Source organism: Streptosporangium sp. NPDC049376 (assembly GCF_044466505.1).
In the GTDB taxonomy this organism is placed as follows: domain Bacteria; phylum Actinomycetota; class Actinomycetes; order Streptosporangiales; family Streptosporangiaceae; genus Streptosporangium.
Genome location: NZ_JBITMT010000018.1, coordinates 1 through 57,126, shown reverse-complemented (window position 1 = coordinate 57,126; position 57,126 = coordinate 1). Strand labels below are relative to the sequence as shown.

49 protein-coding genes are annotated in these 57,126 nt (G+C 70.7%); 19 read left to right on the top strand and 30 right to left on the bottom strand.

Translation table 11 applies throughout. The features are described from left to right. The first annotated feature begins 789 nt into the window (after nucleotides 1-789). Together ACIBVQ_RS32290 and ACIBVQ_RS32285 are read left to right on the top strand one after the other, a co-directional pair. A complete protein-coding gene (locus ACIBVQ_RS32290; RefSeq protein WP_352015893.1) occupies nucleotides 790-1,254 on the top strand; it encodes a hypothetical protein in 465 nt (154 codons plus the stop codon). Continuing rightward, complete coding sequence (locus ACIBVQ_RS32285) at nucleotides 1,182-1,805, top strand: VanZ family protein (RefSeq protein ID WP_352015894.1); 624 nt, start codon at nucleotides 1,182-1,184, stop codon at nucleotides 1,803-1,805. The genes ACIBVQ_RS32290 and ACIBVQ_RS32285 overlap by 73 nt, the downstream gene beginning before the upstream one ends. Nucleotides 1,806-1,814: 9 nt before the next feature. Here the strand turns inward: ACIBVQ_RS32285 and ACIBVQ_RS32280 are convergent, their stop codons facing one another. The 4 genes from ACIBVQ_RS32280 to ACIBVQ_RS32265 form a co-directional block, all read right to left on the bottom strand. Beyond that, on the bottom strand, nucleotides 1,815-2,405 hold the full coding sequence (locus tag ACIBVQ_RS32280) for a phosphoribosylanthranilate isomerase (RefSeq protein WP_399182125.1): 591 nt from the start codon (nucleotides 2,403-2,405) through the stop codon (nucleotides 1,815-1,817). A gap of 28 nt (nucleotides 2,406-2,433) precedes the next feature. Next, the gene (locus tag ACIBVQ_RS32275) at nucleotides 2,434-2,691 is read right to left on the bottom strand and encodes a hypothetical protein (RefSeq protein ID WP_362781762.1); all 258 of its coding nucleotides are present in this window, start codon (nucleotides 2,689-2,691) and stop codon (nucleotides 2,434-2,436) included. 69 nt (nucleotides 2,692-2,760) lie between these two features. Beyond that, nucleotides 2,761-4,194, bottom strand: a complete 1,434-nt coding sequence (locus ACIBVQ_RS32270; RefSeq protein WP_362917768.1) for a serine/threonine-protein kinase — start codon at nucleotides 4,192-4,194, stop codon at nucleotides 2,761-2,763. 38 nt (nucleotides 4,195-4,232) lie between these two features. Beyond that, nucleotides 4,233-7,796 (bottom strand): WD40 repeat domain-containing serine/threonine protein kinase, encoded by a 3,564-nt coding sequence (locus ACIBVQ_RS32265; protein ID WP_399182123.1) that lies wholly within the window; start codon nucleotides 7,794-7,796, stop codon nucleotides 4,233-4,235. 389 nt (nucleotides 7,797-8,185) lie between these two features. On the opposite strand from ACIBVQ_RS32265, the gene ACIBVQ_RS32260 reads away from it, so the two are divergent. Both ACIBVQ_RS32260 and ACIBVQ_RS32255 read left to right on the top strand, forming a co-directional pair. Beyond that, entirely contained in the window at nucleotides 8,186-8,359 is a 174-nt protein-coding gene (locus ACIBVQ_RS32260; protein WP_399182121.1) for a hypothetical protein, read from the top strand. 86 nt (nucleotides 8,360-8,445) lie between these two features. After that, nucleotides 8,446-9,024: a helix-turn-helix domain-containing protein gene (locus ACIBVQ_RS32255; RefSeq protein WP_352015900.1), complete on the top strand. Its 579-nt coding sequence runs from the start codon at nucleotides 8,446-8,448 to the stop codon at nucleotides 9,022-9,024. On the opposite strand, the gene ACIBVQ_RS32250 is transcribed toward ACIBVQ_RS32255, so the two are convergent. The 4 genes from ACIBVQ_RS32250 to ACIBVQ_RS32235 form a co-directional block, all read right to left on the bottom strand. Then, nucleotides 8,954-10,654 carry an alpha/beta fold hydrolase gene (locus ACIBVQ_RS32250; protein WP_399182119.1) on the bottom strand — a complete coding sequence of 567 codons (1,701 nt, stop codon included), beginning with the start codon at nucleotides 10,652-10,654 and terminating at the stop codon, nucleotides 8,954-8,956. The genes ACIBVQ_RS32255 and ACIBVQ_RS32250 overlap by 71 nt on opposite strands. 72 nt (nucleotides 10,655-10,726) lie before the next feature. Then, nucleotides 10,727-11,293: a TetR/AcrR family transcriptional regulator gene (locus ACIBVQ_RS32245; RefSeq protein WP_399182117.1), complete on the bottom strand. Its 567-nt coding sequence runs from the start codon at nucleotides 11,291-11,293 to the stop codon at nucleotides 10,727-10,729. 24 nt (nucleotides 11,294-11,317) lie between these two features. Continuing rightward, on the bottom strand, nucleotides 11,318-12,184 hold the full coding sequence (locus ACIBVQ_RS32240) for an RNA polymerase sigma-70 factor (RefSeq protein WP_386190293.1): 867 nt from the start codon (nucleotides 12,182-12,184) through the stop codon (nucleotides 11,318-11,320). Nucleotides 12,185-12,219: 35 nt separating this feature from the next. Further along, entirely contained in the window at nucleotides 12,220-13,200 is a 981-nt protein-coding gene (locus ACIBVQ_RS32235; RefSeq protein ID WP_386190292.1) for a helix-turn-helix domain-containing protein, read from the bottom strand. Between the two features lie 103 nt (nucleotides 13,201-13,303). Here ACIBVQ_RS32235 and ACIBVQ_RS32230 point away from each other — a divergent pair, with 103 nt between their 5' ends. Next, nucleotides 13,304-13,774, top strand: coding sequence for a rhodanese-like domain-containing protein (locus tag ACIBVQ_RS32230; RefSeq protein WP_362781746.1), 471 nt, complete (start codon nucleotides 13,304-13,306; stop codon nucleotides 13,772-13,774). Between the two features lie 5 nt (nucleotides 13,775-13,779). Here the strand turns inward: ACIBVQ_RS32230 and ACIBVQ_RS32225 are convergent, their stop codons facing one another. The 5 genes from ACIBVQ_RS32225 to ACIBVQ_RS32205 all read right to left on the bottom strand — a co-directional run bounded on the left by ACIBVQ_RS32225 (nucleotide 13,780) and on the right by ACIBVQ_RS32205 (nucleotide 19,553). Next, complete coding sequence (locus ACIBVQ_RS32225) at nucleotides 13,780-14,172, bottom strand: VOC family protein (protein WP_362781744.1); 393 nt, start codon at nucleotides 14,170-14,172, stop codon at nucleotides 13,780-13,782. A gap of 109 nt (nucleotides 14,173-14,281) precedes the next feature. After that, nucleotides 14,282-15,199 carry a MerR family transcriptional regulator gene (locus tag ACIBVQ_RS32220; RefSeq protein WP_362917753.1) on the bottom strand — a complete coding sequence of 306 codons (918 nt, stop codon included), beginning with the start codon at nucleotides 15,197-15,199 and terminating at the stop codon, nucleotides 14,282-14,284. Between the two features lie 134 nt (nucleotides 15,200-15,333). Then, complete coding sequence (locus tag ACIBVQ_RS32215) at nucleotides 15,334-18,174, bottom strand: vitamin B12-dependent ribonucleotide reductase (RefSeq protein ID WP_352015908.1); 2,841 nt, start codon at nucleotides 18,172-18,174, stop codon at nucleotides 15,334-15,336. Nucleotides 18,175-18,258: 84 nt separating this feature from the next. Beyond that, on the bottom strand, nucleotides 18,259-18,720 hold the full coding sequence (nrdR, locus tag ACIBVQ_RS32210) for a transcriptional regulator NrdR (protein ID WP_184715543.1): 462 nt from the start codon (nucleotides 18,718-18,720) through the stop codon (nucleotides 18,259-18,261). Between the two features lie 482 nt (nucleotides 18,721-19,202). Further along, nucleotides 19,203-19,553, bottom strand: coding sequence for a hypothetical protein (locus ACIBVQ_RS32205; protein WP_399182113.1), 351 nt, complete (start codon nucleotides 19,551-19,553; stop codon nucleotides 19,203-19,205). 199 nt (nucleotides 19,554-19,752) lie between these two features. Here ACIBVQ_RS32205 and lexA point away from each other — a divergent pair, with 199 nt between their 5' ends. Beyond that, a complete protein-coding gene (lexA, locus tag ACIBVQ_RS32200) occupies nucleotides 19,753-20,463 on the top strand; it encodes a transcriptional repressor LexA (RefSeq protein ID WP_399182111.1) in 711 nt (236 codons plus the stop codon). Between the two features lie 76 nt (nucleotides 20,464-20,539). On the opposite strand, the gene leuS is transcribed toward lexA, so the two are convergent. Further along, the gene (gene leuS / locus ACIBVQ_RS32195) at nucleotides 20,540-23,026 is read right to left on the bottom strand and encodes a leucine--tRNA ligase (protein WP_399182109.1); all 2,487 of its coding nucleotides are present in this window, start codon (nucleotides 23,024-23,026) and stop codon (nucleotides 20,540-20,542) included. A gap of 539 nt (nucleotides 23,027-23,565) precedes the next feature. Between leuS and ACIBVQ_RS32190 the strand changes: the two genes are divergently transcribed. After that, entirely contained in the window at nucleotides 23,566-25,866 is a 2,301-nt protein-coding gene (locus ACIBVQ_RS32190) for a hypothetical protein (RefSeq protein WP_399182107.1), read from the top strand. Nucleotides 25,867-25,881: 15 nt separating this feature from the next. On the opposite strand, the gene ACIBVQ_RS32185 is transcribed toward ACIBVQ_RS32190, so the two are convergent. Then, nucleotides 25,882-27,114, bottom strand: a complete 1,233-nt coding sequence (locus ACIBVQ_RS32185; RefSeq protein WP_399182105.1) for a cytochrome P450 — start codon at nucleotides 27,112-27,114, stop codon at nucleotides 25,882-25,884. Nucleotides 27,115-27,335: 221 nt separating this feature from the next. Beyond that, nucleotides 27,336-28,907 (bottom strand): GMC family oxidoreductase, encoded by a 1,572-nt coding sequence (locus ACIBVQ_RS32180; protein ID WP_399182103.1) that lies wholly within the window; start codon nucleotides 28,905-28,907, stop codon nucleotides 27,336-27,338. 177 nt (nucleotides 28,908-29,084) lie between these two features. Between ACIBVQ_RS32180 and ACIBVQ_RS32175 the strand changes: the two genes are divergently transcribed. Further along, nucleotides 29,085-30,617 (top strand): long-chain fatty acid--CoA ligase, encoded by a 1,533-nt coding sequence (locus ACIBVQ_RS32175; RefSeq protein ID WP_399182101.1) that lies wholly within the window; start codon nucleotides 29,085-29,087, stop codon nucleotides 30,615-30,617. A 131-nt stretch (nucleotides 30,618-30,748) separates the two neighbouring features. Here ACIBVQ_RS32175 and ACIBVQ_RS32170 read toward each other — a convergent pair whose 3' ends face one another. The 3 genes from ACIBVQ_RS32170 to ACIBVQ_RS32160 all read right to left on the bottom strand — a co-directional run bounded on the left by ACIBVQ_RS32170 (nucleotide 30,749) and on the right by ACIBVQ_RS32160 (nucleotide 35,181). Further along, nucleotides 30,749-32,008: a class I SAM-dependent methyltransferase gene (locus ACIBVQ_RS32170; protein ID WP_399182099.1), complete on the bottom strand. Its 1,260-nt coding sequence runs from the start codon at nucleotides 32,006-32,008 to the stop codon at nucleotides 30,749-30,751. Between the two features lie 12 nt (nucleotides 32,009-32,020). Further along, nucleotides 32,021-33,379: an FAD-binding oxidoreductase gene (locus ACIBVQ_RS32165; protein ID WP_352015943.1), complete on the bottom strand. Its 1,359-nt coding sequence runs from the start codon at nucleotides 33,377-33,379 to the stop codon at nucleotides 32,021-32,023. 161 nt (nucleotides 33,380-33,540) lie between these two features. Then, the gene (locus ACIBVQ_RS32160; protein WP_352015917.1) at nucleotides 33,541-35,181 is read right to left on the bottom strand and encodes a protein kinase; all 1,641 of its coding nucleotides are present in this window, start codon (nucleotides 35,179-35,181) and stop codon (nucleotides 33,541-33,543) included. Nucleotides 35,182-35,331: 150 nt separating this feature from the next. Between ACIBVQ_RS32160 and ACIBVQ_RS32155 the strand changes: the two genes are divergently transcribed. Further along, nucleotides 35,332-36,498 carry a CaiB/BaiF CoA transferase family protein gene (locus tag ACIBVQ_RS32155; protein WP_399182096.1) on the top strand — a complete coding sequence of 389 codons (1,167 nt, stop codon included), beginning with the start codon at nucleotides 35,332-35,334 and terminating at the stop codon, nucleotides 36,496-36,498. Here the strand turns inward: ACIBVQ_RS32155 and ACIBVQ_RS32150 are convergent. Next, the gene (locus tag ACIBVQ_RS32150; protein WP_399182095.1) at nucleotides 36,495-36,971 is read right to left on the bottom strand and encodes a GyrI-like domain-containing protein; all 477 of its coding nucleotides are present in this window, start codon (nucleotides 36,969-36,971) and stop codon (nucleotides 36,495-36,497) included. The genes ACIBVQ_RS32155 and ACIBVQ_RS32150 overlap by 4 nt on opposite strands. A gap of 161 nt (nucleotides 36,972-37,132) precedes the next feature. Between ACIBVQ_RS32150 and ACIBVQ_RS32145 the strand changes: the two genes are divergently transcribed. Continuing rightward, entirely contained in the window at nucleotides 37,133-38,572 is a 1,440-nt protein-coding gene (locus ACIBVQ_RS32145) for a GuaB1 family IMP dehydrogenase-related protein (protein WP_352015920.1), read from the top strand. A 58-nt stretch (nucleotides 38,573-38,630) separates the two neighbouring features. On the opposite strand, the gene ACIBVQ_RS32140 is transcribed toward ACIBVQ_RS32145, so the two are convergent. After that, on the bottom strand, nucleotides 38,631-38,774 hold the full coding sequence (locus ACIBVQ_RS32140) for a hypothetical protein (RefSeq protein ID WP_352015921.1): 144 nt from the start codon (nucleotides 38,772-38,774) through the stop codon (nucleotides 38,631-38,633). Between the two features lie 252 nt (nucleotides 38,775-39,026). Here ACIBVQ_RS32140 and ACIBVQ_RS32135 point away from each other — a divergent pair, with 252 nt between their 5' ends. After that, entirely contained in the window at nucleotides 39,027-39,605 is a 579-nt protein-coding gene (locus tag ACIBVQ_RS32135; protein ID WP_352015922.1) for a general stress protein, read from the top strand. Nucleotides 39,606-39,610: 5 nt separating this feature from the next. Here ACIBVQ_RS32135 and ACIBVQ_RS32130 read toward each other — a convergent pair whose 3' ends face one another. Next, nucleotides 39,611-40,606, bottom strand: a complete 996-nt coding sequence (locus tag ACIBVQ_RS32130; RefSeq protein WP_352015923.1) for a LacI family DNA-binding transcriptional regulator — start codon at nucleotides 40,604-40,606, stop codon at nucleotides 39,611-39,613. Nucleotides 40,607-40,951: 345 nt separating this feature from the next. Between ACIBVQ_RS32130 and ACIBVQ_RS32125 the strand changes: the two genes are divergently transcribed. From ACIBVQ_RS32125 to ACIBVQ_RS32115, 3 genes are all read left to right on the top strand, one after another. Next, nucleotides 40,952-41,326, top strand: a complete 375-nt coding sequence (locus ACIBVQ_RS32125) for an FKBP-type peptidyl-prolyl cis-trans isomerase (protein WP_352015924.1) — start codon at nucleotides 40,952-40,954, stop codon at nucleotides 41,324-41,326. Between the two features lie 152 nt (nucleotides 41,327-41,478). Then, entirely contained in the window at nucleotides 41,479-43,005 is a 1,527-nt protein-coding gene (locus ACIBVQ_RS32120; RefSeq protein ID WP_399182091.1) for an ATP-dependent DNA ligase, read from the top strand. Between the two features lie 620 nt (nucleotides 43,006-43,625). After that, nucleotides 43,626-44,384 carry a septal ring lytic transglycosylase RlpA family protein gene (locus ACIBVQ_RS32115; RefSeq protein WP_399182089.1) on the top strand — a complete coding sequence of 253 codons (759 nt, stop codon included), beginning with the start codon at nucleotides 43,626-43,628 and terminating at the stop codon, nucleotides 44,382-44,384. A gap of 10 nt (nucleotides 44,385-44,394) precedes the next feature. On the opposite strand, the gene ACIBVQ_RS32110 is transcribed toward ACIBVQ_RS32115, so the two are convergent. Continuing rightward, a complete protein-coding gene (locus tag ACIBVQ_RS32110) occupies nucleotides 44,395-45,021 on the bottom strand; it encodes a DUF1707 and DUF4870 domain-containing protein (protein WP_399182087.1) in 627 nt (208 codons plus the stop codon). 146 nt (nucleotides 45,022-45,167) lie between these two features. Here ACIBVQ_RS32110 and ACIBVQ_RS32105 point away from each other — a divergent pair, with 146 nt between their 5' ends. Next, nucleotides 45,168-45,506, top strand: a complete 339-nt coding sequence (locus ACIBVQ_RS32105) for a hypothetical protein (RefSeq protein ID WP_352015928.1) — start codon at nucleotides 45,168-45,170, stop codon at nucleotides 45,504-45,506. A 5-nt stretch (nucleotides 45,507-45,511) separates the two neighbouring features. Here ACIBVQ_RS32105 and ACIBVQ_RS32100 read toward each other — a convergent pair whose 3' ends face one another. The 4 genes from ACIBVQ_RS32100 to ACIBVQ_RS32085 form a co-directional block, all read right to left on the bottom strand. Then, nucleotides 45,512-46,663, bottom strand: coding sequence for a DUF4192 domain-containing protein (locus tag ACIBVQ_RS32100; RefSeq protein WP_399182085.1), 1,152 nt, complete (start codon nucleotides 46,661-46,663; stop codon nucleotides 45,512-45,514). A gap of 165 nt (nucleotides 46,664-46,828) precedes the next feature. After that, on the bottom strand, nucleotides 46,829-47,617 hold the full coding sequence (locus ACIBVQ_RS32095; protein ID WP_399182083.1) for an EI24 domain-containing protein: 789 nt from the start codon (nucleotides 47,615-47,617) through the stop codon (nucleotides 46,829-46,831). 58 nt (nucleotides 47,618-47,675) lie between these two features. Continuing rightward, entirely contained in the window at nucleotides 47,676-48,266 is a 591-nt protein-coding gene (locus ACIBVQ_RS32090; RefSeq protein ID WP_362917726.1) for a nucleoside triphosphate pyrophosphatase, read from the bottom strand. 33 nt (nucleotides 48,267-48,299) lie between these two features. Further along, nucleotides 48,300-49,328 carry a hypothetical protein gene (locus ACIBVQ_RS32085; protein ID WP_399182081.1) on the bottom strand — a complete coding sequence of 343 codons (1,029 nt, stop codon included), beginning with the start codon at nucleotides 49,326-49,328 and terminating at the stop codon, nucleotides 48,300-48,302. Between the two features lie 151 nt (nucleotides 49,329-49,479). Between ACIBVQ_RS32085 and ACIBVQ_RS32080 the strand changes: the two genes are divergently transcribed. Beyond that, nucleotides 49,480-50,487 carry a DUF3616 domain-containing protein gene (locus ACIBVQ_RS32080; protein ID WP_362781716.1) on the top strand — a complete coding sequence of 336 codons (1,008 nt, stop codon included), beginning with the start codon at nucleotides 49,480-49,482 and terminating at the stop codon, nucleotides 50,485-50,487. Here the strand turns inward: ACIBVQ_RS32080 and ACIBVQ_RS32075 are convergent. Then, a complete protein-coding gene (locus ACIBVQ_RS32075) occupies nucleotides 50,474-51,187 on the bottom strand; it encodes an aminoacyl-tRNA hydrolase (protein WP_399182079.1) in 714 nt (237 codons plus the stop codon). The genes ACIBVQ_RS32080 and ACIBVQ_RS32075 overlap by 14 nt on opposite strands. A 25-nt stretch (nucleotides 51,188-51,212) precedes the next feature. Continuing rightward, nucleotides 51,213-52,508 carry an MFS transporter gene (locus ACIBVQ_RS32070; protein ID WP_352015935.1) on the bottom strand — a complete coding sequence of 432 codons (1,296 nt, stop codon included), beginning with the start codon at nucleotides 52,506-52,508 and terminating at the stop codon, nucleotides 51,213-51,215. A 202-nt stretch (nucleotides 52,509-52,710) separates the two neighbouring features. Here ACIBVQ_RS32070 and ACIBVQ_RS32065 point away from each other — a divergent pair, with 202 nt between their 5' ends. The 3 genes from ACIBVQ_RS32065 to ACIBVQ_RS32055 all read left to right on the top strand — a co-directional run bounded on the left by ACIBVQ_RS32065 (nucleotide 52,711) and on the right by ACIBVQ_RS32055 (nucleotide 55,824). Further along, entirely contained in the window at nucleotides 52,711-54,438 is a 1,728-nt protein-coding gene (locus ACIBVQ_RS32065; RefSeq protein WP_399182076.1) for an ABC transporter family substrate-binding protein, read from the top strand. Between the two features lie 82 nt (nucleotides 54,439-54,520). Continuing rightward, nucleotides 54,521-54,913 carry a DUF3224 domain-containing protein gene (locus tag ACIBVQ_RS32060; protein ID WP_352015937.1) on the top strand — a complete coding sequence of 131 codons (393 nt, stop codon included), beginning with the start codon at nucleotides 54,521-54,523 and terminating at the stop codon, nucleotides 54,911-54,913. Between the two features lie 80 nt (nucleotides 54,914-54,993). Then, entirely contained in the window at nucleotides 54,994-55,824 is an 831-nt protein-coding gene (locus tag ACIBVQ_RS32055) for an NAD(P)H-binding protein (RefSeq protein ID WP_399182074.1), read from the top strand. A gap of 6 nt (nucleotides 55,825-55,830) precedes the next feature. On the opposite strand, the gene ACIBVQ_RS32050 is transcribed toward ACIBVQ_RS32055, so the two are convergent. Further along, a complete protein-coding gene (locus tag ACIBVQ_RS32050) occupies nucleotides 55,831-56,778 on the bottom strand; it encodes an AraC family transcriptional regulator (protein WP_362917717.1) in 948 nt (315 codons plus the stop codon). Between the last annotated feature and the right edge of the window lie 348 nt (nucleotides 56,779-57,126).

The window sequence follows — 57,126 nt, the reverse complement described above, 5'->3', positions numbered from 1 at the left end:
GAACAGTCCGGCCTGACGGCCCGCGGTCTCGGCCGTCACCCGCGGCAGCGCGGCCCGGGGCCGGCTACGGCGTCCGGCTACGACATCCGGTCCGAGGTGTGGCGGCGCTCACCCTCCAGATCGCACCGCCACACCCGGCATACGGGGTGTCGTGTGACGGCCTGACCGTCCAGATCACCCCTGCTCTGTCGGCGGGATCCGCCGGTTTCCGTCCGCCGCGGCGCCGTACGGGCGTCTCGTGGCGCGGGCCGCCCCCACCCCCGGGGCGGCCATGTGACCATGTGACGGCGCTCCCGAGCCGTCCAGCGATGTGTATGGCAGACGGTCGGGTGGTCGGATTGGAAGCATTCATTGCTGTTTTCTCCTTTCGGCGCGGGAGGGGTGCGCGGTCGTTTCTCCTCAAGGGTGCCTGAGAAGGACTCTTTCGGCAGCCACATGATTGCGACGATCTGTTCGCACATTGAGTTTCGGTTTCTGTAGGACGCACACAGGTTTATGTAGGACCGTGAAGGATTCCTCGCCGACGGCGCGAATATATTTCACAAATCCCACATAACAGGCAGCCCACACAAGCCCTGACCTGCACGGGACCCGATACCACGGCGCGACCCCGGTCGAGCTTCGTTGATCACGTGCCGGTTTGCGGATAGGTTCCCCCTGACCGCGAAGCGCGAGAGAAAAACAAAGATATCCGACAATTAGAACATTGCCCACAAATCATAATTTGTCATTTATGCCCTTTTTCTTGCGCCGTCTGCCGCCGCGAACCCACCAGCGGAAGGACTCGCCTTGCTGGATCGCCTCCTGCCCTCCCTCGTCACGCCGGCCGCATTTCTCACCGTCTCGGCGATCGCCTGCGCGGCCGTCTGGGCGGGGAGCGCCGCGGCCGGGGACACGGGTTCCGTCGGCGACTGCGGTCCCTCCCTGACCTTCTCCGGCTCCGCGTTCGGCTACCTCGACAACGGCACGCTCAGCGCCGGGTTCTGCGTCAAGGGGAGGTCCCTGCGCCGGATCAACGTCGCCTACGACAAGGCGCGGGGAGGGGCGACGAACGTCCGGCTCGGCTACCAGCAGACGAACAGCTCGGGCGTCGGGATCAAGAGGCCCGTCTACGGCCCGGCCGTGACGGCGCGGGCGGGCGGCACCACCTTCAGGAGCTTCTCCCTCTCCCTTCCCTCCGGGTGTTACCACGGGATCATGCTGAACACCGCGACCCGTTTCCAGTACGTCACGAAGGTCTGGGGCGACTGCTGATCCCCCTGCCCGTCGAGGTCTTCCTCGCCAACCGTGACCTCTGGCTGCCGGTCGTCTGCCTGCTGACGGTCCTCACCGGACTGTGCGTCCCGCTGAGCCGAAGAGCCTCGGCGGTGTTCCGCGTGCGGCGGCCGACGGCGTTCCTCTGGCTGTTCTCCCTGGCCGTGATCCCGGCCCTCACGATGCCGACGCGTCTGACCACGCACGGCCTGGCCTTCTGCGCGACCGGCGGCCCGGCCTCCCTCACGGAGGCCCAGAACCTCCTCAACCTCCTGCTCTACGCCGCGCCCGCCCTGCTGGGGGTCCTCGTGACCCGCCGCCCGCTGGCGGTCGTGACGGGGCTGGCGGCGGCCTCCCTCGCCCTGGAGATCGCCCAGGCGTTCTCGGAGGGGCGTAGCTGCGACGCGGCGGACGTGCTCTTCAACGTCCTGGGCGCCCTCGCGGGAGCCGGGACGGCGCTGCCCGTCCTGCGAACGGCTCCCCGCTCCCCACGCGGAACGCCCGCGATCCCGGCCGAACGGCCGTCCCGGACGCCCGGGGGCACCGGGTAGCCGGGGACTTCAGCCGCGCGCGGCGGCCACGAACTCCCTGATGAGCCCGGCGTCCTTCACCCCGGGAGCGGTCTCGACACCGCTTGAGACGTCGACCCCCCACGGCTGGGCGGCGGCCACGGCCTCGGCGACGTTCGCCGGGCCGAGTCCTCCGGCCAGCATCCAGCGGCCCTGCGGGAGGCCGCGCACCGCCGCCCAGTCCCACGGCTCCCCCGAGCCCGGGCGGGGGGCGTCGACGATGAGCATGTCCTCGTCGAGGGCTCCGCAGCGCAGGTCGGCGCCCGCCGCCGCCCCGGCACGGACCAGTGTCAGGCCGAGGTCCTTGAGCGCGGTGAAGTCCTCGTGCGGATGGGCGCCGTGCAGCTGCACGGCCCGCACCCCCGACTCGGTCGCGGCCCGCCGTACCTCCTGCGGGGTCTCACCGGCGAAGACCGCGACGGTCAGCACATGGGCGGGCACCTCGGCGGCCAGCTCACGGGCGAGCTCCTGGGTGATCCGCCGGGGGCTACGGGTCAGGACGAAGCCGATCGCGTCGGCTCCCGCCTCGACGGCGGCCGTGACGTGGCCGGGCTCTCGCAGCCCGCAGATCTTCACATACACCCCTGCACCCTAGCGGTGCCCGAACGGTTCAGGCTCCCTGCTGCATCGGGATGCCGACCCGGTCGACGATCGCATCCTCCCCCTCCTGACGGGCGCAGTGCGCGCAGCAGAACCAGCTCCTGCCCACCTGGACCCCGTGGCCGACGACCTTCACCCCGCAGTGCTCGCACACCGGGGCCATCCGGTGGACTGCGCACTCGAAGCTGTCGAAGACGTGCACGGCCCCCTGCGCGTGCACCTCGAAGCTCATGTCGTAGTCGTTGCCGCAGACCTCACATCGCGCCATGTCTTCCCCCCGAAAAACTCACGGCGTACTCCCGGCTATGCCTACCCGCCGGTGGAGGGCTCAGACAGGTCAGCCGCCGGTTCCGAGGGCGGCCACCAGGGCCGCGACCAGGGCGAGGGTCAGCAGTACCGTCAGCCCCAGCCAGTACAGGCGGTCACGGGCCGTGCGGGCCCGCGCGTCACGGTCCGCCTCGATCCACCCGGCCAGCCTCGGCCAGGCGTACGGCAGCGCCGGATCGGCCAGGCGGGCCAGGTCCCCCGCACGGACGACCAGCGGCCCGAACGCCTCGGCGATCCGTTCCTCGGCCTCCCCCGCACCACGCGGCCCGCCGCGCCCGTCCGCCAGCCTGAGGAACATCGCCGAGGCGAACGGCCGGTCGGCCGGGTCGAGCGTGACGTAGGCGTCCTCCGCGACCGCGCCCAGTCCCGGGTCGTCGTACGGGGTCCGCAGCCTGGCCGCCATGGCGTCGCCCGCCGCCAGCAGGAAGTCCAGGGTGAGCGGCACGCGGGCGGCCAGCAGGGCGTCGGCGAGACAGACCCTCCCTCCGAGGACCGTCTCCGTGGTGAGCGGTGCCTCCGCGGTGAACGTCTCCGCCGCCCATCCGGGGATGTCGCCGCCCGAAGGCACGAGACAGGCCGCCGGCAGGCAGGCCGCGGTGGGGGAGGCGTGTGTGAGGCAGTCGGGGGCGAGGCAGGGGGCCTTGAGCCGGACGGTCGCGTCCGCGGAGACCAGGGCCCGCAGCAGGTCCCGGGCCCCGGGCCTGCGCTCGGGGTCCTTGGCCAGGGAGTCGGCGACCAGGGCGCGCAACGGCTGCGGGATCGGGTCCAGGTCGGGATCGACCGACAGCACACGGTGCATGACCGTCCCCAGACTGGTGCCCTCGAACGCGTCCCTCCCCGTCGCGGCGTAGAACACGACCGCACCCCAGGCGAACACGTCCGCGGCGGCGCCGGGCTCCCGTCCGGTGAACGCCTCCGGCGCGGTGTAGGCCGGGGCGTTCATGGCCAGCCTGGGCCAGGTCAGCGTCGTCTCCGTCGGGGAGAGCGGCCCGAACCCGACGACCCTGGGACCGTCGGGGCCCAGCAGCACGTTGTCCGGGGTGAGGTCACGGTGGACGACCCCGGCCTCGTGGAGGGCGGTCAGCGCGGTGGCCAGGGCCGCGGCCAGGTGGAGCAGGTCGGGCCCGGCCAGGATCCGCCCCGCCCCACGCAGGCTCGGCCCGGCCACGTACTCACTGACGACGTACGGCCGCGCCCCCACGCAGTCGGCGTCGATCACCTTGGCCGTGCAGGACGGCGCGGCGGCGCGGACCGCGGCCACCTCCCCGGCCAGTGGCCGCCACAGTTCGGGGTCTCCGTGCGGCACCTTCACCGCCACCCGCCGCCCTCCGGAGTCGTAGGCCTCGTAGACCACGCCCCGGCGGCCCGCCCCAAGACGGCCCGCCAGCCGGTAGTCCCCCAGACGGTGCGGGTCCCCCTCGATCAGCCTCGCCGCGACTCTCATACGGTGTTGGATGCGATCTCAGACCGGAAAGTTCTGGGTCATCGGGGGCATACATCACGGTACGGCGTCTCCCCCAGGTAGGTCCGCCACTCCTGCGCCGAGAGCGTACGGCCCGCCCTCGCGCAGACCGCGTTCGCCACGGCCTCCGGCTCCACCGGGTGCTCGGCCAGGACTCCCGAGGAGTCGGCGACGACCAGGCGCGTCCCGTCTCCGGTGAAGGCCAGCGCCTTCGGCTCTCCTGGCCCCGTCGCGATCGGCGCGCCGAGGCGGCGCCCGGTCTCGACGTCCCACAGCGCCACGGAGCCGCCGTCCACCCGGCCCGCGATCACGTCGCCGCGCGGCGAGTAGGTCAGCAGGGGGGTCTCGCCCGCCCCCGTCCTGACCGTCTCACCGACCTGCTTCCTCGACGAGGTCTCCCAGACCGACAGCCGTCCCGCCTGGTCGGCGATGGCGAAGCGGGAGCCGTCCCCGCCGAAGGCGAGCGAGAGGACGGGGACGCCGACGGTCGGCGAGCCGTACGAGGGGCCGAAGGGTTTGCCCGTGCGGGTGTCGAGCAGGCGCTGTTCACCGCCCGCGACCGCCAGGGCCCTGCCGTCCGGGGCGAAGCGGAGGCCGTCGGGGTAGCCCTGCTTCCTCGCCCAGCGGTGCCGGCCGCCCGGCACGTCCCACAGGTGGATCTCCCCGCCGTCCCCGGTCGGGGAGTCGGGGTAGGCGACGTATCCGGCGAAGGCGGTGCCGTCGGCGTTCACCGCGATGGCGGTCACGTTGCCCTGTTTCGGGGCGGTGACGGTCATGACCTTCTCGAACGTCCTGGTGTCCCAGATCTGCACCTCGCCCGCCATGTCGCCCGTGACGACCGCCAGCCGTCTCCCGTCGCCGCTGAAGGCCATCTCGAAGTAGCCACCGGGGTCCTGTGAGCCGACGTCCAGGGCCGCCGGGGACCTGCGGCCCTGGACGTCCCACAGGATGACCTTCCCCGACCCCTCCCCCTTCGAGGCGAGCAGGCGGCCGTCGGGGCTGAGCGCCGCCCTGGCGAAGCCCGCCTTCCCCAGTGGCGCCGGGGTGGTCGCGAAGGCGATGTCGAGGCTGGTCACCGAGTCCTCCGACAGGTAGCGCAGGGTGCGCCCGTCGGGGTCGAAGGCGGCGACCGGCCTGAACGCGGCGACGGCGTGGGTGAACAACAGGGCACCGTCCGCGACGCGCCAGAGCCTGATGTTGCGCTCGCTCACCGACGCCAGGAACCGCCCGTCGGGGCTGAAGACCAGCGTGTCCGCGTCGCCCTCGTCGAACGAACGCTGCACGTCGGCGTCGGTGAAGGAACGTTGCAGATCGGCGCCGGTCGAGGCGTCGTGGAGCCGGATGAGCGCTCCGGTGCGGACCGCGACGACCTTGCCGTCCGGGCTGTAGGCGACGCGCCGCACGCAGGTGCACCGCTGTCCGAGCGACACCTTGCGGCCGTCCGCGAGGGTCGTGACCGTCGCGTTCCCTCCGAGGTCGGCGACGGCGAGCCCGGTGCCGTCCGGCGAGGTGTCGAAGCCCATGCCCGCGGTGAACGGGGCCGCCTCACCGCCCGTCCGCCGGTTCCAGACCATCAGCCCCTCGCCCCTGCTGACCAGGACCAGGTCCTCCGAGCGGCCGAAGGTCACCTGGGATATGCCGTCGACGCCCCGGCCCCGGACGGTGAGGGTCGCACCGGTCGGCTTGCCGGTCGTCATGTCCCAGATCGTGAGTTTCGTCCCGCTGACCACGGCGAGCAGCCTGCCGCTCGGGCTCAGCGCGATCCCGGTCAGCTCGTCGCCTATCCCGTCGAACCCGCCGGCGCGTCCGCCGGTCCGCACGTCCCAGACGCGCGCCTGTCCGTCGCCGGCGCTGACGAGGACGCGCCCGTCACGGCTCAGCGCCCGCAGCGTGTGCACCCCGGCCGCCGGGTCGTGGAAGGCGGCCGTCTCACGCTGGGCCAGCGAGCCGGTCAGGGCGGCTCTCGCCTCGACCACCGGGTTCAGCCGCCAGGCGGCCACGCTGAGCAGCATGGCCCTGACCGGCTCGGAGACGCGCAGCGATTCGGCGGTCGCGGCGAGCTGGCGGGCCTGCGCCTGGTCGCGCTGGTGCGCGATGGTGACGCTGCGCGCCTCGGCGACCCTGCCCTGCTGTACGGCCAGCACCCCGGCGGCCAGCGCGACCGCCAGCAGCCCGGCCAGCGTCACGGACAGCAGCCTGCCCCTGCGTGCGCGGCGCCTGGCCAGGGCGGCTCCCGCTTCCAGGAAGTCGCGTTCGACCGGGCTCAGTGTGATGTTGCGCCGTCCCGTCGCCGCCCAGTTCATGGCGTTCTCCAGGTTGCTGCCCTGGAACAGGTCGCCGTCCCTGCGGCCCTGGCTCTGCCAGCGCCAGGCCGCGGTGAGGATGTGCCGGTGCACGACCAGGCCGTCGCGGTTGGCCCCGACCCACTGACGCAGCCGGGGCCAGGCCTGGGTCAGGGCGGGCCGCGAGAGCCACAGCGCCTGCTCGTCGCGGCCGACCAGATAGGTGAAGGCCGCGAGCACCCGGTGGACGGCGGCGATCTCCTCCTCGCCCCTTCCCTGGAGGAGTTCGGCCAGCTGGGCGCGCCGTACGGTGAGCTCTCCGTCGTCGGTCACGGTGACGAGCCGGAGGAACACCTCGGGGGCGATTTCCCGTTCGGCCTGCCCGAGCGCGCCGAAGGCCTCCTCGGCGAGGTCGCCGAGCGCGGGGTCGTTCGAGCCGGTGTGCATCCGGCCGCCCGTCTCGCTGCCCGCCGCGAGCAGCCGCCGGGTGTCGAGCGAGCCGCCCCCGCTGATCAGGGCGAGCAGCAGTTCCCTGGCGGCGGGCCTGGCCGTGGGGTCCTTGGCCAGGGAGGCGGCCACCAGCGGACGGAGCTGCTCGGGCAGTACATCCAGCTGCGGCTGCACGGAGAGCACCCGGTGCATGACACCGCCCAGGCTCTCCGCCCTGAACGGGTCGAGTCCTGTGGCGGCGAAGACCATGACCCCGCCCCAGGCGAAGACGTCGACGGCCTCGGTCGCGCGCTCCCCCATGAAGATCTCGGGGGCCATGTAGGTGGGGGTCCCCGCGACCATCCCGGTCGCGGTCAGCGACATGTCGGCCATCCGGGCGACACCGAAGTCGATCACCCGGGGGCCGTCGGGGCCGAGCAGCACGTTGTCGGGCTTGAGGTCTCGGTGGATGACCCCGGCCTCGTGGATCGCGGTCAGCGCGGTGGCGACGGCGGTGGCCAGTCGGTGCAGGTCACCGCCGGTGAAGCGGCGCCCGTCGACGACGGCCCTGCGCAGGCTCGGTCCCTCGACGTACTCGGAGACGATGTACGGCCTGGGCCCTTCGAGGTCGGCGTCCACCACGGCGGCCGTGCAGAAGGAGGCGATCCGCCTGGCGGAGGCCGCCTCGCGGCCGAACCGCTCGCGCAACTCGGGGTCGGCCGCCGCGTCGCCGTGCAACACCTTGACCGCGACCCGTTCGCCCCGTGCGTCGTAGGCCTCGTAGACCACTCCCTGTCCGCCCGCGCCCAACCGGCCCGCCAGCCAGTAGCCGCCGAGCCGTTGCGGATCTCCGTCGACCAGTCCGGTGCTCATTCCCGCCTCCGTTCACCGGCTTGTTGGACGCGCCGCTGGACACCATAGTTCGGCCGATGTCACACACTCAGGCGTTCCCCAGGTCAGCGGCGTCGTCCGGCCGCGATCAAACCGGTTGATAGGGCTCACCGGGGAGAACTAGGTTGGCAAGCGTGGGCGGGCTCCCGCCGACCCCCGGCCGGCGAGCCCGAGCAAGAGGAGGGACGAGCCATGCGTCACGCGAAAGTCGCCCGTTCGCAGCACCGGCGTCGCCGTACCCGCGCCTTCGACCTGGACCTTCGCACCCCGTCAGGCCGCAGGCTTCCCTACTGACGATCAGTTCTTTACGACGGTTTTACGGGACGATCTGTAGACATTTCGTGTAACGAAAGCGTCACGCGGGGGGCTCAATGAAGAGACTTGTGCTTGTGCCGCCGTCCGTCGCGCGGCTCAAGATCAGAGACATCCGGTCGGTACGGCGCCGCGGCGGCGCGTCCGACACCAAGGTCGTCGATCTGCGCGCCTACACAGGACGCAACATCCTGCGGTTTCCGGCCACGAGCGGCCCCACTCCCGCGGCCTGACCGCCCGCCCGGCCGGCCGGGAGGACCCGCGACCCGCGGGTCCTCCCGTATTATCCGGACACAGCGTCCACCTATACCCTGAGGGCATGGAGAGAGCAGACGCCGCGCGCAACCGGGCGCGCATCCTGGAGGCCGCGGAGCGGCTGTTCGCCGCCAAGGGGGCGCCCAACGTCACCATGGAGGACATCGCCAGGGCGGCGGGAGTCGGCCGGGGCACCCTGTACCGCCGCTATCCCGACCGGGCCGCGATCGCGACCGCGATGCTCGACGAGCACGAGAAGGCCCTGCAGCGCGAACTGATCGGAGGCCGGCCGCCCCTCGGCCCCGGTGCCACGCCCGCGCGGCGGCTGGCCGCCTTCTACGCCGCGATGGTCGGCCTGCTCGAATCCCACTCCCACCTGGTGCTCGGCGCGGAGACGGGCCGCTCGCGCTTCGCCACCGGCGCCTACGGTTTCTGGCGGGCGCACGTGCGCTCGCTGCTGGTCGCCGCCGACGTGCCCGACCCGGACGCGCTCGTCGAGATCGCGCTCGCCCCGCTCGCCCCCGAGGTCTACACCTTCCAGCGTGAGGGTCGCGGGCTCGGACCCGAGCGGATCACAGCCGCGCTGGAAGAACTCGCCCTGCGGCTTCTCGCAGGACACGCGCCACCCGCCGGGGATGGGTGAGCTGGGGGTAGTGCCCCGCTCCCTCGATCACGACGTCGGCCTCGCCCACCACGAGCGGGTCGGCCGCCCCCGTGACGATCGTCACCGGGACCTCGACCCGGCCGAGCGCCCGCCGCAGTTCCTCCCTGGCCGCGTAGCCCGCGCGCATCGCCCCGATCACCCGCCGGGCGGCACCGGGGCGACGCAGGTCGGCGAGCGCGCCCTCGGGCACGCCGAGTCTGCCCGCCAGCCGCGCCGGGGACGTCCCGCGCAGTACGGCGGCGCCGAAGGCCGAACGGGCCGGCCACCCCGCCGGAGCCTGCAGGAAGGCCGGGGCCAGGAGCACGACCGCGGAGATCCGCTCAGGACGTGCGAGCGCGTAGCGCAGGACGGGCCCGCAGGCGAAGGAGTGCCCGACCAGCACCGGGCGCGTCCCCGCCGGTTCGAGCAACGCCTCGGTCCACTCCCCCAGTGAGCGGGCGGGCGAGGAGCGGCCGAGTCCCGGCAGGTCGGCGGCCAGGACGGGACCGTCGAGCGACTCGCTCACCTCCGCCCAGGAGCGGGCGTCGAGCGGCAGCCCGTGCAGCAGCACGTACCGGGGACTCTCCCGCTCCCCCGCCACCCAGGTACGGCTGCCCGCCACGTCCCGGAACCCGTACGGCCCGCGTGGCGCCTCCCCCTCCCCGAACCCGGCCCCGACCAGCCCGTCCGCCCAGGTCCTGAGCATCTCCTCCACCGGGGGCATGCGCAGGCCGGCCCGCTCGGCGAAGGCCAGGGCGGGGGCCGTGTCGTAGCGGTCGCCGGACATGAACGACAGCGTCTCCGGGTCGGCGCCGGTCAGGGCGCGGGGCAGCCGCCGTACGAGAGGGACCGGGATCGTCGCGCGCGGAGGGCGGACTCCCAGGTGGGCGGCCAGGAGCCCGGCCAGTTCCGGCAGGTTCGGCGTTCGGTCGTCGAGCACCCAGTAGGCCTCGCCCGCCGTCTCCTCGTGGCCGGGCACCTCCGCCATGAAGCGGGCCAGGTAGCCGATGTCCACGGCCGGCAGGAAGGTCCTGCCGTCCCCGGGCAGCAGGGGCAGCCGGCCACGCCACAGGTCGCGCACCACCGAGGCGAGGCCGATGAACTGCCCCTCACCGGTGACCGAACTGGGGTTGACGACGGTCAGCGGGACGCCGAGTTCCGCGGCGCGGGCGCGCACCGCCGCGTCGCCCTCCCGTTTCGAGGCCTCGTAGGCCCCGTCACGGCGGTAGTCGGGAGGACCGCCGCTGACACGGTAGCCGCTGACGTGCACCAGGCGCCGCAGCCCCTGGCGGGTGGCCGCCCAGTCGGCCACGTTGACCGCCCCGGTCACGTTGGCCGCCCTCGCCTCGGCGATGCCCAGTCCGAAGGCGAAGCGTGCCGCGGTGTTGTAGACGTCGCGCACCCGCCCGAGGTCCGGCGCGGCGCCGAGCCCGAGCCCGGGGACGGCGATGTCGGCGGTCACGACGGTCAGCCGCGCGGTGTCCACGCCCTGCCCGGCGAGCCAGGAGGTCAGCCGGTCCGCCGGTCCGCGCAGGGCGGCGGCCACCACGCGCTCCCTGCGCAGGAGTTCGGCGACCAGGGAGCGGCCGATGAATCCCGCCGCGCCGAAGACGATGGAGTCGGGGGTCACGCGATCACCTCATAATAGATCGGTCTACATATTTCATGGACATACGAAGGGAGCCGGGGAGAGGTCCTGGCGTTACGGCCTCAGCAGCGTGGCGATCCCGCGCGCCACCCGGTCGAGCGGCTCCCGGCTGCGATGCGCCCTGGCCAGCAGCAGCGCGCCCTCGATCAGGGCCAGGACCGTGGCGGCCGTGTCGGCGGGCTCCGGGTGCCCGTCCACGGCCAGCCGGTGACGCAGCGCCTCCTCCCACGAGCCGTAGACCTCGGCGCAGATCTCCTGGAGGGGGTCGCTGACGGCCGCCATCTCCAGCGCCACCGTGGCCACCGGGCAGCCCTTGCGCCACCCGGAGGCCTCAAGCCGGTCGCCCAGCAGTGCGAGCACCCCGGTGACCAGGCTCACGGCGTCGGGCGCGGACTCGGCAAGCTCCCGCACCATCCGGCCGACCTCGTGACCCGCCCGCCGTACGGACTCACCGACGAGCTGGTCCTTGCCGCCGGGGAAGTGGAAGTAGAGCGAGCCGCGCGGCGCTCCGCTGGCCGCGACCACCTGGTTCAGCCCGGCCCCGAAGTAGCCGCCGCCCTCGATCAGCTCCCGCGTCGCGTCGAGCAGCCGCGTCCTGGTCTCCTCACCCTTGCGTCCCATGGCCCAAAAAATAGACCGGTCTGCTTATTCTTGGCAACCCGGGGCGGTGAAGCGCGAGAGCTTGTCCGGATTCAGCACGGCCCGCACCGCCGTGATCCGCCCCTCCGTCACCTCGATCGCGAAGACCGCGACGACCACGTCCCCGGCCCACACCACGATCCCCTCCTCGCCGTTGACCTCGGTGTGGGCGAACCCGCCCCCGGGGCCGAACTTGGCGGCGATCCCGGCCAGGAAGCGGACGACCTTGTCCCGGCCCTCCACGGGGCGCAGCGCGGCGCCGACCCGGCCACCGCCGTCGGACCAGACGACCACGTCGACGGCGAGCAGCCGCTCAAGCTCGGCGAGGTCGCCGCCCCGCGCGGCGTCGAGGAACCGCTCGACGATCCTGCGCCGCTGCTCCCCGGGCACGTCGAACCTCCGGGGCTCGCCCATCCGCTTCCTCGCCCTGATCAGGAGCTGGCGGCAGTGGGTCTCCGAGAGGTCGAGCACCTCGGCGATCTCGCGGTAGCCGTACGAGAAGGCCTCGCGGAGCACGAAGACGGCGCGCTCCGGAGGGGTGAGGCGCTCAAGCAGCGTCAGGAACGCCATGGAGACCGCGTCACGTCGCTCGGCGGTCTCCAACGGGCCGAGTGCCGCCGACTCGACGGGCTCGGGAAGCCAGGGGCCGACGTAGCTCTCACGGGTGGCACGGGCGGCGGTCAGCCGGTTGAGACAGAGGTTGGTGACCACCTTGGCCAGCCACGCCCCCGGCGTCTCCACGTTCCGCCTGTCGGCGGTGTGCCAGCGCAGGTAGGCGTCCTGGACGACGTCCTCCGCCTCCGCGGCCGAACCGAGCATCCGGTAGGCCAGGCCGAACATCCGCCGCCGCAGTTCCTCGAACTCATCGACCATCCGTCCAGGGTCCCAGAGCTCAGCGGGCGCCCGGCTCACGGGGACTCCCTGAAGGCCCTGCGGTAGGCCGAGGGCGAGGTGCGCATCGTCCTGGCGAAGTGGTGCCTGAAGGTCACGGCGCTGTCGAAGCCCACCGCCGCCGCGACCTCCTCGATCGAGGCGGAGCCCGACTCCAGCGGCTCCAGGCTGGCCGCGATCCGCTGGGAGATCACCCAGCGCAGCGGGCTCGTCCCGGTCTGGCGGGCGAAGTGCCGCAGAAAGGTGCGTTGCGACATGCGGGCGGCCCCGGCCATCCCGGCGACCGTGATCGGCTCGGCCAGGTGCCCGAGCGCCCAGGCCATCGCGACGGCCACCGCGTCGTCCCCCTCCGCGGGCGCCACCGGGGCCTGGACAAACTGGGCCTGCCCGCCCTCCCGGTGCGGCGGGACGACCAGCCTGCGCGCGACCGAGTTGGCCACGCCGGGGCCGTGGTCGGTGCGGACCAGGTGCAGCAGCAGGTCGAGGCCCGCGGCGCTGCCCGCGCTGGTCAGCACGTCCCCGCCGTCCACGTACAGGACGTCGGGGTTGACCCTGACCAGCGGGAACCTCTCCCTCAGCAGGTCGGCGTACCTCCAGTGGGTGGTCGCCTCACGCCCGTCGAGCAGCCCCGCGGCGGCCAGCGCGAAGGCCCCCGAACAGATCGACACGATCCTGGCCCCACGCCCGTGCGCCGTCCGCAGCGCCCTGACCAGCTCCGCGGAGACCTCCCCCCGCACGTCCGCGACCGCGGGCACGATCACCGTGTCCGCCGCCGCGGCCACGTCGAGCCCGTGCCCGGCCCGCATGGTGAACCCTCCGACGACCCGCAGGTCGGCCGGGGTCTCGGCGCAGACCGTCAGCTCGTACCAGGGGACGTCGAGTTCGGGCCTGGGAATGCCGAAGATCTCCACCACGCAGCCGAGTTCGAAGGGGGCCATGCCGTCGAAGGCGACGGCGGACACGGTGTGCGCCCGCCGCGCCGGGAAGAGAAGCGACATGGCGGGATATTAGCGATAAGCGGCGTTCACGCCACTGGCCGGAGGGGCGCCGTGCGCGAAACCATGTCTCACGCACGGCACCGTTCTCCGAGAAAGGCATGTGATGTCCGCCCCCTCATCCGCCGTCACCGCGGTCCCCGCCGCCGAGAGCACCACGGCGATCGCCCACTTCGCCGCCCGGCTCGCCTTCGAGACCGACGTCTCCGACGTGGCCGCCGACCTGGCGGCCGGAGTCCCGGACGTCGTCGTGGTCGACACACGTGGCGTCCAGGCCTGGCTTCAGGGCCACGTCGCGGGAGCCGTACACCTGCCGACCGGCGAGATCGCCGCCCGCGCGGCCGAGGTGGTCCCCACGGGGGCGACCGTGGTGACCTACTGCTGGGGACCGGGCTGCAACGGCGCCACCAGGGCGGCCCTGGAGTTCGCCAGGCTCGGTCACCCCGTCAAGGAGATGATCGGCGGCTTCGAGTACTGGGCCCGGGAGGGCCTGCCCGTCGAGACCTCGGAGGGGGTCTCCCGGCGTGCGCCCGACCCGCTGACTGCCCCTGTCCTCGGCGTCTCCTGCGCCTGCTGACGCCCTCAGCCGTTCGCGGCGAGCAGGTCGACGCCGTTGCCGTCGGGGTCGTGGACGATGGCGTACCGCTGCCCCCAGAACGCGTCCCAGGGCTCCTTGTGGCCCTCGTAGCCCAGGGAGACGAGTTCGTCGTAGGCGGCGTCCACCTCGGCGGGGGTGTCGAACTCGAAGGCGAACGCCGTCCGGGAGCCTCCGGTGGGCGGCCGCCAGCCCGGGTCGAAACTGTGGAGCGTCTCGACCGTGTCCCAGACGAGCTTCAGCCCCCCGGGCAGTTCCGCCTCGACGTGCGGCTCCCCGTCCGCCTCCGGCGGCAGGTCCAGGCCCAGCCGGCGGTAGAACGCCAGCGACCTGGCCATGTCCTTGACGACGATTCCCACGAAACTCAGACGTGCCCGCATATCAGTGTCTTTCCGGTTGGGGTGCCGTGCTCGGTGCGCGCGTCCCGGGGCCGCGCACGGCCCAACCTAACCGGAGGTCACATCCACGGTCTTGCAGGAATCAGACGACTCACGCCTCGGCGGACGCCCTGAGCGCGGCGGCCAGCCAGAGGAAGGCCGCCACGGCCGGAGGGAACGGCGGGCGCCCGTTGATGGCCCCCACCAGCTGCCAGTACCGCTCGACCCGCAGGTCGCTGAACAGCTCCACCTGCTCGGCCAGCCGTACCCGCTCCTGTGCCCGGGTCTCCGGCGCGACGATCAGGTCGAGTACGGCCCGCCCCTCGGCCGAGTCCGGCGCGACCCCCGCCGCCTGGGCCGGGACGGCGTGCTCCATGACGGCCTGGTGGTCCAGCGGGTCTGCGGGGCTGTCCGCGTTCTGGCCCGCCACCACCATCTCCCTGACCCGGCGCTGGAAGTCCTCGTCCTCGACGAGTTCCGCCAGCTCCATCCAGGCGTCCACCTGCTCCGGGCTCGGCTCGTCCGGCAGTTCGGTGTTCACCTGCCGCATGCCGTTCGCGATGCCCAGCGCCGGGCCCTCGCCGGGGTCGACCCCGGCGAGGACGCGGTCCACGAAGTCATCGATGATCTGCTGCCGCTCCCGCGCGGACAGCCTGGCCAGTCTGTGCATCAGTGACACCTCCTCGATCGTGCTGCCGCGCTTGGCGACCGTGCTCAGCACGGCGCGGCGCAGCCGCAGGGTACGGATCTCCGCCTCAAGCGCCGCGACATGCGTCTCGGCGACCTGGGCGACTGTCGTGGCCCGGCACAGGACCTCCTCGACCGCCTCAAGACCGAACCCGAGTTCGCGCAGGGTCCTGACGAGGTCGAGCCGGGCGACCGCCCGCGCGTCGTAGAGACGGTAGCCGCCCGCGGACCGCCCGGTCGGCGGCACCAGACCGCTGTCCGACCAGAAACGGATCGTCCGCACCGGCAGTCCCGTACGGCGGGCGAGCTGCCCGATCGTGAAAAGCTCCGTGCCTTCGCTCACGGCACCACTGTGCCGTCTCCACTCACTGGAGACTCAACTCCCTTTTCCCGCGATGCTCCCTTTCCCCGCGATCGGGAGAGACGACGGGGAGCCGGTGAGCCATGTGGCTCACCGGCTCCCCGGTTCAGGCCGTGTCAGCTGCAGCCGCTGGTCGAGCCGCAGCCCTCGCAGACGTAGCAGCTGCCCGCGGGACGCATCTTGGTGCCGCAGGTCATGCACAACGGCGCGTCGGCGGTGCGGCCCTGGTGCGACTCCAGGGAGCCCGCGGCGCGCTCGGGGGCGGCCACCTCGACGGTCTGGGCGCGGGTCTCGGAGCGGGGCTGGGGCCGCTCGATGGGCGCGGAGGTGGCCAGCTCGGCGATGACCTCGTCCGCGGCGATCGGGGCCGGGTCCTCGCCCCGCTGCTGGGCGGCGCGCTCGGAGGCCGAGAAGATCCCCAGGGCGGCCCGCTCGTCGTAGGGCAGGTGGTCGAGCGCCAGGCGGCGGAAGATGTAGTCCATCACCGAGGCGGCCATCCGGATGTCCGGATCGTCGGTCATGCCCGCCGGGTCGAAGCGCATGTTGACGAACTTGCCCACGTAGGTCTCCAGCGGCACGCCGTACTGCAGGCCGATGGAGATGGCCACGGAGAAGGCGTCCATGACGCCCGCCAGGGTGGAACCCTGCTTGGACATCTTCAGGAAGACCTCGCCGAGACCGTCGTCGGGGTAGGACGAGGCGGTCATGTAACCCTTGGCGCCGCCCACCGTGAAGCGGGTGGTGGTGCTGGGCCGCTGGTTCGGCATCCGGCGCCTGGTCGGACGGCTGACCTCGACGACCTGGACCTCGGGCTCGGCCGGCTCGGCCTTCTCCTCGGTCTTCTTGCCCGCCGCCGACAGCGGCTGGCCGACCTTGCAGTTGTCGCGGTAGACGGCCAGGGCCTTCAGGCCGAGCTTCCAGCCCTCCATGTAGACCTGCTCGATGTCCTCGACCGTCGCGGACTCGGGCAGGTTGACGGTCTTGGAGATGGCACCGGACAGGAACGGCTGGGCCGCCGCCATCATCCGCACGTGGCCCATCGGCGCGATGGCCCGCTCTCCCATGGCGCAGTCGAACACCTCGTAGTGCTCGGGCCGAAGACCGGGGGCGTCCACGACGTGGCCGTGCGCGGCGATGTACTCGACGATCGCCTCGACCTGCTCCTCCTGGTAGCCGAGCTGGCGCAGCGCCCGCGGGATCGTCTGGTTGACGATCTGCATGGAGCCGCCGCCCACGAGCTTCTTGAACTTGACCAGGGCGAGGTCGGGCTCGATGCCGGTGGTGTCGCAGTCCATCATCAGGCCGATGGTGCCGGTCGGCGCGAGCAGCGAGGCCTGGGCGTTGCGGTAGCCGTTCTTCTCGCCGAGCTTGAGGCAGTCGGCCCACTGGCGGGAGGCCTCGGTGTGGATGACCCGGTCCATCCCGCCCAGGGTGCGCAGGTCGTCGTTGGCCGCGGCGTGCTTGCGCATGACGCGCTTGTGCGCCTCGGCGTTGCGGGCGTAGCCCTCGTACGGCCCGACGACCGCGGCCAGCTCGGCGCTGCGGCGGTAGGAGGCGCCGGTCATCAGCGAGGTGATGGCCCCGGCGATGGCCCGGCCGCCCTCGGAGTCGTAGGCGTGGCCGGTTGCCATGAGCAGCGCGCCCAGGTTGGCGTAGCCGATGCCGAGCTGACGGTAGGCCCGGGTGGTCCGGTCGATCTTCTCGGTCGGGAAGTCGGCGAAGGTGATGGAGACGTCCATCGCGGTGATGATCAGCTCGGTGAGCTTCACGAAGGCCGCGACGTCGAAGGTGTCGTCGTCCCTGAGGAACTTCAGCAGGTTGATGCTGGCCAGGTTGCAGGAGGAGTTGTCCAGGTGGAGGTACTCGGAGCAGGGGTTGCTCGCCGTGATGCGGCCGGTCTCCGGGCTGGTGTGCCAGTCGTTGATCGTGTCGTCGTACTGGACGCCGGGGTCGGCGCACTCCCAGGCGGCCTGGGCCATCTTCCTGAACAGGGACTTGGCGTCGACCTTCTCGATCACCTCGCCGGTGAGGCGTGCGCGCAGCCCGAAGTCACCGCCGTTCTCGACGGCCCGCATGAACTCGTCGGAGACGCGCACGGAGTTGTTGGCGTTCTGGTACTGGACGGAGACGATGTCCTTGCCGCCCAGGTCCATGTCGAACCCGGCGTCGCGCAGCGCGCGGACCTTGTCCTCCTCGCGCGCCTTGGTCTCGATGAACTCCTCGATGTCGGGGTGGTCGACGTCCAGGACGACCATCTTGGCCGCGCGGCGGGTGGCGCCGCCGGACTTGATGGTGCCCGCCGAGGCGTCGGCGCCGCGCATGAAGGAGACGGGGCCGCTGGCCGTACCGCCGCTGGAGAGTAGTTCCTTGGAGGAACGGATCCGGGAGAGGTTCACCCCCGAGCCCGAACCGCCCTTGAAGATCACACCCTCTTCCTTGTACCAGTCGAGGATGGACTCCATCTGGTCGTCGACGGCCAGGATGAAACAGGCGCTGACCTGCTGCGGGGAGGCGGTGCCGACGTTGAACCAGACCGGCGAGTTGAAGCTGAAGACCTGGTTGACCAGGGCGTGCTTGAGCTCGTGGTCGAAGATCTCGGCGTCCTCCTCGGTCGCGAAGTAGCCCTCCTCGACCGCGGTCCTGGTGTAGACGCCGACCACCCGGTCGACGAGCTGCTTCAGGCTCCACTCGCGCTGCGGGGTGCCGACGGCGCCCCGGAAGTACTTGGTGGTCACGATGTTGGCGGCGTTGACCGACCAGGAGTCGGGGAACTCGACGCCCCGCTGCTCGAAGTTGACCGAGCCGTCCCGCCAGTTGGTCATGACGACGTCACGGCGTTCCCAGGTCACCTGGTCGTACGGGTGCACCCCGGGCGTGGTGAAGATGCGCTTCATCTTCAGTCCCTTGCGTGGCCGCTTGCCCCCGCGCGCGACCGCGCCGTTGACCGTCTCCGTCATGACTTCCCCCTTCCGAGGCTCCATGGAGCCCCCAGTCGGACCAGTTCAACACGCCGCGTACTCCCCCGGCGCCCGGGGACTGACTCAGTCGCGCCGCGCGGAACGCTCGGCGCGCAGCTGTTCGATCTCGGCCTCGAAGTCGGCCAGGGTCTCGAAGCCCCGGTAGACGGAGGCGAAACGCAGGTACGCCACCTCGTCGAGCTCGCGGAGCGGGCCCAGGATCGCCAGCCCGACCTCGTGGGCCGCGATCTCCGCGGCCCCGGTCGCCCGGATGCTCTCCTCGACCCGCTGGCCGAGCTGGGCCAGCGAGTCCTCGCTCACCGGGCGCCCCTGACACGCACGCCGGACACCGGCGATCACCTTGTCCCGGAAGAACGGCTCGGTCACCCCGCTGCGTTTGCTCACCATGAGCAACACCGTCTCCTGCGTGGTGAACCTGCGCCCGCACTCCGGGCAGGTGCGCCTGCGCCGGATGGCGCTGCCGTCCTCGGTCGACCGGCTGTCGATGACCCGCGTGTCAGGATGACGACAGAACGGACAGTGCACGCGTGTCGCCTCCCTGACTTGCCCAGCGGCTCATCTTCCTCGCGTTGCTCCGCCGGCTCTGCGATCTCCGTGTGGAGACGCTCACGCACGCCCTCGAATGGTCGAGATGCGGTAATAGAAACACAATCTATGGTGGAGCGGAATGATGAAGCCACTAGATGTTGTGGTCCAACCGTAGGAGTGTCGGACCATGAACGCAAGTTAGGAAGGGCCTGCCGAGCGAAGTCGCCGATCAGCGCAGCTCAAGGGCGTCAGCCGGGCGTGTCGCCCTTCCGGTGCGGCCCCGCGGGCGCCGTCCGGACATGCGGCACCCCTCCCCGGGGCATGCGAACGGGCCGATCGCCGAGATCCATTATCGGGTGAGCCCGGGGCGCGTCGTCACGCTCCGTCGTCGGCGCCCCCGCCCGCCCCTCCTCGGAACGCCAGGACCCCCACTGGCCACAGGGCCCGCAGAGGCCCGTCGAGGCGCCCCGGAAAGCCTCCTAGGAGGCGAGGGCCGCGTCCAGGAGGGCACCCGCCCAGAAGGCCGCCAGAACGAGGAGCACGAGCGCCAGGACCGCCACGACCCTCCCCCTGCGGGTCAGCCTGACCGGGGCACGCCTCCGCCGGACGGTCGCGTGCACCACCCTCCCCCCGGCGACGGCCCGCCTCCGCGCAACCGCCGGAACCGTACGGCCCGCACGCCCCGCGGCGGTCCCACGGGGACGCGCGACGGGCCGCCCTCCCCCCGCCGCCCCACGGCCCGCGTCCTTGGCGGCCGCCTCCCCGGTGCCCCTGACCAGCGTCAACGTGGGCCTGGTTGTCCTCGTGGCCGCCTTCACGGTGCCCCCCATCTCTTCGACCTGGCCGAACACATGTCGAAGAAAGATCGGCGAATCGAACACGATGTCGATCGAACTCCCGTACGATGTTGTACACCACGCCGCCACCGATTTCGAGGACCATTCGAACAAATGTTTGAGTATGATCTTCGGCGGAGGTACGGTCGCTGTGTGCGACGCAACCAATACAGACCGGGAGCGAGGAGATCATATGAGTGAGCGCGACGAGAGCGGCGCGGCCGTCAGTGACCTGACGGTGCGCAGGCGTGACTCCCTCGGCCTCACCCCCAGGCAGCGCAAGATCCTTGAGGTGATCCGCGACTCGGTGCAGCAGCGCGGCTACCCGCCGTCGATGCGCGAGATCGGCGAGGCGGTGCAGCTGACCAGCACCTCCAGCGTGTCGCACCAGCTGACGGCCCTGCAGCGCAAGGGCTATCTGCGCCGCGACCCGCACCGCCCGCGTGCCCTGGAGGTGCGCCTGCCCGGCGAGCCGGTGCTGTGGGTCGACCCCGACACCAACGCCGAGGAGACCTCGGTCAACCGCCCGACCGCGGCCTACGTGCCGCTCGTCGGCCGGATCGCCGCCGGCGGCCCGATCCTCGCCGAAGAGAGCGTGGAGGACGTCTTCGCCCTGCCCAAGCAGCTCGTCGGCGAGGGCACCCTCTTCCTGCTCCAGGTCACGGGCGACTCCATGATCGACGCCGCGATCGCCAACGGCGACTGGGTGGTCGTCCGCCAGCAGCCCGTCGCCGACAACGGCGACGTGGTCGCCGCGATGATCGACGGCGAGGCCACGGTCAAGACCTTCAAGCGCAAGGACGGCCACGTCTGGCTGGTTCCGCACAACACGAACTACGACCCGATCCCCGGTGACGAGGCCACCGTCCTGGGCAAGGTCGTGGCGGTGCTGCGCAAGCTCTGAGGCGCCCCGGCGGCATCTCTCCCGGAACGCGAGGAGTGACCCTCAAACCGAGGGTCACTCCTTTCTGCGTTCACGATCAGGGAACGATGTTGACCAGCTTGGGGGCCCTGACGATGACCTTGCGGGGCGCGCCGGACAGGAAGGCCTGCACCTTCTCCGACGCCAGCGCCAGTGCCTCCAGGTCGGCATCGGAGATCTCCGGGGAGACCTCCAGACGGTCACGGACCTTGCCCGCGACCTGTACGACGCAGGTGACGGTCTCCTGCACCAGCAGCGCCGCCTCCGCGACCGGCCACCCGGCGGTCGCGACGGAGGCGGGGTGCCCCAGCCGCTCCCAGCCCTCCTCCGCCGCGTACGGCGCGACCAGGGACAGCATGACCGCCAGGGTCTCCGCGGCCTCGCGCACCGCCGGGTCGGCGGCACCGGGGCCCGAGTCGATGGCCCTCCTGGCGGCGGTCGTCAGCTCCATCATCCTGGCGATCGCGACGTTGAAGCGGTGCGAGTCGAGCAGCTTGGTGACCTCGTCCACGGTCCGGTGGACGACCTTGCGCAGCTCCAGATCACCGGTGGAGAAGGCGACGCCGGGTGCGGATCCCGCACCGGCCTCGGCCATGACGCGGAAGGCCCTGGCCAGGAACTTCTGCGACGCGGCCGGGGAGACGTCGGCCCAGTCGATGTCGTCCTCGGGCGGGCCGGCGAACAGCACGGTCAGCCTGACCGCGTCGACGCCGTAGGTGTCGATCTGCTGGCCCAGGTCGACCCCGTTGCCCAGCGACTTCGACATCGCCTTGCCCTGGTTGATGACCTGCCCCTGGTTCAGCAGGCGCAGGAAGGGCTCGGTGAAGTCGAGCATGCCCATGTCGTGCAGGACCTTGGTGAAGAAACGCGAGTACAGCAGGTGCAGCACCGCGTGCTCGACACCGCCGACGTACTGGTCGATCGGCCCCCACCTGCGGACCTTCTCCACGTCGAAGGGACCGTCCAGGTAGGTCGGATCCACGTAACGCAGGTAGTACCACGAGGAGTCGACGAAGGTGTCCATCGTGTCGGTGTCACGCTTGGCGGCTCCGCCGCACTTGGGGCAGGAGACGTTGACCCAGTCCTCGGCCGAGGCCAGCGGGGAGACACCCTTGGGCGCCAGCGCCTCACCACGCATGTCGGGCAGGGTGACGGGCAGCTGGTCGTCGGGGACCGGGACCTCGCCGCAGTCCGCGCAGTGGATGATCGGGATCGGGCAGCCCCAGAAACGCTGGCGGGACAGCAGCCAGTCACGCAGGCGGAAGTTGACCGCAGCCCTGCCGGTCCCGCGCCCGGCCAGCACCTCGATGATCCTGTGGATGGCCTCGGCCTTGGACAGGCCGTCCAGCGGCCCCGAGTTGACCAGGGTGCCCTCACCCGCGGTGGCGATCCCGGTCTCCCCCGGGTCGGCCATGCCGGTGTGGACGACGACCCGCACCGGCAGGTCGAAGGCGCGGGCGAAGTCGAGGTCGCGCTGGTCGTGGGCGGGAACCGCCATGATGGCGCCGTGGCCGTAGTCGGACAGCACGTAGTCGGCCGCCCAGACCGGCATGCGCTCGCCGTTGACCGGATTGATCGCGTAGCGGCCCAGGAAGACGCCGGTCTTCTCCTTCTCGGTGGACAGCCGGTCGATGTCGGACAGCTTGGCGACCTCGGCCCGGTAGATCTCGAAGGCCTTCCGCTGCTCGTCGGAGACGATCTCCTCGGCCAGCGGGGCGTCCGGGGCGACGACGAAGAAGGTCGCGCCGTACAGCGTGTCGGGGCGGGTGGTGTAGACCGTGACCGGCTCGTCGCGACCCTCGATCACGAAGTTGACGTCCGCGCCCTCGGACCTGCCGATCCAGTTGCGCTGCATGGTCAGCACGCGCTCGGGCCAGCCGCCCTCCAGCTGGGCCATGTCGTCCAGCAGCCGGTCGGCGTAGTCAGTGATCTTGAAGTACCACTGGGTCAGCTCCCTGCGGACGACCTCGGCGCCACAGCGCTCGCACCTGCCTCCGACGACCTGCTCGTTGGCCAGCACGGTCTGGTCGTTGGGGCACCAGTTGACCAGGCCGCCCTTGCGGTAGGCCAGGCCGCGTTCGAAGAAGCGCAGGAACAGCCACTGCGTCCACCGGTAGTAGGTGGCGTCGCTGGTGTGCAGGCGGCGGGACCAGTCGAAGGAGACCGCGTAACGCTTGTAGGAGGCCGCCTGGGTCTCGATGTTGGCGTAGGTCCACTCGGCCGGGTGCGCGTCACGCTTGATGGCGGCGTTCTCCGCGGGCAGGCCGAAGGAGTCCCAGCCGATCGGGTGCAGCACGTTGTAGCCGCGCTGGAACCAGTAGCGCGACACGATGTCACCGATGGCGAAGGCCTCGGCGTGACCCATGTGCAGGTCGCCCGAGGGGTAGGAGAACATGTCGAGCATGTAGCGACGCTCACGCGGGTCCGCGGGGTCGTCGGAGGCGTGGAACGGGTCCAGTTCCTCCCACCGCCGCTGCCACTTGACCTGCAGTGCCTGCGGATCGTAGTGCTGCTCGTCGCTGTTCACGTCGGCTCGCTCGCTCACGTCAATCTTCCCTCGGTATACGTCTGCTGCGATGATCTGACCCGTCCGGCCCAATAGAAAAACCCTCCGCTCATGCGAAGGGCAGCCGCACCGGCGGGCGTCTAACGCCGAGAAGGCCGATGCGGCCCGGTAAGCAGCAGGGTCGCGGCACGCATACGGCAAGACTATCGCAGTCCGCAAGCCGTATTCGTGGCCTGGGGAAACGAATTGGATCACGGTAAACGGAGGACGCCCGTCCGGCGATCCAGCACAATAAGAGCAATCACGTGCCTGGAGCGGGCCGAGACCTGATGGGGACACATCCGTTGTGACCTCGCATGTCCCGTCAGTTTACTCTTCTCACCGTGGCACACTCAGTCGAGCCGGGGCAGGGCCCGGATCCCTTGGAGGCCGGCCTGCCGATGCAGGATCCACCGACCGACCCCACAGGACTCCAGTTCAGGGGGGCGTTCTCCGGTTTCCCTGCGAACATCCCTGCCTCCCGTGAGACCATGCCGAATACCCATAATTCGGGCACCCGTGCGGAAGGTAAGGAAGCCATGGCCCCGGAGCAGCCCAGCCAGCCCCACCTGCCTCCGGCGTGGCCGGAGGCGGCGGAGACGACGTCCGGCTGGGCGAACGACTCCTTCGGCGCCTCGTCGCCACGACTTCCCCTCCCCCATGAGGAGCCGGCCTCGCCCGCCGACGGCCAGGGACAGCCGGGCGCCGGTTGGGAGCAGGCGGGGGCGAGCACGCCCGAATACGGCTGGAGCCAGCCGACGCCGTCCCAGACCCCCAACGGGGCTCCCAGCGGATCCTCCAACGGTTCCGCGACTCTCGGCGGCGGCTGGGACCAGGCGCTGGCCTCCCCTTCTGGGGGCGCGCCCGACGACATGGAGACCCCCCGGCAGGGCGTCCCCACCCAGCCTCCCGTCACCGATCCGGCGTCCGGCTGGAACTCCCCGGCGGGGACCGGGTGGGACCGGGCAGCCCGTACGGCGCCCGCCGATCCGCGGGACCGCCCCGCCTCCAGCGCCACGACCAGCTGGAGCGACGCGTTCACCCCGCAGCCGAAGGACGCCCTCAGGCCGGACCCCGACCTGGCCGGCGGATACGGAGGCCAGCTTCCCGAGGCCGCTCCCGTGAGTGCCGAGCCCCGGTGGGACCCGCAGCCCCCGGCGGAGGCGGCACCCGCCGACAACCCGGTGTGGCCGCCCGCCACCGCCGAGAACACCGGATGGCCGTCCGCCACCACCCCACAGGACGACGCCGCGCAGCCGCCCGCCACCGCAAACGCCTCCTGGCCGTCCGCCGCGCCGCAGGACAACGCCGTGTGGCCGCCGACGGCCCAGGCGAACGGCTCCGCCTGGCCGTCCGCCTCCGCCGAGAACACCGGGTGGCCACCCGCCGCTCCGGCCTCCGGTCCGGCCGCGGGACCCACCGCGCCCGCGGGAGACCCGGCGCCCGGGGCAACCGCGTGGCCGTCGGCCGTGCCGGGGGACAACCCCGTGTGGCCGCCCTCCGCGGCCGAGGGAACCGTGCGGGACCCGCTGTCGCACACGTGGTCGACCCCTCCTCAGGAGGAGCCGAGCCGTGACGGCGCGCCCTTCGGCGAGGACGCCGCCCGGGGCAGCTTCGGGGTGCCGAACAACCCCGCCGTCTGGGCCCTCGCCGCGACGACCGCGCCCGAGCCCACCCCGCGCGCCGATCCGCTGAACGACCCGCTCAACGCCCCCCGCAACGCCCCGCCGGTCGACCCGTTGAGCGGCCCGCCGAACAACCCCCTGAACAACCCCCTGAACGACCCGCTGACGGCGCCCGCCTACGACGCGTCCGCGACACGGCATCCGGCCGACCTTCCGCTCCCGCCGCAGGCTCAGCCCTTCGGGCAACCGGGACAACCGGCTTACCCGGGGCAGCCGGGACAACCGGGGCAGCATGAGTTCGGCCACCCCGGGCAGCCCGGGCAGCCCGGTCACCACCTGAGCCAGGACCCGTCCGACCCCAACAGGCGTTTCGTCACCGCGGGCCAGATCAGCGGCCCGAAGACCCCGCCGCCCGAACGTCAGCAGGAGCTGTGGGACACGGTCTTCGGCGACAACTACCAGGCCATGGGGAACGAGGACGACTTCGACGAGCAGGGCAGGCCGGTCTGGGTCTTCGCGCTGGTCGGGTCGGTGGTGATCGCGCTGGTCGGCGCGCTGCTGTGGGCGTTCATGGCCGGTCCGCTCGCCGCGACGAACGAGGCGGACCCCGCTCCCAGCGCCAAGCCCTCCGCCACGTCCAAGAAGCCGCCGAAGTCCCAGACGCTCGGCCGCCTTCCGCGTTTCCCCGGCAAGGCGTCCCCGGTCTCGGGCACCCTGGCCGACCAGGCGGCGGCGATCAGTGTGACACGGCTGGGCGGAGAGTGGCGGGAGGACCAGCGCAGGACCGTGCCCACGGTCTACGGTTTCACCACCCGCCAGTACGTCGCCGCGGGCACCGACTCCGCCGGTAGGACACAGTTCGCCCAGCTGATGTCGGGGGTGCTCCCGTCCCGGCTGAAGGACAAGTACACCTCACCGGAGAATCTCTCCCCCGTGACCAACGCGGTCGCCGCCTCGGCGCGCAAGAAGTTCTTCCCCGAGGACAACACCGCCCGCAAGACCGCCCAGCAGTCCCTGACCGTCAACGGCCTGCCCGGACAGCTGTCCGCCTACGAGATCACCACGGGCGACACCAAGACCACCATGGTCGTGGCGGCCGTGAGCACCGGCGCCGACCTTCCCTCGATCGTCTACATGTCGGTGCCCGACAGCAAGAAGGAGCTGCTGCCGGACATCAACACCGTCTTCACCTCGATCAAGGCGCTCTCCTCTTAGGACCCGCGTCCGGTCTCAGAAGTCGCACTCAAGGTGCTTGATGCCGTTGATGAAGCTGGAGCGCAGCCGGACCGGTTCGCCGACGGAGCGAATGTGCGGAAGCCGGGTGAACAGCTCACGGAACATCACGGAGATCTCCCTGCGGGCCAGGTGCGCGCCCAGGCAGAAGTGCGGTCCCGGGCCGCCGAAGGCCACGTGGGGGCCGCCCGCGCGCCGGATGTCGAAGCGCAGCGGGTCGGTGAAGACGGCCTCGTCACGGTTGGCCGCCCAGTAGTAGAGCAGCACCTTGTCTCCCTCGCGATAGAGGTGGCCGTTCATCTCGTGGTCGCGGGTGAGGGTGCGGCGCATCCAGGCCACCGGTGAGGCCAGCCGGAGGATCTCCTCGACCGCGCCGGGCAGGCGGCCTTCGAGGTCGTCGAGGAGCAGCGCGCGCTGCTCGGGGTTGTCGGTGAACAGCTTCAGGCCGTGGGAGATGGCGTTGCGGGTGGTCTCGTTGCCCGCCACGACCAGCAGGATGAAGAACGAGCCGAGTTCACGCACGGTGAGCTTCTCGCCGTCGATGTCGGCGCTGGTCAGCGAGGTGATCAGCGGGCCACCGCCCTCGGCCGCCAGGGAGACGACGAGGTCCTGCAGGCACTGTCCCGCGCTGAGGAGCAGTTCAGCGGCACGGCTGACGTCCTCGATGAACTCGGGGTCACCACCGGACAGGATGACGTTCGAGGCGTCGAACACCGTCTGGTAGTGCTCGGCGCCGATGCCCATCATGTCGCAGATGATCTTCAGGGGCAGCCTCGTCGCGACCTCGGTGACGAAATCACAGCCCGGCCCCTTGGCGATCAGGTCGTCCACGATCCTGGTGGCCTCGGCGCGCACGTCGGCCTCGAAGCCACCGATCACCCTGGGGGTGAAGGCCCGTGAGACGATCCTGCGGAGCCTGGCGTGCCGGGGATCGTCCATGTTGATCATCGATCCGAAGTACTCGCCGAACTCGGGACTCAGGTCATGGATGGCCGTCGCCCCGCGTGCCGAGGAGAAGATCTCGGGGTTGCGGCTGGCCTCGACGATGTCGGCGTGCCTCACCAGCGCGTAGTAGCCCGTCCCCGGCAGGGCGAAGCTGATGTCGGGTTCGGTGAACCTCATCGGGGCGGGCTGGGCGCGCAGCAACGCGAAGGCCTCCTCCCGCTCGGCCATCGGACGCTCCCAGAAGGAGATTTTCGAGAGGTCGATGTCCGACAGTGAGACGGTCACCCCAGCTCCCCATTTGCCGATCCTGTCATGTGACTTTCCGTTCGAAGAGTGCTGAACGGGACCGCACGGATCGTGAAGGCCGGATGCTTCGATCACGGAGAACACACGCGCGCACACCGGGAGTCACGACTCGATCCCATGGCGGAACCTAACACCTGCCCCATGGTGCGGGCCGGGATTCCCCGCAGAATCCCCCGTGAATCGAAAAGGACCTCCGGGGGTCACGAACCTCCGGCGATCAGTTCGGCGGCCTTTTCCGCGATCATGACGGTGGGGGCGTGGGTGTGGCCCCGGTTGATCACCGGCATGACCGACGCGTCGGCCACGCGCAGCCCCTCGATCCCGCGAACCCGCAGGCTCGGGTCGACCACCGCGTCCGCGTCCTCGCCCATGCGGCAGGTCCCAACCGGGTGGTAGAGGGTCTCGCTGCGTTCACGGATCCAGCCGATGAGCTCCTCCTCGCTGTCGGCCCCCCGGTACGGGTCCATGGGGGCCCCCGCGAACGGCAGGAGCGCCGAGGTCGCGAACAGTTCCTTGGCCTTTCTCAGTCCGGCGACCTGTCTCCTGAGGTCGGCCTCCGCGGTGAGATAGGCGGGGTCGATGGCCACGTCACGCCCCTGGAGGAAGATCCGCCCCCTGCTCTCCGGCCGCAGGAGGATGGAGGCGATGGTCAGGCCGTGCGCGGGTGGCCGGGTGAGCCCGTGGTCGATGAAGGGCACGGGGGCGAAGATCAGCTCGATGTCGGGGGCCGGTTCGTCCGGCGAGGTCTTGATGAAGGCCACCGCCTCGCCGACGTTCGAGGTGAGCATGCCGTTCCTGCCGACCAGGAAGCGCAGCAGGTTGCCGACCGACTCGGCCTTGGCGAGCGTGACCGGTTCCGGGCAGTGCAGGATGACCCCGGAGGCGAGGTGGTCCTGGAGGTTGGCGCCGACCTGGGGAAGGTCGGCGAGCGGCTCGATGCCCTGGGCGAGCAGGTCGTCGGCGGCTCCGACGCCCGACAGCATCAGCAGGTGCGGCGAGCCGATCGCCCCCGCCGACAGGACGACCTCCCTGCGTGCCCGCACGACCGTGCCGCCGTCCCTGCCGCCTCCGTCGTTCGCGGGGGCACACTCGACGCCTGTCGCACGCCCCTCCTCGATCAGCACCCTGCGTACCTGGCGGGAGGTCAGAACGGTGAGGTTGGGTCTCCTTACGGCCGGCCTCAGGTAGGCGTCGGCGGAGCTGCAACGGCGGCCCCTGTCCTGGGTGACGGGGGTCGGGGAGCAGCCCTCGTTCGAGGGGCCGTTCAGCTCGTCGAGGCGGGTGAGCCCGGCCTCCTCGCAGGCCTTCAGGAACACCGGGGTCAGCGGATTGGGGCTGCGCAGCTCAGAGATGCGGACCGGGCCCGCGGTGCCGTACACGTCGCCGCGGTTGGAGCCCACCCGGCCCTCGGCCCGGCGGAAGTACGGCAGGACCTCCTCGTAGGACCAGCCGGGCACGTCCCATCCGTCGTAGTCCGCCCGGTGCCCGCGCACCCACATCTGGGCGTTCATCGAGGAGGAGCCGCCGAGCATCCGGCCGCGCGGCCAGTAGAGCCGCCTGCCCGACAGGCCTGGCTGCTCGACGGTGGTGAAGTTCCAGTCGCAACCGGTCTTGAAGAGCCGGGCGAACCCGGCGGGCATCCTGACCTCCAGCTTGTCGGCCGGTCCGCCCGCCTCGATCAGCGCCACCGTCGTCGCCGGGTCGGCGGACAGCCGGTTCGCCAGCACACACCCCGCCGACCCCGCCCCCACGATCACATAGTCGTACTCCACTGCGCACTGCCCCTTCGTCGCACGAACGGACGGCCCGCCTACCCTCGGTAAGCGGGCTCACATCTGCTTACCCTGAGGTGCTTTACGCGTCAATTCGTAACCATTGTTACCTACCGGTAGGTATCTCCGCCCTGAAAAGATGGCACGGGACAGATCCCGCCCTGGAGGAGGACGCCCATGCTCAATCTGTCGATCGTCCTGGAGGACAGTGCCCGCCAGCAGCCCGACCGCACCGCGATCGTCTTCGGCGACCTGCGGCTGCCGTACTCGCTGGTCGACACCATCGCCAACCAGGTCGCCAACCTGCTGGTCTCCAGAGGCGTCGGCAGAGGGGACCGGGTCGCGCTGGCCTGTCCGAATCTGCCCTACTTCCCCTTCGTGTACTACGGCATCCTCAAGACGGGCGCCACGGTCGTGCCGCTCAACGTGCTCCTGCAGCCCAGGGAGATCGCCTATCACCTGCGGGACGCCGAGGCCAAGGCCTTCTTCTGCTTCGAGGGCACGCCCGAACTGCCGCTGGGCGAGCGGGGCAGGGCGGGCTTCGAGGAGTCCGAGCCGACCGAGCACTTCATCGTCCTGCCCGCCACCGCCTTCGCCACCGAGTCCGAGCACGGCGAGACCCTGTGGGCGGCGCTTGACGGCGTTCCCGGGCAGTTCCAGACCGTGCAGACCGCACCGGACGACACCGCGGTGATCCTCTACACCAGCGGCACCACGGGACAGCCGAAGGGCGCGGAGCTGAGCCACCAGAACATGCTGCTCAACGCCATGGTCTCGGACGAGATGTTCCCGCGCTCCGAGGGCGGTGACGCCTTCCTGGCCGCGCTGCCGCTGTTCCACTCCTTCGGCCAGACCACGGTGCTGAACCTGGGGTTCCGGCGCCGGGCGACCATCGTGCTCATGCCGCGTTTCGAGCCGGGCCCGGCGCTCGAACTGATGCGCGCGGAGAACGTCACGCTGTTCGCGGGCGTGCCGACGATGTACTGGGCCATGCTGACCAGGGTTCACGACGGTGACGCGGTCCCCTCCTCGCTGAGGGTCGCGGTCTCCGGCGGCGCCTCCCTGCCCGGTGAGGTGCTCAGGGACTTCGAGGCCACCTTCGGGATCGGCATCCTGGAGGGCTACGGCCTGTCGGAGACCTCCCCGGTGGCCAGCTTCAACCAGCTCGGCAGGCCGACCAAGCCCGGCACGATCGGCACGCCGGTCTGGGGCGTGGAGATGAGGCTGATCGACGGAGGCTGGAAGACGGTCGAGGGCGAGGGTCCCGGGGAGATCGCCGTCCGCGGCCACAACGTGATGAAGGGCTACTACAACCGCCCCGAGGCCACCGCGGAGGTCATGAACGACGGCTGGTTCCGCACCGGCGACATCGCCGTGCGTGACGCCGACGGCTACTACACGATCATCGACCGGGCCAAGGACATGATCATCCGGGGTGGCTTCAACGTCTACCCGCGTGAGGTCGAGGAGGTGCTGATGACCCACCCCGGCGTCTCCCTCGCCGCGGTGGTCGGAGTCCCCCACGACTCGCACGGCGAGGAGGTCAAGGCCTATGTCATCCGCACCCAGGGGGCGACGCTCACCGAGGACGAGCTGGCCGCCTGGGCCAGGGAGAACATGGCGGCCTACAAGTATCCCCGTTTCGTCGAGTTCCGTGAGACCCTCCCGATGACCGCGACCGGCAAGATCCTCAAGCGTGAGCTGAGGTAGGGGGCCCGGCCCTCCATCGCCTCCAGGGCCGTTCCGAACCCGGAAGGCCGCGGCCCGCACCCCGGTGGATGCGGGCCGTGGCCCCTGGTGATGAGTCCGGTACGAGGCCCCCGCGAAGAGACCGGTTGAGGTCAGGGCCAGTCGAGAGCCGGACGCAGCGGCACACCGGCCACGCCCTTGTCGTCGAGTTTCACGCCCAGGACCTGGTGGAGCTGGACCTTGTTGCGCTCGAAGCCGACCACGCACCCGGCCATGTAGAGCCGCCACACCCTGGCCGTCCCCTGTCCGACCTCCTCGACCGCCTCGTCCCAGTGGTCGTCGAGGTTGGCGCACCAGTGGCGCAGGGTCTGCGCGTAGTGCTCACGCAGGTTCTCCTCGTGGCGGATCTCGAAGCCGAGGTCCTCCATCTGGCGAATGAGGTGGCCGACCGACTCAAGCTCACCGTCGGGGAAGACGTAGCGGTTGATGAAGCCGCCCGCGTTGATGGTCTTCTCCACGCCGGTGGGCCTGGTGATGCAGTGGTTGAGGATGCGCCCGCCGGGCACCAGCTTGCCGTACAGGAACTTGAAGTAGAACGACAGCTGGTCCTTGCCGATGTGCTCGGTCAGGCCGATCGAGCTCACGGCGTCGAAGCCGCTCTCCTGGACGTCCCGGTAGTCCATGTGACGGACCTCGGCCAGCTCGCTGAGCCCCGCCTCGGCGATGGCCTTCTGCGCCCATTCGGCCTGCTGACGCGAGAGGGTGACCCCCAGCGCCTTCACGCCGTACTCACGGGCGGCGTGCATGACCATGCCGCCCCAGCCGCAGCCCACGTCCAGCAGCCGCATGCCCGGCTTCAGGCCGAGCTTCTTGGCCACCAGGTCGAACTTGGCGTACTGCGCCTCCTCAAGTGAGGACTCCTCGGTCGGGTAGACCGCGCAGGTGTAGGCCATGGAGGGGCCGAGCACCCAGGAGTAGAACTTGTTGGAGACGTCGTAGTGGTGGTGGATCGCCTCGGCGTCACGCTGCTTGGCGTGCCTGCTGCCCATCTTCGCGAGCATGCTGCGCCGCACCTCCTGGGGGGGAGGCGGCACCCGCATCATCAGGGGTTTGACGCCGAGCGCGCGGATCGCGGCGAGCTTCTGCGCCGTGGTGATGTCGTTGATGGTGAGTGACCACATGCGCGCCAGCAGGGAGTACATGTCCCCGTCGACGTCGAGGTGCCCCGAGACATACGCCCTGGCCAGACCCAGCTCACCCGGAGCCTGGGCTAGATAGGCCACAGCGATCGGAGACTTGACCTCGACACCGATGTCGGCGCTGTCCGGACCCGCCTTACTGCCGTCGTACGCTCTGAAACGAATCCCCGCCTCCGAGCCGACGACCATCTCGAAGATCTCTGCGAGTTTCACAGATTCAACCTCCTAACGCCCCCGCACACACTTGTCGTAGAGGTCGAGCAACCGGCCACCCGCGTCGTATGCCCGCTTTACTGGCCAGTAGGCCGTTCCGTTATAGAACTGCCAGAACTCGTCCTCCCCGTAGAACGACGTCGAGTACAGCGACTTGTGCCCCTCCAGCTCGTGCACCCTGCGTTCGATGAGACGGTTGTAGTAGCCGTCGAACTGCCCTCTGGGCAACGGCACCGTACCCCAGAAGCCGAAGTTGACATACAGTCGCCCCGGCTCAAGGGGGTAGAGCGGCCACTGCCCGGTCGCCTTCAGGGGGCACATCCACACCGGCTCCATGCCGACCTTGTCGTGGAAGAACTCAAGGAACTCGGCTCCGCGCTCGACGGGCACCTCGATGTCCTGGATGACCGACTCCTGCAGCGGACGGCCACGCCAGCGGTCGATCCTGGCGATCACGCCGTACTTGCGGTCGAGGCCCACGAGCCTGCGGTAGACGTCCGAGCGCATCCACTTGCGCGGCATCAGCGAGCGCACCAGCGGCTCCTGCACGCCGAAGGCCCGCGAGCACCAGAACCAGTCGGTGTCCCAGCGCCAGATGTAGTCGCGGACGGTCAGCCAGTCACGGGTCCTGGTCTGGATCGACCGGTAGTAGATGCGCATGCCCGTGTAGTCGGACAGATAAGGTGCCTTCTCCGCGAAGCGCCCGACGGTGATGTAGAGCTCGCCGGGGCCGAAGAACGTGCCGTCCACGAAGTCGACCGGCTCACCGTCGTGCTCGCCGCGCTCGCAGATCTCCTTCATGGCGATCATGCACTTGTCGGCGTCGGTGAAGGGGATGTGGGTCAGCCGGACGTACGGCTGCACACGCTTGAGCTTGATCCGGATCCGCAGCGCGTAGCCCAGCGTGCCGTAGGAGTTGGGGAAGGCGTGGAACAGGTCGCTGTGCTCGTTGTCGGCACGCGCGACGACGACACGGCCGTCACCGGTGAGGATCTCCAGCTCCTCGACCGACTCGTGCGGGAGCCCGTCGCGGAAGCTGGTCGACTCGATGCCCAGCCCCGTCACCGCCCCGCCCAGCGTGATCGTCTTGAGCTGCGGCACGACGTACGGCATGAGCCCGTGCGGGAGGGTGGCGTCCACCAGGTTCTCGTAGGTGGTCATGCCCTGCACCTCGGCGGTCATCGCCACCGGATCGACCTCGATGACCCGGTCGAGGTCACGTGCGGACAGGCGCGCCCCCTGCGAGCCCTCCCTGAAGCGGAACAGGTTCGTGGTCGCCTTCGCCAGCCGTGGCGCGGAGCCGCCGGGAATCGCGGCGTAGGAGTCCCTGATCTGCTCAACGGCACGCCGATGTGCCGACATCTGTGTCATCTGTTCCACAGGTCCTCACCCCCAGGGCTCCCACAGTAAAGATCGCCTCTAGCACGTTATATCTCTGATGTCCCGGGAGCCATGCGGGACACGTTAAACGCGTGGAAACTCTACGGGGGTCCCGTCCCCGGCGTCTCTCCGGCCACCGGCCCGCTCCGCCGTCACTCGCCTCCGCGCGGGTGGAAGCTGTCCATGACCTGGTTCATCAGACCGGTTCCCGCCTTCCACTCGGAGGCCACGGTGGTCCAGCTCACCACCATGACCGTGTCACCGACGCCGATGAACCGGCTGATCTCGTGGTAGGTGGTCCCGGGGGTCGCCCACGGCACACCGCCGACGTCCCTGGCCGTCCAGGTGAACTCCCACTGCAGGCCCGCGCCGTACTTCAGGGGGATGCGCGCCGTACGGTCGGTGCCGATGTCGCTCCACTGCGCCGTGTTCTCCTTGACGGTCCGCTGGAGCGTCTCCAGGCTTCCCAGTTGCCCGGGAAGCACCTCGACCGCCATGTGGGCCCGGCCGTCCGAGCGCAGCCACTGGGTGTAGCCGGTCTCCGGGGCGTAGTCCCCCTTCCAGCCCGCCGGGTAGCCGATGGACCAGTTCTCCGGGGACCTGGCCCGCCAGGTGCGCAACCGGGAGGCCGGGGCGGCGGTCCTGGTCTTGACGGGGGTCGGGGCGGGAGTCGCGGACGGCGAGGTCGTCTCGGCGCTCACCTCGGCGACCGGCGAGGGGTCGCCGGAGCCCGCCGGCTCAGGGAACTGCGCCTTCACCGGTGAGACCGTGACGGTGTTCGCGTTCGCCATCGCCACCGCCACGGCGCTGCCTCCGGCGACGAGAACCACCGCGGCGGTGATCAGCGCGGTCTTGCCGCCGCCCACGCCGGCCTGCCGCCTGCGCCGCCGCCTCGCGGGGGGCTCGGGTGCTTCAGGGATCTCGGTGGTCGCCGAGGTCGTGTGCTCGGCTCGCACGGCGCGGCGCGGCATGGTCCCCGAGGGGTCGTTGATCGCCTCGGTCAGCAGCAGGTCGGCCTGCTCGGCGCTCAGCCTGCGCGCCGGATCGCGCTGGAGCAGCCCGGTCAGCACCTCGCGCATCGCCCGGGGCACCCGGTCGAAGTCGGGTTCCTCGGTGAGGAGCGCGCCGAGGGTGGCGATGGCGTCACGGCGTTCGAAGGGGCCGTGGCCGATCAGCGCGGCGTACAGGGTGGCGCCCAGCGCCCACAGGTCCGACCAGGGCCCGACGTCGCCGTTCGCGGCGCGTTCCGGGGGCAGGAAGCTCGGCGAGCCGGTCACCATGCCGGTCTGGGTGAGGGAGGTGTCACCCTCGACGGTGGCGATCCCGAAGTCGGTGAGCACGGCCCGGCCCTCGGCGTCCAACAGGATGTTGCTCGGTTTGACGTCACGGTGCAGGATGCCCGCCTCGTGGGCCGCCCTGAGGGCGGACAGCACCTGACGACCGACCTCGGCGACCTGCCGGACCGGCAGGATGCCCGCCTCGTCGAGCCCCCGCGCCCTGACGAGTTCCATGACGATCCAGGGACGCCCGTCCTGCTCGGCGACGTCGTAGACCGCCACGATGTTGCGGTGGTTGAGCCTGGCGGCGGTCCTGGCCTCGCGAGAGGTGCGGGCGAGCTGGCGTTGGTGCTCCGCGGGGGCGAGATTGGGCGGCAGGAGAACCTCCTTGACCGCGACCGGGCGGTCCAGGAGGGTGTCGTGCCCCTCCCACACCACCCCCATGCCCCCGCGGCCGAGCTCTCTCAACAGCCGATAACGCCCAGCGACCACCCGTTCACTGTGCGGATATGTCATCGCACGACCCCTGTCCCATCCAGATAGGGCGCAAGTTTCCCATATCACTCGGACACCGCGCGGGCCACCGAGAGATGTCTTGCCAGCGAAAGCCGAACGTTGTTCTACTTGCCGGAAGGAGACTCTGGGACCTTACCAAGGGACCACCGGTTGCGACGGACCGAACATGAGGAGGACGCCCCGGTGGAGCACGTCACCAGGACCGGGCCGCTGACCGGAGTGCGTGTACTGGAGCTGGCCGGGCTGGCTCCCGGGCCGTTCGCGGGGATGATGCTGGCCGACCACGGCGCGCGGGTGCTGCGGATCGAACGCGTCGCCGTGGTCACCGCCGAGTCGGACGCCCCCCGGCGCCAGGTCATGGACCGGGGCAAGCGGACGATCGGTCTCGACCTGAAGTCCCCCGAGGGCGTGGCGGCCTTCAGGCGCCTGGCCCGGGAGGCGGACGTGGTCATCGAGGTCTACCGGCCGGGGGTCGCCGAGCGGCTCGGCATCGGCCCCGCCGACCTGCACGCGGTCAACCCGCGCCTCGTCTACGGGCGGATGACCGGCTGGGGCCAGGAGGGACCGCTGGCGCGGACCGCCGGGCACGACATCGACTATCTCGCGGCCTCCGGCGTGCTCTCGGCGCTCGGCCGCGAGGGGGAACGCCCCCTGCCGCCGGTCAACCTGCTCGGCGACTTCGCGGGCGGAGGCCTCATGCTCGCCTACGGCGTACTGCTCGCGCTGCTCGAACGCGAGTGCACAGGACGGGGACGGGTGGTCGACGCCGCCATGGTCGACGGGGCCGCGGCGCTGTTCGCGATGTTCTACGACCGGGTCCAGGACGGCTCGTGGGGTCCGCGCGGCACCAATCTGCTCGACACCGGAGCCCCCATGTACGACACCTACGAGACCGCCGACGGCGGGTTCGTCGCGGTCGGCGCGCTCGAACCGCGGTTCTGGGCGGAGCTTGTCTCCCTGATGGGCCTGACCGGCCTGCCCGACCGGAACGACCGGGCGAACTGGCCCGAGCTGCGGCGCAGGCTGACCGAGGCCTTCCTGTCCAGGACGCGCGCGCAGTGGCAGGAGGTGTTCGAGGGCTCCGACGCGTGTGTGTTCCCGGTGCTCGACACGGCCGAGGCGGCCCGGCATCCGCACAACAGGGCCCGCGGCACCTTCGTCGAGGCCGGGGGCGTCCTCCAGCCCGCTCCCGCGCCACGCCTGCTCGGTGTCCCCGAGCAGGATCTCTCGCCCGCGACCCGGCTCACCGACCTGTCGTCCTGGGGCCTGCCCCCGGCCGAGCAGGCCAGGCTTCGCGAGGCCGGGGTGCTCGCCTAACCCGCGGGGCGCATCGAGGGGAAGACCGCGACGTAGAGGTCTGCGCCCTCGGCGTGGTGGATCTCCAGGTCGGTGGTGAAGGCGCGGGCGGGCGAGCCGCCGGACTCGGTGTGCTTCCACACCTGCTGCCAGGCCTCAAGGAGCGCCCCCGGCATGGGGCCGCGCGCCTCGACCTTCAGCGCCTGGACGCCGGGCACCCGTACCGCGACCATGCCCTCGGGCAGCGCGGCGGCGCTGCGCACGGCCACCCCGACGACCTGCGTGTAGGCGCCGTGATGGTCGCTCTCGTAGTCGGTCAGCACGGCGTAGAGGTTCTCGTCGATCCGTCCCGGCACGTGCGCGAAGGCCCCGGGAACACTCGCCCGCGCCCACAACGCGCCAAGCCGTCCCCGCCCCTGCTCCAGTTCCTCCGCGTTGGAGGTCCGTACGGCATGGCCGACGACAAGCATTTCGGACCGATCGACAACGATCACAGCGCCTCCTTACGGCCATCCAGTGAACTCCGCTCAAACCGGATCTTAGTGCCCTCCCAGAGTGCCGGCTCCTCTTTGAGATCTTCAAAAGCGGGAAGGCCTATTCGTAACCATTCATCGGAGTATTTACCGGATCATTCACCGGAACAGGATGGAAGAACGTGAAATTTCTCAACGAGATGGTGCCTGCTCATGAGCTGACCTACAGCGATGTGTTCATGGTGCCGTCACGCTCCTCCGTCGGCTCCCGGCTGGCCGTCGACCTCTCGACCCACGACGGCACGGGAACGACGATTCCGGTCGTGGTGGCCAACATGACGGCCGTCGCGGGACGCAGGATGGCCGAGACCGTCGCCCGGCGCGGCGGGATCGCGGTGATCCCCCAGGACATCCCCAGCGAGGTCGTCGCCGACGTGGTCGACTGGGTCAAGAAGCGCGATCTGGTGCACGACACCCCGCTCACCCTCACCCCGCACGACACCGTCGGCAAGGCCCTGAGCCTGCTGCCCAAGAGGGCGCACGGCGCGATCATCATCGTCAACTGGGACAACCGCCCCGTCGGCGTGGTCACCGAGGGAGACTGCGCGGGCGTGGACATGTACACCCAGTTGTCCCAGGTGATGTCGGATCACCTGCTCACCCTGCCCGCCGGTCTCGACCCGCGCGAGGCCTTCGACCGTCTCCACGACGGACGGCACAGACTCGCCCCGATCGTGGACGAGGAGGGCCGCCTGGTCGGCATCCTGACCAGGACCGGCTCGCTGCGGGCCACGCTGTACCGGCCGGCGACCGACGCCGCGGGCAGGCTGCGCGTCGCCGCGGCGGTCGGCGTCAACGGGGACGTCGCGGCCAAGGCCAAGGAGCTGCTCGAAGCCGGGATCGACTGCCTGGTCGTGGACACCGCCCACGGGCACCAGGAGAAGATGATCGGCGCCCTGCGGGCGGTCCGCTCGCTCGGTCCCGGCGTGCCGGTCGCGGCGGGCAACGTCGTCACCGCGGAGGGGGTGCGCGACCTGGTCGAGGCCGGGGCGGACATCCTCAAGGTCGGGGTCGGGCCGGGGGCCATGTGCACGACCCGGATGATGACCGGGGTCGGGCGCCCGCAGTTCTCCGCCGTGCTCGAATGCGCCGCCGAGGCCCGCCGTCTCGGCCGGCACGTCTGGGCCGACGGCGGTGTCCGGCATCCCAGGGACGTCGCCCTGGCCCTGGCCGCGGGGGCGGCGAACGTGATGATCGGCTCCTGGTTCGCCGGCACCTACGAGTCTCCCGGCGACGCGAGGACCGACGCCGAGGGACGCAGGTACAAGGAGAACTTCGGCATGGCCTCCGCCCGCGCCGTGAAACTGCGAACCGCGGAGGACTCCCCGTTCGAGCGGGCCCGCAAGGCGCTCTTCGAGGAGGGGATCTCCACTTCGCGGATGTATCTCGATCCGGCCAGACCCAGCGTCGAGGACCAGATCGACGCCATCGTGGCGGGGTTGCGGTCTTCGTGCACCTACGCGGGCGCCTCGACCTTGGAGGAGTTCCACGAGCGCGCGGTGATCGGGGTCCAGAGTTCGTCGGGCTACACCGAGGGCATGCCCCTGCACCAGAGCTGGTGACCCGGCCGCCGCGCGCCGCTTTCGCGCCGGGGCGCCCTCGCCCCGGCGCGAAAGAACGTCACCTGCGGTAACGCGGCTGCAACACGTGCTCCGCCCGGTCCTCCAGCTGCATCCGCCTGGCCGGATAACGAGTGAGCCTGCACAGCGCCATCAGCCCCGCCAGGGCCAGCACTGCTTCGATCATCATGATGAATGCGATCATTTCGGGTTCCTTCGCGGACCTGGCGCCGACGATCCCTGCCCACCCGCCGTCTGCGCCACTCGTAAGAACCTTAACAGTGGATCAGGGGATTTGTCCCTCAATGTCCACTTTCGTGGGAAAAGTTTTCACTTGGAAGCTTTCTCACAGACTACCAGGGGCTGACAAGCCATGACCAGGTCGAACGCATGTCCCCCTCCTCACGGGGTAGCCGACGGCCCGAATCCCCGACCACACAAGGGAAGGCGAACGGACATGGCACGGTTATCGACCACCCCGGACACCCCCGTCGTCGTCGACCGCAGGGTTCTCGTCGGCTACGACAACTATCCAGCGGCCCAGCGAGCCGTGGACGGGCTCTCCGACGCCGGGTTCCCCGTCGAGTACGTGACGATCTTCGGCAGCGACCTCCGTCTTGAGGAGACCGTCACCGGCAGGATGACGAACGGCAAGGCCGCCCTCACCGGGGCCGGCGGCGGCGCGGTCTTCGGCGCCGTCGTGGGGATGTTCCTCGGTGTCTTCACCTCGACGACGATGTCGTTCGTGGTCCTGGTGCTCTGGGCGGCGCTCTGGGGCACGGTGACGGGGGCGGCCTTCGGCTTCGTCAACCACTTCTTCACCGGCGGCAGGAGGGACTTCGCCTCACGCAGCGCGATCGTGGCGGGCCGCTACGACGTGCTGGTCGCCGCCTCCCACCTCGACCACGCCCGCGCCGTCCTCGACGGTGGCCCGCGGCCCGCGGACACGGTGGTCGTCGAGCCCGCTCCGTCGGCCGGGCCGTACGAGCCCGGCCTGCCCCGCCAGGAGGGCCCCTCCTCCCGGCAGCGGACCTGAGCCCGTTACGAGGACGACCTCACGACGAGCCTCGTCGGCATGACCAGCGGCTCGGCCGGGTCCCCCTGGATCAGGCCGAGCAGCAGCCGGACCATGGCGGCCGCCTGCTCGGCGTGCGGGCTGTGGACACTCGTCAGCGGTGGGTCGGTGTAACGCGCCGCCTCCACGTCGTCGTAGCCGACCACCGCGACGTCGTCGGGAACACCTCTGCCCGCCTCGCGCAGGGCCCGCATCGCGCCGATGGCCATCAGGTCGTTGGCGGCGAACACCGCGTCCAGGAGCGGGTCGTCGGCCAGCAGCTGGCGCATGGCGACCGCGCCCGACTCCCTGGTGAAGTCGCCGACCGCGATGATCGAACGACGGTCGGAGTCACGCAGCGTCTCGCGGTAGCCGGTGAGCCGGTCCTGCCCCGCGGTCATGTCCAGCGGCCCGGCGATGGTCGCGATCCGCCGTCTGCCCCGTTCCAGCAGGTGCCCGACCGCCTGTTTCGCGCCGCCCACGTTGTCACCGTCCACGTACGGCACGGCGACCGGCGCGGCGGGCCTGCCGTACGAGACGACCGGGACGCGCAGCCGGGTGAGCGCGCCGGGCAGCGGGTCCGCTCCCCGGCCGGACACGAGCATGACCCCGTCGACGTGGCCGCCCGCCACGTACTTCTCCACCCTCGCGTGGCTCTCCGGCGATCCGGCGGGCAGTAGCACGACCTGCTTGCCCGCGGTCTCCAGTTCCAGGCTCGCCGCCCGGATGACGGTGGAGAACATCGGGTCGTCGGAGAAGGCCCGGTCCGGGTGCTCGGAGACGACCAGCGCGACGGAGTTGGTCCGCTGGGTCACGAGGTTCCTGGCCGCGCCGTTGGGGACGTAACCCAGTTCGTCGACCGCCCGCATCACCACGTCGCGGATGTCGGGGGTGACGGTCGGCTGGCCGTTGACCACGCGGGAGACGGTCGAACGGGACACCCCGGCACGGGCGGCGACCGCCTCCAGGGTGGGTCTTCTCATCTGTTTTCCCCCGCTTGTCGACACCACGGCGTAATGCCCTCGGGTGGCGAGTCGGGCGCGCGAGGTCGCGCGGGTCCGCGCCGGTCTCCCGGCCTGCTCGGCATTATCCGGCATTATGCGTCAGCCGCCTGAACGGACGGCCCGGAGCGCCCACCCCCACGCCGATCGCGGCGCGCACGGCACACCGTTGGCCGTCGCGGCACCTCCCGCCGAGGTCACGGCGATGATCGCGAGGTGTCCGTCCCCCCGCATCTCATATGTCGGCCGGACCCCGTAGAGTCGTTCGGCCGACCGGAAAGCGGCCGGCGTGCATCAACCGACGCGCACCCAACCAAGGAGACCAACGTGGCACTGGAGAAGCCTGAGATCGACTTCCCGGAGGGCGCGCCGCCCGCGGAACTGCAGATCGTCGATCTCATCGAAGGAGACGGTCCTGAGGCCAAGTCGGGCCACCAGGTCAGCGTGCACTATGTCGGCGTCGCCTTCTCCACCGGCGAGGAGTTCGACGCCTCCTGGAACCGTGGCGAAGCCTTCCAGTTCCCGCTCGGTGGCGGCCGGGTCATCGCCGGCTGGGACCAGGGCGTCGCGGGCATGAAGGTCGGCGGCCGCCGCCGTCTCACCATCCCGCCGCACCTCGGCTACGGCAACCGCGGCGCGGGCGCCCGCATCAAGCCGGGCGAGACGCTCATCTTCGTCGTGGACCTGCTCGGCGTCAGCTGACCCCACACGAACCCGTGAACGGGCCGTCCCCTTCCGGGGCGGCCCGTTCCCATGCCGGCCCGGGCTCCGGTCGCGTGCGGGGAGGCCTCGGCGCGCCGAAAAGGCCGGACCCGCGTCGGTGAAATGTCACCGGTGGCTCATAGGCTGAACCCGTGCTGCTGATCGACCTTGTCCGCACCTCCGCGGCGGTGTCCGCCGACCCCGCCAGGCTCGCGAAGATCCGTCATCTGGCGGAGTTTCTCGGCAGGACCGGTCCCGGCGAGGCGGAGATCGCCATCGCCTACCTCTCGGGAGAGCTGCCCCAGCGCAACGTCGGCGTCGGCTGGGCGAGCCTGCAGGATCCGCCCGACCCTCGCCTGGCGGCGACCGCGACCCTGCGGCAGGTGGACGGCCTCCTCGACCGCATCAAGGCCCAGGCGGGCCCCGGCTCCCAGTCCGCGCGCAGGGCCCTGGTCACCGAGCTGTTCGGCGCCGCCACCCGCCAGGAGCAGGCGTTCCTGTCCCGGTTGCTCCGCGGTGAGCTGCGGCAGGGCGCGCTCGACGGGGTGATGGTCGAGGCGATCGCCAAGGCGGCCGAGGTCCCGGCCACGGAGGTCAGGCGGGCGCTGACGCTGCGCGGCTGGCTGCCCGCCGTCGGGGCCGCCGCCCTCGGCGGTGGGGTCGAGGCGCTGCGCGCCTTCCGCCTGGAGGTCGGCCGCCCGGTCGCACCGATGCTGGCGCAGAGCGCCACCTCCGTGGCCGCCGCCCTCGGCAGGGTCGGCGCCCCCGCCGCCGTCGAGTGGAAGCTGGACGGCGTACGGATCCAGGCCCACCGTTCCGGCGACACGGTGTCCGTCTTCACCCGGACGCTCGACGACATCACCGCCCAGGTTCCCGAGGTGGCCGAGGCGGTCGGCGCTCTGCCCTCCCAGGACCTGGTGCTGGACGGCGAGGTCATCGCGCTGCGCCCCGACGGCCGTCCCGAGCCCTTCCAGATCACCTCGGGCCGCGTCTCCAGCCGCACCGACGTCGCCGCGGTGCGCGGCAGGACCCCGCTGAGCGTGTTCTTCTTCGACGCGCTGCGGGTCGACGGCGCCGACCTGCTCGACCAGCCCGGCCAGGTCAGGCACGCGGCCCTGGCCGGGGCCCTCCCCCCGGAGCTGGTGACCCCCCGCCTGGTCACCGAGGACGTCGAAAGCGCTGAGGAGTTCTACCGGGACGTGGTCAGGGGAGGCCACGAGGGGGTGGTGGTCAAGTCTCTGCTGGCGCCGTACGCGGCGGGCAGACGTGGGGCGGGCTGGGTCAAGGTGAAGCCCCGGCACACCCTCGACCTGGTCGTCCTGGCCGCCGAGTGGGGGCATGGCCGACGTGAGGGGCGGCTGTCCAACCTGCACCTGGGGGCCCGTGACCCCGTGACGGGCGGGTTCGTCATGCTCGGCAAGACCTTCAAGGGGCTGACCGACGAGCTGCTCGCCTGGCAGACCGAGCGCCTCCTCTCACTCGCCGACGGCCCGGCGGACGGCTGGGTGGTCCCGGTCCGTCCCGAACTGGTCGTCGAGATCGCCTTCGACGGCGTCCAGCGGTCCAGCCGCTATCCCGGGGGGATGGCGCTGCGCTTCGCCCGGGTCCTGCGTTACCGCCCGGACAAGGGCGCCGCCCAGGCCGACACGGTGGAGACCGTGCGCACCCTCATGTTCTGAGACGACGTCCCGGGGCGTTCCGGTCTTCGGCGGCTTTCCGTCGTTGTGTTCGCGGTCGTCGCCGTGTGCCGTTTCCGGCCCGTGAGTCATCGGATCCGGGCCCCGTTGGGACGTGACGGGATTTCCGGGGCATCGGATCCGGGCCGCTCGTTTGGCGTGGCGGGATTTCCGGGGCACCGGAAAACCTTTGTTGCGCAAGAGGCCGATGGAACGACCGCGTTTCCTGTGATTTCCCGGCCCGCACTTCTCGTACCGCCCGACATGGGCTCCCACCAGGGACGACGCGGTGATCATTTCTCTTTTCCCGGCCTGGGAAGGTCGTTCGAGAGATCACCGGGCCCGGAGACCGTCGTGGATCACGATTCCACCCTGACCCACCCCCGCGCGCCCAGAAACGGCGATCATCAGCACTTTCATTATCATTTAACATAGAAAGTGACATAAATCACTTTATGTCCCATTAACGTGGCTTTACTTCCTCTTTGTCGCATATGGTCGGCCCACGTCACGGCGGGAAGCACCCCCTGCACCCCGCCGACGGGACCGGCCGGTGCGCTCCCCGCCCCCTCCGCCCCCGTACGGTCCCCTGCCCTGCTCCCTACCTTGGACCGTGGTTTCCCTTGGGCCTGCACTCACACACCCCCTCCCCCACTCCCCCGAAGAGCCCCCCTCACAACAGACGGCGGATCGCCGCCCTGGCGGCGGGCGTCACCGTGGTCGCCGTGATCTCCGCGACCGCATGGGCGGTCTCCAGCGGAGACGACGCCCGCCTGGCGACGACCGTCGCCCTCACCGGTGCCCGGCAGAGCGCCCCTCAGCCCCAGGACACCCCCCGACCCCCTGGAACCGCCCCCGCCGGCACCGCCCCCTCCCCCGGCGCCCCCGGTGCCTCCCCTGCCGCCCCTGACGCGTCCCCCTCGGGCCCCGCCGTACCCCCCTCCGGCACAGCGACCGCCCCTCAGGGCTCGCCCTCCCCCGGCTCCCCCGCCGAGGGGACGAGCACGTCACCTTCCCCCTCCCCCACCGCCGCCCGGGTGACCGACAGCGCCCCGAGAAGAACCAAGAAGGCCGCGAAACCCAGGACTCGGGTGATCTCAAGCGGGTCCTGTGGCGCGTCCTACTACGCGGAGGGACAGATGACCGCCAGCGGTGAGCGGTTCAACCCGAACGCGATGACCGCCGCGCACAAAACCCTCCCCATGGGCAGCAGGGTCCGGGTCACCAACCCCGCCAACGGCGAGTCGGTCACGGTCAGGATCAACGACCGGGGTCCCTACATCGGCGGGCGCTGCCTCGACCTGTCAAGGGCCGCCTTCTCCGCGATCGGCAGCGTCAACGCCGGAGTCATGCGCGTCAGATACGAGGTGCTGGCCAGGTGAGCCCGGCCGTCTACCTCACCGGCCGCATCGTGAACGGATAGTGGAAACCGCCCTCACCCAGCGCCGCCATGCCTCCGATCACCGAGAGCGCCATGCCCCCGAGCCAGACCACCGGCAGCAGGACCGTGCCCACGACCGTGATGGCCAGCAGCACGGTCACGCCGAGCAGGGTGAGCTGGAAGTTGAGCGCCTCGACCGCGTGCCTGCGGACATAGGGCGAGGTCTTGCCCGCGGTCAGCATCATGATCAACGGGCCGATCGCGAGCAGGCCGGTCAACGGGAGCAGGTGCGCGGCCGCCGCCCCCAGCCGGTCTCCTCCCGTGAGCTCCCCTGCCCGGTGGTGGACCGGCGCCGCCTGCGTGAACGGATACGGCGCGGGCATGGGCGGGCGTGAGCCGTACAGCTCGTGCATGATCGGCATGAGGTCGGCGTGGACGCGGGCCGTCATCGCCCGCCCCAGCCTGTCGTCGAACTCGATCTTGTCAAGACGTCCCTCGGCGTAGGCGGCCTTGAGGTGCTCGACCACCTGTTCCCGGTCCTGGTTGCTCACCCGGAGCCCGGCGTGCTCGAATCCGGGGCTGGAAAGGGGTGCGCCGCCGTGCCATGGGCCCGCCGCCGGTGTCGCTGTGCCTGTCATAGAACCGACATACCTTTCGTTTCAGCCGTCGATCCAATATTCAGTGACAACTTTTGGCTGGTCCATCCGGGTGAACCCTTGGATGTCCCTTAGAGTCCACCCTGGGCTTTCACCATGAAAGGACCAGGGGATGTATACAAGGAGGCATGAGATGGCGTGATCGCTATGGTTTAAGGCGTCTGCGTGGGCCGAAGATCGCCAAGTTCGACCGAGAGGCAACCGACTCCGACGTCGAGGCGCTCATCGCCTTCGCGAAGTCACGCCAGGGTGTCGAGTTCTATGTCGAGCCCGAGACGTTCGCGACCGACACCACCGCGATGGCGATCGCGGACGACGGCGAGTGGACACGCCGCCGGGTCGGCTCGCCCGCGGTGATCAAGAAGGTGGCCCGCGACCTCGCCCTCCCGGTCTACGACGTGCAACTGACCGGCTATCCCGCCCGGATGCGGGCCTACAACGAGCGGCGCAAGCGCGCCGAGGGTTGAGCGGGTCACTCCGCGGAGACCTCAGGCTCCTCCAGTAACGCGATCATCGGCAGCAGCCAGGCCATGCGGGGAGCCCCCATCTCTCTGTCGAGTTCCTGCGGGCCGGGCATCCTCTCTCTGAGCACCCGTGGTGGAAGCATGTGCCGTAACGCGCACATGAGCAGATTGGCCATCGAGTAACCCGGGTCGATCTCACACGCGCGGGAGAGTGCGATGCCCGCCAGAGCGGAGTCGCCCCGGCACCAGGCCGCGGCGCCCAGCAGGGACGCGACCGGAGGCACGAACCTCGGCTCCAGCCTGCGGGTGAGGTCACGCCACAGCCCGGCACAGGCGTCGGGGACGCTCATCGGGGCGCCCGGCGGGACGGCCGCGGCGTGGTCGGTGATCAGCGCCCACGCCTCGTCGCGGATCCGGACCACCGCGAGGGCGAAGCCCAGCCTGACCGCCTCCTCGTCGGACAGCCGCCCGCCGGAGGCGTGCAGGGCGATCGCCGAACGCACCCGCGCCACCCCGTCGGCGACGAACTCCGCGGCGAGCCCTCCGGGGTCGTCGCTCCCGGTGAGCGCGGCCCTCAGCTCCCGCGTGACGCGCGCGGTCGCGCGGCGTACGGCCAGGCGCGCCGCACCGTCCACGGGGTCGAGGGAACGCTCCAGGGTCTGCCTGTCGGGCAGCGTGACCAGGCCGTGCACGATCGCCTTGGTCGCCACGACACCCGTCTCGCGGTCGTACGGTGTGCCGTCGGCGGGACAGCACCCGGCGCGGGAGCACGTGTAGGACCAGTAGCGGCCGTCCTCGGCCCGCAGCGCGTCGACCACCGTGACGCCCGACCGGCGGAACAGCCCGACGGCCAGGTCCACGGCCGGGGTCACCAGCGTGCCGGGGCCGTACCCGACGACGATGACCTGGGTGATGCCCTCCTCCGCCAGCAGCGGCAGGAGCCTGCCGGGACCGGGAGGGGCGAGGGGCAGGTCCCAGCGGACGGTGAGATGCAGCCTGCAGCGGGGAGGCCTGCCCTTCAGCCCGATGACGACCAGGCTGTCCGAGGGGTGGAAGCCCACGAGGTAAGGCACCGCGCCGAGGACGTCCTGCGTGGAGGCGAGCAGGAGGCCGGGCGTCGGGGAGGAGGGGGTGGGCGGAGCGGGAACGTCGGTTGTCATGGCGGAAAGCATCGTTCGCTTCCCGCCCCGCCAGGCGACCGAACGCGGTTCTGTGGACAACGAGAGGGTGGCCGCCGGTTGTCCACAGGCCCCGTTATCCCGTTTGAGAAGAAAGCCAGCGTTTCGCCGCCGCGGCCTCCGGCCGAGCGGGCTCAGACCCCGGGCTCAGGCCCTCTCGTGGATCTCCGGAGCGCCCGTGGCGGGCCCTGACACGCCCAGCCGTGACCTGACCATGACCGCCGCGCCCGCCACCGCCGCGGGCATCGCCACGACGGAGGCCAGCGGGATGAGGAAGATCAGGAAGATCAGCACGCCGAACCCGAGGGCACACATCTTGTTCCGGCGCAGGACCGCGAAGCGCTCCTTACGCGCCATGCCCCTGCGCTCCATGGCCAGCGCGGTCAGTTCCACGGTCAGGAAGAAGCCCGAGACCAGGGCGCCGAGCACCGGCACGACCGTCTGCCCGACCACCGGGACGAAACCGAGGAAGAACAGCGGAACGGTGAACAGCAGCACGTACCACAGGGTGATGAGGCTGTCCCTGATCGACCTGGGGATCGTCTTCCACAGCGGAAGGTCGGGCCCGGCGGGCAGGTCGCCGTAGGACAGCTCGACCCGCTCGGAGAGCTTCTCGTAGAAGGGTTCACCGACGATCAGCGTCACCGCGGTGAAGGTCACCACGAACAGGACCAGCCCGGCGCCGAAGATCGCCAGGCCGACCAGGGTCCGCAGGGCCGTCTGCGCCGCGTGCGCCCATCCCGAGGCGAACGGCGTCGCCCATTCGGCGATGTCGGTGGCGTGGGTGCCGAGCCAGTAGAGCCCCACCGCGTAGAGGATGAAGACGATCAGGGCGGGGATCAGCCCGAACAGCCACCAGCGGGGGTTCCTCGCGACCCAGCGCAGTCCCTGGAAGAAGAACCCGGCACCGTCCACGAAGGAGCGGAAATGACCCATGCCGGAAGATTAGCGGCATCGGCGGATCACCGCGCGACGCTTCCGGCTCGGAGATGGATCAGGACTGCCAGAGGGTGGGAACGGAGACGCCGAGTTCGCCGAGAAGGCGGCGCAGGAGGGGCAGGGAGATGCCCAGGACGTTGCCGTGGTCGCCGTCGATGCCCTCGACGAACCAGCCTCCCGGACCGTCCAGCGTGAAGGCGCCCGCCACCCGCAGAGGTTCGCCGGTGGCCACGTAGGCGGCGATCTCCTCGTCGCCGGGGTTCCCGAAGCGCACGACGGTCGCCCCCACCTCCGCGACCTGCCGGCCGTCGGAGGCGTCGATCACGCAGTGGCCGGTGAGCAGCCGCCCCTGACGGCCGCGCATGGACTTCCAGCGGGCGACGGCCTCCTGCGGCGAGGCCGGCTTGCCGTACGCCTGACCGTCCAGTTCGAGCACCGAGTCGCAGCCGACGACGAGGCCGGAGGTGAGGTCACGCGCGACGACCGACGCCTTGGCCACGGCCAGGGCCAGACAGAGTTCGGCCGGGCTGTCCGCGGTCACGGCCTCCTCGTCCACCCCGCTGACGATCACCTTGGGGTCAAGCCCGGCGCTGCGGAGCAGGGCGAGGCGGGCGGGAGAGGCGGAGGCGAGAACGATCCGGGTCACGCCGACCGAGCCTAGCGTCCCGCGGGACGTCCGTTACTTCGGCCTGATGGAGGAGACCGCGGTGTTGATGTCGCGCCAGTAGGCGCGCTGGGTGTCGGGGACGGTCACGAAGACCATGGCGGGCCGTGGGCCGGAACCCCGCGTCACGACGACGGCGGCCACCGAGAAGCGGGCCTTGCCCTTGACCTTGTACTTCACCTTGTAGGCGAGCAGCCACCCCTTCTTGATCGGCTGCGAGGCGAACCAGGAGATCCTGGAGCCCTTGGGGTGGTGGTTGAGCGTCCATCGGGCGGCCAGCAGCGCGGTGTCCTTGGCGTGGCGCTGCGCCTGGATGGGCACCGGGCAGCTGACGAGCATCGCCCTGACGGGCGCCCCCTTGACCTTCGGCAGGACCTGCTTGGTCGAGAACGGCGCGGCCCCGAAGATCTTCCACGGCTTGCCCAGCCTGGCGAGCCAGACGCCCGCCCTGCGGTCCTTCAGCAGACGCTTGCCCTTGTGGGCCTTGCCGGGCAGCCGGGCGAGCTTCTTGTTGCGCGGCAGGTCGGGGACGCGGTGATCGGCGAGGGCCGCCACGACCGCGCTCCGGTCACGCGCGACCTCCTCCAACGCGGTCGGCGAGGACATCGGCGAGGACGAGGGCGAGGGAGAGGGTGACGCCGTCGAGGTCTCCGCGGCCGAAGAGGCGGAAGGAGAGGCCGAGGGAGAGGCGGAGGCGACGGTCCCCTCACCGGCCAGGACCGCCGGGGAGGCGACCGGCGAGGCCTGCGGGGAGCTGGAACCGGGCGAGGGCGTCGCGGCAGGTGGCGCGGCGACCTGCCCCGACCGCCCCTCGCCCGGTCGTTCGGAGGTGCCGGAGAGGACCAGGGCGGCCACGACGGCCACGACGGTGACGACCACCACCACGGCCACGGCCAGCATCCGGTAGACGACGCGCATCGACAGGTCGCCGATGCGGGAGCGCTTCGGCGGCCTCGGCGGGCCGGGGACGGACGTCCTCCGCGGCTCTGACGGGTCCGTCCCGTCGGTCGCACGCGTCGGTACGGCACCCGTTTCCCGGGTCACCTCAGTCCCACCCACCCCATCGAGCACGATCGGGAGCGTACGACAAATCCGGTTTTCTCGTGCACGATCCCCATCACACTTAGGGAACGAGTACCCTCCCGCTCTTCAGTCCGATATGCCCCTTCTTGCACCTTCCTGCCATGATGCCACCGTGCTTGCAGAACGCCGGGTAGAACTCCGTTTCCATGTCACCTCCCGTGACGCGAGGACCCACACGAACCTGTCCGCCGTCCGCTCCGACGGCACGGGCCTCTGGCTCGCGGGTGACGAGACCGCGACCCTGGAGTACCTGACCCTCCGTGAGGGCCGCTACGACGACCAGCGCACCTACGCCCTGGCCGACTTCGTCGACCTGCCCGCGGGTCCCGACGACGAGGCCGACATCGAGGGACTGGCCAGGGCCGACGGCTGGTTGTGGGCGATCGGCTCGCACAGCCTCAAGCGGAAGCGCGTCAAGCGGGACCACCCCGTCGGCAAGTCCCTGCGCAGGCTCGGCAGCCTCGTACGCGAGGAGAACCGCTACGTCCTCATGCGGTTGCCGCTCGTCGGTTCGCGGCCGGTCCGCGCGGACGGCGCCCGCACCGCGGCGATCCTGTCGGGACGCGGCAGGAACCTGGCCGACCTGATGGCCGACGACCCCTACCTCGCTCCCTTCCTGAAGATCCCCGGCAAGGACAACGGCCTGGACATCGAGGGCATCGCGGTGCTCGGCGAGCGCGTCTTCGTCGGCCTGCGCGGGCCCGTGCTGCGCGGCTGGGCCGTACTGCTCGAGATCCGTCCCGAGAGCGACCCGCGCCGCCCCGAACGGCTGCTGCCGGCCCCGATCGACGGCGAGCCGTACCGGATGCACTTCCTGAACCTCGGCGGTCTCGGCATCCGGGACCTGTGCCCGCACCAGGGGGACCTGATGATCCTGGCGGGGCCGACCATGGATCTCGACGGCCCGGTACGGCTGCTGCGCTGGACCCCGGGGGAGACGCCGTCCGTCGAGCACGATCCCCGGCTGGTGATGGACCTGCCCTACGGCGACGGCGACGACCACGCGGAGGGGATGACCATGCTCGACGACGAGCACCTGCTGGTGGTCTACGACAGCCCGGCGGCTTGGCGGCTGACCCCCGAGGGGGGTGTGCTCGCCGACGTCGTCAGGCTGACCTGAGAGGGCCGGAGGCGGCCGGGCGGAAGCCTTCCCCGCGTAGCCACGGCGCGTCCGCGACGACCGTGCACGAGCCGGGCGCGATCTCGGTGAACCCGGCGTCCCTGACCGTGGGCAGGCCGGAACCGGTCAGCCCGGCCCACCGCCCGGCCTCGGCGGTTCGCACCGCGCAGGTCAGGCCCCGCTCACGCCAGGACCGTCTGGCCGCCTCGTCGCTCCCCCACCAGGCGAGCTGGGCGGCGTGTCCCACCTGGGCCATGGTCTTGCCCGCCGACATCTCCAGGGTGGGATTGACCCAGAGCAGCGCGTCCCCGTCCGGCGCGGGGCCCGGCTCCTCGGGGTCGGTCAGGTCGGTGCCGGAGACCTGGAGCCTGGACAGGTCTCTGGGCCAGTCGTCGAGCGGGACCGGAGGGTGGACCCGGACCTCCGCGGTGCCCGAGGTGACGGTGATGCCGGGCAGGTCGAGCACCCGTCGCCACTCGGCGCCGCGGGCGCGCCGTACGACCTTCCTGATCCCGAGGGTCTCCCACGCCTTGACCTGTTCGGCCCACTCGCCGCCGTCCGCCGCGCGGGGGTCGTCGAGCAGCGTGAGCACGGCGAGCGCCGCCGCCTCAAGGGCGTCGGTGCGCCGTGGCGGGTCAGCCCGCTCGATCCGCACCACCAGCGGGAGCACCCTCTGACCGCTCACTTCCGTCTCACTCACCCTCCAAGCATGCCCTCTCCGCTCCCTAGACGGAGACGGTGTTCCTCTCGGAGGCCCTGGCGGCCACGACGGAGACCGACATGAGGGCGGCGACCAGGCACAGGGCACCCGCGACGTACCAGGCGAGGTCGTAGGCGCCGAACAGGTCGCGGGTGAGTCCCGCGCCCACCGCGGCGATGGCCGCGCCCACCTGGTGGGAGGCGAAGACCCAGCCGAAGACCACCGGGGCGTCGGCCCCGTAGACCTGGCGGCACAGCGCGACCGTGGGCGGCACGGTCGCGACCCAGTCGAGGCCGTAGAAGATGATGAAGACGAGCATGCTGGGCTCGGCCGTCGCCGAGAACAGGCTGGGCAGCACCATCAGTGACAGTCCGCGCAGCGCGTAGTAGACGCCGAGCAGGACTCTGGAGTCCACCCGGTCACTCAGCCAGCCCGAGGCGATCGTCCCGACGACGTCGAAGATCCCGATGACCGCGAGCAGTCCGGCCGCGACCGGTTCCGACATGCCGTGGTCGTGGGCCGCGGGGATGAAGTGCGTGCCGACCAGGCCGTTCGTGCTCATCCCGCAGATCGCGAACCCTCCGGCGAGCAGCCAGAAGGACCGGGTGCGGGCCGCTCGTCCCAGTACGGCCAGGGCCCGTGCCGCGGCCCCGCCCCTGGTCGTGGGACCGGGCACCGGAGCAGGGTCACGGGGGTCGGCGCCCAGGGCGGTCGTGCCCGCCTCCGCCGGGTGGTCGCGCAACAGGAACCACACGAGGGGGACGACGACCAGGGCCGCCCCGGCCACCGTGGCCGAGGCCGTACGCCATCCCGAGGTCTGGGCCAGGGAGGCCAGGACGGGCAGGAAGACGAGCTGCCCGGTCGCGCCGCCCGCGGTGAGGACGCCGGTGACGAGACCCCGGTGACGGACGAACCAGCGGTCGGTGAGCGTGGCGGCGAAGACCAGGGCCATCGAGCCGGTGCCCAGCCCGACCAGCACGCCCCAGCACAGGACGAGCTGCCAGGGGGCGTTCATCAGGATGGTCAGGCCGCTGCCCGCCGCGACGAGCAGCAGCGCGCACGACACGACCCTGCGCATGCCGAAGCGGTCCATGAGGGCGGCGGCGAAGGGAGCGGTGAGGCCGTACAGCATGAGGTTGACCGAGACGGCCAGCGAGATCGTGCCGCGTGACCAGCCGAACTCCTCCTGCAGGGGGGTGATCAGCACGCCGGGGGTCGCTCGGAACCCGGCGGCGCCGAGGATCGCTACGAACGCGACTCCCGCCACGATCCAGGCGCGATGCACCCCACGCGTGCGCGTGCGAAGAGGGGTGGTTGTCATGTGGCCCATCATGGAGGGTGGTTTGTCGGGCCCACGAGTGGCCCAAGAGCCAATATCCGTAAGAATCAGGCCATAAGAGAGATGACCTGTCTCAGATGTACAACACCCGGCTCGTCCCACTTGTCGGAAATATGGGATGGTGTTCAGCTTTGCTCGACCGGGGTCGGCGAGCGAGCGCGCCGGGCTACTAAGGAGTTCTAGCGTGTTCCATGCGCGGAGGTCTGGCAGGTTCCTGTCAGCGCTGGTCGGGGGGGTTCTCGTGCTGGGCGCCTGCGGAGTCGGCGACTCCGGACCGGCCACCTCGGAGCCGGTCTCTTCGGGGGCCAGGAGCATCACCTACGCCTATGAGCAGGAGTTCCACTCCTACAACAACAACACCGCCGCCGAGAACGCCACACGCAACGCTGGACCGCTGCAACGCGTCCTGACCGGCTTCTGGTTCTACGGGGAGAACGGCGAGATCACCCCCGACAGGGACTTCGGCCGCTACGTCAAGACCTCGGACGACCCGCTGACGGTCGAGTACACGATCAGCGACAAGGCCGTCTGGTCCGACGGCACCCCGATCGACTGCGACGACGTGCTGCTGTGGTGGGGGTTCAAGTCCGGGAAGATCAAGGGCTTCTCCACCTCCGGCACGACCGGCGTCGAGGACACCAGGCTGCCCGCGTGCGAGAAGGGCGGCAGGAGTTTCTCCCTCGTCTACGACAAGCCCTTCGCCGACTGGATCGCGGGCGGGCCCGGCGCGACCGAACTGCTGCCCGCCCACGTCGTGGAGAGGCAGGGCGGCCTGTCCGAGGACGAGTTCATCGCGGCCGTCAAGGCGCGTGACGCGAAGAAGCTCGAAAAGGCCATCAAGTTCTTCAACGACGGCTGGGTCTCCGAGGTCTCGCTTCCCCCCGCCGAGCTGATCCCGTCCTCCGGCCCCTACAAGCTCTCCAAGATGGACACGGGACAGTCCCTGACCCTCGTCGCCAACGACAGGTGGTGGGGCACCCCGGCGGCGACCCCGACCATCATCGAGCGCTTCATCACCCTCGACGAGCAGGCCGAGGCCCTGCACGACCGGGAGGTCCAGATCATCGAGCCGCAGCCGGGACCCGGCGTGCTCAAGGAACTGAGGCAGATCAAGGGCGTCAAGGTCAACGTCGCCGACCAGTACACCTACGAACACCTGGACTTCAACGTCGACTCAAGCCCCTTCAAGGACAAGAGACTGCGCCAGGCCTTCGCCAAGTGCGTGCCCAGGCAACTCATCGTCGACAGCCTGATCAAGCCGGTGATCCCGAACGCCAAACCCCTGGAGATCCGCAACGTGGCGCCGTTCCAGGCCAACGCCGCGGCGGTCATCGCCGCCTCGGGCGGTGCGGGGGTCTACGGGAAGCAGGACATCGCAGGCGCCAGGGCCCTGGTGGCCGAGGCGGGCAAGACCGGGGTGGAGGTCAAGATCGGCTACCAGACCCCGAACCCGCGGCGCACGGTCGAGGTGCAACTGATCATCAACGCCTGTGACAAGGCGGGCTTCAAGGTCGTCGACAAGGGATCCGACGACTTCTTCGGCACCGTGATGCCCGCCAACGGCTACGACGTCGCGCTGTTCGCCTGGTCGGCTTCGGCCCTGGTCAGCGGCTGGGCCTCCACCTACACCACGCCCGTGAGGTGCGACGGGGAGAGCAAGGGCAACAACAACGGCTGTTATTCGAGCAGAAGGGTCGACCGGCTCATCAGGAAGCTGAACGCGACCGTCGACCTGAACGCGCAGATCCCCATCATCGGAGAGATCGAGAAGCAGTTGTGGGAGGACGTGGCCACCATTCCGCTCTTCCAGCATGCGAGCCTGAGCGCGTGGGACGAGAAGATCGGCAACGTCGTGCCGAACCCGGCCCAGTCGACCATCACCTGGAACATGGACCGGTGGAGCCTGTCCTGACCCACGGCGTCATAGCTGACAGAAGATGACAGGTACGGGCGGCACGATGGGGACCGTACCTCGGACGAGCAAGGAGATCCCCATGCCCCGCGCGGACGGCACATTCACTCTGGACAGCTGGGAGCCGGAGACCTACGACGAGGCCGAGGGCGCGACGCTCTCCCTCGTCCACGTGACCAAGACCTTCTCCGGAGACCTTGTGGGCACCAGCACCACCGACATCATCACGGCGGTGGCCCGGGTCGAGGACTCGGCGGCCTACGCGGGCTTCGAACGCTTCAGCGGAACCCTGCACGGCCGCAAGGGCACCTTCGTCCTGCACCACAACGCCACGGCGCACGCGGGAGAGTCCGCCCTGACCTGGGACGTCCTGCCCGATTCGGGCACCGGCGAACTGACGGGCGTCCGCGGCACAGGAGGCATCGTCAACAGGGACGGCGTCCACTCCTACCACCTCGACTACGAGCTCGGCTGAGGTCTCCGGTGAGACGAACTCACATGCGTGTGAGCCGTACGACCATGTGATCGTCTCACCGAAGACGGTGTGATGGTGTCATGAGCCAAGCACCGATTCTCGTCCTGGGCGGCCGCGGCAAGACCGGCCGCCGTGTGGTCGCCCGCCTGCGCGACCTGGAGATTCCCGTACGCGTCGCCTCCCGCACGACCGGCACCCTGTTCGACTACGGCGCTCCGGAGACCTGGGGTCCCGCGCTGGACGGCGTGCGGGCCGTCTACCTCGTCCCGATGGCCGAGTTCGTCGACCCGGCCGCCGTCACCGCCTTCGCCCACCGCGCGGCCGAGGCGGGCGTCCGGCGGATCGTCCTGCTGTCGGCGCGCGGGGAGGACGGCCGGGCGCACCCGGAGCAGGAGGCGTTCGAGAAATCGGTGCGCGACGCGGTCCCGGAGTGGACGATCCTGCGGGCGGCCTGGTTCGCGCAGAACTTCAGCGAGGACTTCCTGCTCGAACCGATCATGTCCGGTGAGCTCGCGCTGCCCGCCGGTGAGGGCCGTGAGGCGTTCGTCGACGTGGCCGACATCGCCGACGTCGCCGTCGCCGCGCTCACCGGTGACGGGCACGCCGGTCAGACCTATGAGCTGACCGGCCCCGAGGCGCTCTCCTTCGGCGACGTCGCCGCCACCGTCTCCCGCGTGTCGGGCCACCGGGTCCGCTATGTCCCGGTCAGCCGGGAGACCTACGCCGCCGCGCTGGCCGGGCAGGGATACCCCGAGGGGACCGTCGAGGCCGTCGCCGACCTGATGGAGGAGCTGGCCCGCGGGGCCGGCGAACGCGTCGCCGACGGCGTGTACCGCGCCCTGGGACGGGCACCGCGTTCCTTCGGCGACTTCGCCGAGGAGGCGGCCGCCGCCGGAGCGTGGAAGTCCTGAACGGGGTCAGGAACGGCGCGCCTCGGCCAGGAGGGCGCCGGGTGAACGGCCACGGACGCGCTTGAAGGCGTTGCTGAACGCGAACCCGTCGGAGTAGCCGACGCGGCGGGCGACCGACGCCACGCTCGCGCCGTTCTCGCGAAGCATGTCGGCGGCCAGGGTCATCCGCCACTCGGTCACGTACGCCATGGGCGGCGTCCCGACCAGTTCGGTGAACACCCGGGCGAACGCGGCCCGTGACAGCCCGGCCTCCCCCGCCATGCTCGCGACCGTCCAGGGACGGCCGGGATCGTCGCGCAAGGCGCGCAGCACACGCCCGACGCGCGGATCGGCCAGCGCACGGTATCCGGCGGGGGGTTCGGCGTCGGGGCGGGCGAACCAGCAGCGCAACGCCTTGACCAGCAGCGTGTCGAGCAGCCGGTCGAGGACGATCTGCTGCCCCGGTTCCTCACTGACGATCTCGACGGCCAGCAGGCCGAGCAGCGGCGCCAGGTCCTGGCCGCCCTGGACGATCGCCAGGTCCGGCAGGGAGCGCAGCAGCCGGTCACCGACGTCGCCCCGGATCGGATACCCGGCGACGACGAACGTGCCGGTCGCCTCGGCGCTGAGCCCGCAGGTCCGGGGACCGAGGACGAGATCGTCGGCGTCCAGCACCGGCCCGTCGCCGACCGTGTGACAGGTGGTCTCGTCCTCGATGACGATCTGGGGTGGGGTGGCCGGGTCGTCGGCGACGGAGAACGGCCTGCCGCCCCGGACCAGCGCGACGTCTCCCCTGCGCAGCGGCTCCGGCGCTGAGCCGTCCATGAGGATCCAGGCGTCCCCGGTGAGCACGGTGACCAGGCCGAGCGGGACCGGCCCGGTGAACCGGACGTTCCACGGCGGTTCGACCACCGAGCGGCAGAACACCGCTCCTCGCGCCCGCACACCCCCGAGATAGTCGTCAAGGAAGTCCATGACGAGACGATCTCACATGCGCATCGGTTCTACGGCCACGAACCGTCCAGAGCGCCATGGACATCGCACCGGCGAATTGACGAGGCCGATTCCGCCGTGAAAGACTGACCCCGGCAGAGAGGTTGACGCTCATAGTAAATGTGGTGTCCCGTTTGTCATTTGCGCTATTCTGCTGCCCTCGCGCTGTCCGCTCACGCCCCCGGATCCTTCCGGGGCGTTTGGCATGCGCGCAGTCGATTCCATCCGTGCCTCCCGGAAGGACATCTGTTGGCAGCCTCGCGCAACGCCTCCGCCGTACCCGCTGGTCCCCGTCGCGTGTCGTTCGCACGTATTCAGGAGCCGCTCGAA

Coding starts and splice junctions, on each gene's coding strand:
- ACIBVQ_RS32095 (WP_399182083.1), bottom strand. CDS start 47,617: ATGGGTCATTTCCGCTCCTTCGTGGACGGTGCCGGGTTCTTCTTCCAG.
- ACIBVQ_RS32130 (WP_352015923.1), bottom strand. CDS start 40,606: ATGAGAAGACCCACCCTGGAGGCGGTCGCCGCCCGTGCCGGGGTGTCC.
- ACIBVQ_RS32245 (WP_399182117.1), bottom strand. CDS start 11,293: ATGGGACGCAAGGGTGAGGAGACCAGGACGCGGCTGCTCGACGCGACG.
- ACIBVQ_RS32240 (WP_386190293.1), bottom strand. CDS start 12,184: ATGGTCGATGAGTTCGAGGAACTGCGGCGGCGGATGTTCGGCCTGGCC.
- ACIBVQ_RS32230 (WP_362781746.1), top strand. CDS start 13,304: ATGTCCGCCCCCTCATCCGCCGTCACCGCGGTCCCCGCCGCCGAGAGC.
- ACIBVQ_RS32175 (WP_399182101.1), top strand. CDS start 29,085: ATGCTCAATCTGTCGATCGTCCTGGAGGACAGTGCCCGCCAGCAGCCC.
- ACIBVQ_RS32055 (WP_399182074.1), top strand. CDS start 54,994: ATGAGCCAAGCACCGATTCTCGTCCTGGGCGGCCGCGGCAAGACCGGC.
- ACIBVQ_RS32235 (WP_386190292.1), bottom strand. CDS start 13,200: ATGTCGCTTCTCTTCCCGGCGCGGCGGGCGCACACCGTGTCCGCCGTC.
- ACIBVQ_RS32270 (WP_362917768.1), bottom strand. CDS start 4,194: ATGAGAGTCGCGGCGAGGCTGATCGAGGGGGACCCGCACCGTCTGGGG.
- ACIBVQ_RS32225 (WP_362781744.1), bottom strand. CDS start 14,172: ATGCGGGCACGTCTGAGTTTCGTGGGAATCGTCGTCAAGGACATGGCC.
- ACIBVQ_RS32255 (WP_352015900.1), top strand. CDS start 8,446: ATGGAGAGAGCAGACGCCGCGCGCAACCGGGCGCGCATCCTGGAGGCC.
- ACIBVQ_RS32165 (WP_352015943.1), bottom strand. CDS start 33,379: ATGACACAGATGTCGGCACATCGGCGTGCCGTTGAGCAGATCAGGGAC.
- ACIBVQ_RS32205 (WP_399182113.1), bottom strand. CDS start 19,553: ATGGGGGGCACCGTGAAGGCGGCCACGAGGACAACCAGGCCCACGTTG.
- ACIBVQ_RS32140 (WP_352015921.1), bottom strand. CDS start 38,774: ATGATCGCATTCATCATGATGATCGAAGCAGTGCTGGCCCTGGCGGGG.
- ACIBVQ_RS32135 (WP_352015922.1), top strand. CDS start 39,027: ATGGCACGGTTATCGACCACCCCGGACACCCCCGTCGTCGTCGACCGC.
- ACIBVQ_RS32100 (WP_399182085.1), bottom strand. CDS start 46,663: ATGACAACCGACGTTCCCGCTCCGCCCACCCCCTCCTCCCCGACGCCC.
- ACIBVQ_RS32265 (WP_399182123.1), bottom strand. CDS start 7,796: ATGAGCACCGGACTGGTCGACGGAGATCCGCAACGGCTCGGCGGCTAC.
- ACIBVQ_RS32160 (WP_352015917.1), bottom strand. CDS start 35,181: ATGACATATCCGCACAGTGAACGGGTGGTCGCTGGGCGTTATCGGCTG.
- ACIBVQ_RS32275 (WP_362781762.1), bottom strand. CDS start 2,691: ATGGCGCGATGTGAGGTCTGCGGCAACGACTACGACATGAGCTTCGAG.
- ACIBVQ_RS32060 (WP_352015937.1), top strand. CDS start 54,521: ATGCCCCGCGCGGACGGCACATTCACTCTGGACAGCTGGGAGCCGGAG.
- ACIBVQ_RS32050 (WP_362917717.1), bottom strand. CDS start 56,778: ATGGACTTCCTTGACGACTATCTCGGGGGTGTGCGGGCGCGAGGAGCG.
- ACIBVQ_RS32215 (WP_352015908.1), bottom strand. CDS start 18,174: ATGACGGAGACGGTCAACGGCGCGGTCGCGCGCGGGGGCAAGCGGCCA.
- lexA (WP_399182111.1), top strand. CDS start 19,753: ATGAGTGAGCGCGACGAGAGCGGCGCGGCCGTCAGTGACCTGACGGTG.
- ACIBVQ_RS32105 (WP_352015928.1), top strand. CDS start 45,168: ATGAGATGGCGTGATCGCTATGGTTTAAGGCGTCTGCGTGGGCCGAAG.
- ACIBVQ_RS32260 (WP_399182121.1), top strand. CDS start 8,186: ATGAAGAGACTTGTGCTTGTGCCGCCGTCCGTCGCGCGGCTCAAGATC.
- ACIBVQ_RS32070 (WP_352015935.1), bottom strand. CDS start 52,508: ATGACAACCACCCCTCTTCGCACGCGCACGCGTGGGGTGCATCGCGCC.
- ACIBVQ_RS32190 (WP_399182107.1), top strand. CDS start 23,566: ATGGCCCCGGAGCAGCCCAGCCAGCCCCACCTGCCTCCGGCGTGGCCG.
- ACIBVQ_RS32110 (WP_399182087.1), bottom strand. CDS start 45,021: ATGACAGGCACAGCGACACCGGCGGCGGGCCCATGGCACGGCGGCGCA.